56 protein-coding genes and 2 pseudogenes (1 of these 58 running past the window's edge) are annotated in these 55964 nt (G+C 70.8%); 16 read left to right on the forward strand and 42 right to left on the reverse strand.

Features of this window, described 5'->3' with window-relative positions; genetic code table 11:
- The coding region (locus Pme01_RS10940) for a cellulose binding domain-containing protein (RefSeq protein ID WP_203935546.1) at positions 1 to 386 on the forward strand (386 nt) is incomplete at its 5' end.
- 51 nt (positions 387 to 437) lie between these two features.
- Here the strand turns inward: Pme01_RS10940 and Pme01_RS10945 are convergent.
- Positions 438 to 1118, reverse strand: a complete 681-nt coding sequence (locus tag Pme01_RS10945) for an HNH endonuclease family protein (protein WP_168115467.1) — start codon at positions 1116 to 1118, stop codon at positions 438 to 440.
- A gap of 870 nt (positions 1119 to 1988) precedes the next feature.
- Here Pme01_RS10945 and Pme01_RS10950 point away from each other — a divergent pair.
- Together Pme01_RS10950 and Pme01_RS10955 are read left to right on the forward strand one after the other, a co-directional pair.
- The gene (locus Pme01_RS10950) at positions 1989 to 2645 is read left to right on the forward strand and encodes a YeeE/YedE thiosulfate transporter family protein (RefSeq protein WP_168115466.1); all 657 of its coding nucleotides are present in this window, start codon (positions 1989 to 1991) and stop codon (positions 2643 to 2645) included.
- Positions 2645 to 3061, forward strand: coding sequence for a YeeE/YedE thiosulfate transporter family protein (locus Pme01_RS10955; RefSeq protein WP_168115465.1), 417 nt, complete (start codon positions 2645 to 2647; stop codon positions 3059 to 3061). Before Pme01_RS10950 ends, Pme01_RS10955 begins: the two co-directional genes overlap by 1 nt.
- Positions 3062 to 3138: 77 nt before the next feature.
- On the opposite strand, the gene Pme01_RS10960 is transcribed toward Pme01_RS10955, so the two are convergent.
- Positions 3139 to 3432 carry a hypothetical protein gene (locus Pme01_RS10960; protein WP_168115464.1) on the reverse strand — a complete coding sequence of 98 codons (294 nt, stop codon included), beginning with the start codon at positions 3430 to 3432 and terminating at the stop codon, positions 3139 to 3141.
- 74 nt (positions 3433 to 3506) lie between these two features.
- Between Pme01_RS10960 and Pme01_RS10965 the strand changes: the two are divergent.
- Positions 3507 to 4064: pseudogene (locus Pme01_RS10965) on the forward strand (MBL fold metallo-hydrolase); the annotation flags it as partial.
- 114 nt (positions 4065 to 4178) lie between these two features.
- On the opposite strand, the pseudogene Pme01_RS31745 reads toward Pme01_RS10965, so the two are convergent.
- Positions 4179 to 4493, reverse strand: a pseudogene (locus Pme01_RS31745) (GNAT family N-acetyltransferase); the annotation flags it as partial.
- Between the two features lie 79 nt (positions 4494 to 4572).
- Entirely contained in the window at positions 4573 to 4797 is a 225-nt protein-coding gene (locus tag Pme01_RS10970; protein WP_168115463.1) for a hypothetical protein, read from the reverse strand.
- A 132-nt stretch (positions 4798 to 4929) separates the two neighbouring features.
- Here Pme01_RS10970 and Pme01_RS10975 point away from each other — a divergent pair, with 132 nt between their 5' ends.
- Positions 4930 to 5487 carry an isochorismatase family protein gene (locus Pme01_RS10975; protein WP_168115462.1) on the forward strand — a complete coding sequence of 186 codons (558 nt, stop codon included), beginning with the start codon at positions 4930 to 4932 and terminating at the stop codon, positions 5485 to 5487.
- 3 nt (positions 5488 to 5490) lie between these two features.
- Here the strand turns inward: Pme01_RS10975 and Pme01_RS10980 are convergent, their stop codons facing one another.
- The 3 genes from Pme01_RS10980 to Pme01_RS10990 are packed head-to-tail and all read right to left on the reverse strand — an operon-like array spanning position 5491 to position 7548.
- Entirely contained in the window at positions 5491 to 5664 is a 174-nt protein-coding gene (locus Pme01_RS10980; RefSeq protein WP_168115461.1) for a hypothetical protein, read from the reverse strand.
- On the reverse strand, positions 5661 to 6485 hold the full coding sequence (locus Pme01_RS10985) for an alpha/beta hydrolase (RefSeq protein ID WP_168115460.1): 825 nt from the start codon (positions 6483 to 6485) through the stop codon (positions 5661 to 5663). The genes Pme01_RS10980 and Pme01_RS10985 overlap by 4 nt, the downstream gene beginning before the upstream one ends.
- Before the next feature lies 1 nt (position 6486).
- Positions 6487 to 7548, reverse strand: coding sequence for an LLM class flavin-dependent oxidoreductase (locus tag Pme01_RS10990; protein ID WP_168115459.1), 1062 nt, complete (start codon positions 7546 to 7548; stop codon positions 6487 to 6489).
- A gap of 227 nt (positions 7549 to 7775) precedes the next feature.
- Between Pme01_RS10990 and Pme01_RS30885 the strand changes: the two genes are divergently transcribed.
- Positions 7776 to 8255, forward strand: coding sequence for a GNAT family N-acetyltransferase (locus Pme01_RS30885; RefSeq protein ID WP_373315482.1), 480 nt, complete (start codon positions 7776 to 7778; stop codon positions 8253 to 8255).
- Between the two features lie 249 nt (positions 8256 to 8504).
- Positions 8505 to 9995 carry an aldehyde dehydrogenase family protein gene (locus tag Pme01_RS11000; protein ID WP_239088154.1) on the forward strand — a complete coding sequence of 497 codons (1491 nt, stop codon included), beginning with the start codon at positions 8505 to 8507 and terminating at the stop codon, positions 9993 to 9995.
- A 106-nt stretch (positions 9996 to 10101) separates the two neighbouring features.
- On the opposite strand, the gene Pme01_RS11005 is transcribed toward Pme01_RS11000, so the two are convergent.
- A complete protein-coding gene (locus Pme01_RS11005) occupies positions 10102 to 11766 on the reverse strand; it encodes a peroxidase family protein (protein WP_168115458.1) in 1665 nt (554 codons plus the stop codon).
- Between the two features lie 268 nt (positions 11767 to 12034).
- Positions 12035 to 12694: a FadR/GntR family transcriptional regulator gene (locus tag Pme01_RS11010; protein ID WP_239088175.1), complete on the reverse strand. Its 660-nt coding sequence runs from the start codon at positions 12692 to 12694 to the stop codon at positions 12035 to 12037.
- Positions 12695 to 12838: 144 nt separating this feature from the next.
- Between Pme01_RS11010 and Pme01_RS11015 the strand changes: the two genes are divergently transcribed.
- From Pme01_RS11015 to Pme01_RS11030, 4 genes are all read left to right on the forward strand, one after another.
- Positions 12839 to 13723, forward strand: coding sequence for a fumarylacetoacetate hydrolase family protein (locus Pme01_RS11015; protein ID WP_168115456.1), 885 nt, complete (start codon positions 12839 to 12841; stop codon positions 13721 to 13723).
- Positions 13724 to 13749: 26 nt separating this feature from the next.
- Positions 13750 to 14511 (forward strand): alpha/beta fold hydrolase, encoded by a 762-nt coding sequence (locus Pme01_RS11020; protein WP_203935547.1) that lies wholly within the window; start codon positions 13750 to 13752, stop codon positions 14509 to 14511.
- Positions 14512 to 14546: 35 nt separating this feature from the next.
- Positions 14547 to 15851: a metal-dependent hydrolase family protein gene (locus tag Pme01_RS11025; protein ID WP_168115455.1), complete on the forward strand. Its 1305-nt coding sequence runs from the start codon at positions 14547 to 14549 to the stop codon at positions 15849 to 15851.
- A 105-nt stretch (positions 15852 to 15956) separates the two neighbouring features.
- Positions 15957 to 16307: a DUF1636 family protein gene (locus tag Pme01_RS11030; RefSeq protein ID WP_168115454.1), complete on the forward strand. Its 351-nt coding sequence runs from the start codon at positions 15957 to 15959 to the stop codon at positions 16305 to 16307.
- A 34-nt stretch (positions 16308 to 16341) separates the two neighbouring features.
- On the opposite strand, the gene Pme01_RS11035 is transcribed toward Pme01_RS11030, so the two are convergent.
- From Pme01_RS11035 to Pme01_RS11045, 3 genes are all read right to left on the reverse strand, one after another.
- Positions 16342 to 17223 carry a polysaccharide deacetylase family protein gene (locus Pme01_RS11035; RefSeq protein WP_168115453.1) on the reverse strand — a complete coding sequence of 294 codons (882 nt, stop codon included), beginning with the start codon at positions 17221 to 17223 and terminating at the stop codon, positions 16342 to 16344.
- 28 nt (positions 17224 to 17251) lie between these two features.
- On the reverse strand, positions 17252 to 18253 hold the full coding sequence (locus tag Pme01_RS11040) for an asparaginase (protein ID WP_203935548.1): 1002 nt from the start codon (positions 18251 to 18253) through the stop codon (positions 17252 to 17254).
- Positions 18254 to 18480: 227 nt separating this feature from the next.
- Positions 18481 to 19863 carry an acetamidase/formamidase family protein gene (locus Pme01_RS11045; protein WP_168115452.1) on the reverse strand — a complete coding sequence of 461 codons (1383 nt, stop codon included), beginning with the start codon at positions 19861 to 19863 and terminating at the stop codon, positions 18481 to 18483.
- 214 nt (positions 19864 to 20077) lie between these two features.
- Between Pme01_RS11045 and larC the strand changes: the two genes are divergently transcribed.
- Positions 20078 to 21319, forward strand: a complete 1242-nt coding sequence (gene larC, locus Pme01_RS11050; RefSeq protein ID WP_168115451.1) for a nickel pincer cofactor biosynthesis protein LarC — start codon at positions 20078 to 20080, stop codon at positions 21317 to 21319.
- 28 nt (positions 21320 to 21347) lie between these two features.
- On the opposite strand, the gene larB is transcribed toward larC, so the two are convergent.
- From larB to Pme01_RS11120, 14 genes are read right to left on the reverse strand one after another with little or no spacing between them, the layout of a single operon-like run.
- Positions 21348 to 22028 carry a nickel pincer cofactor biosynthesis protein LarB gene (larB, locus tag Pme01_RS11055; RefSeq protein WP_168115450.1) on the reverse strand — a complete coding sequence of 227 codons (681 nt, stop codon included), beginning with the start codon at positions 22026 to 22028 and terminating at the stop codon, positions 21348 to 21350.
- Positions 22021 to 22863: an ATP-dependent sacrificial sulfur transferase LarE gene (gene larE, locus Pme01_RS11060; protein ID WP_168115449.1), complete on the reverse strand. Its 843-nt coding sequence runs from the start codon at positions 22861 to 22863 to the stop codon at positions 22021 to 22023. The genes larB and larE overlap by 8 nt, the downstream gene beginning before the upstream one ends.
- Positions 22863 to 23621, reverse strand: coding sequence for an SDR family NAD(P)-dependent oxidoreductase (locus Pme01_RS11065; RefSeq protein WP_168115448.1), 759 nt, complete (start codon positions 23619 to 23621; stop codon positions 22863 to 22865). The genes larE and Pme01_RS11065 overlap by 1 nt, the downstream gene beginning before the upstream one ends.
- 13 nt (positions 23622 to 23634) lie before the next feature.
- A complete protein-coding gene (locus Pme01_RS11070) occupies positions 23635 to 25125 on the reverse strand; it encodes a UxaA family hydrolase (RefSeq protein ID WP_168115447.1) in 1491 nt (496 codons plus the stop codon).
- Positions 25122 to 25637 (reverse strand): LUD domain-containing protein, encoded by a 516-nt coding sequence (locus Pme01_RS11075; protein WP_168115446.1) that lies wholly within the window; start codon positions 25635 to 25637, stop codon positions 25122 to 25124. Before Pme01_RS11075 ends, Pme01_RS11070 begins: the two co-directional genes overlap by 4 nt.
- The gene (locus Pme01_RS11080) at positions 25634 to 27157 is read right to left on the reverse strand and encodes a lactate utilization protein B (protein ID WP_168115445.1); all 1524 of its coding nucleotides are present in this window, start codon (positions 27155 to 27157) and stop codon (positions 25634 to 25636) included. The genes Pme01_RS11075 and Pme01_RS11080 overlap by 4 nt, the downstream gene beginning before the upstream one ends.
- 20 nt (positions 27158 to 27177) lie before the next feature.
- Complete coding sequence (locus tag Pme01_RS11085; protein WP_168115444.1) at positions 27178 to 27915, reverse strand: (Fe-S)-binding protein; 738 nt, start codon at positions 27913 to 27915, stop codon at positions 27178 to 27180.
- A gap of 29 nt (positions 27916 to 27944) precedes the next feature.
- Positions 27945 to 29252: a nickel pincer cofactor-dependent isomerase, group 22 gene (locus tag Pme01_RS11090; protein WP_168115443.1), complete on the reverse strand. Its 1308-nt coding sequence runs from the start codon at positions 29250 to 29252 to the stop codon at positions 27945 to 27947.
- Positions 29249 to 30019 carry an ABC transporter ATP-binding protein gene (locus tag Pme01_RS11095; RefSeq protein WP_168115442.1) on the reverse strand — a complete coding sequence of 257 codons (771 nt, stop codon included), beginning with the start codon at positions 30017 to 30019 and terminating at the stop codon, positions 29249 to 29251. The genes Pme01_RS11090 and Pme01_RS11095 overlap by 4 nt, the downstream gene beginning before the upstream one ends.
- Entirely contained in the window at positions 30006 to 30803 is a 798-nt protein-coding gene (locus Pme01_RS11100) for an ABC transporter ATP-binding protein (protein ID WP_239088155.1), read from the reverse strand. The genes Pme01_RS11095 and Pme01_RS11100 overlap by 14 nt, the downstream gene beginning before the upstream one ends.
- Entirely contained in the window at positions 30800 to 31768 is a 969-nt protein-coding gene (locus tag Pme01_RS11105) for a branched-chain amino acid ABC transporter permease (RefSeq protein WP_168115441.1), read from the reverse strand. Before Pme01_RS11105 ends, Pme01_RS11100 begins: the two co-directional genes overlap by 4 nt.
- 22 nt (positions 31769 to 31790) lie before the next feature.
- Positions 31791 to 32663, reverse strand: a complete 873-nt coding sequence (locus tag Pme01_RS11110; RefSeq protein ID WP_168115440.1) for a branched-chain amino acid ABC transporter permease — start codon at positions 32661 to 32663, stop codon at positions 31791 to 31793.
- Between the two features lie 21 nt (positions 32664 to 32684).
- Positions 32685 to 33929 carry an ABC transporter substrate-binding protein gene (locus Pme01_RS11115; RefSeq protein WP_168115439.1) on the reverse strand — a complete coding sequence of 415 codons (1245 nt, stop codon included), beginning with the start codon at positions 33927 to 33929 and terminating at the stop codon, positions 32685 to 32687.
- Between the two features lie 29 nt (positions 33930 to 33958).
- Positions 33959 to 34822 carry a fumarylacetoacetate hydrolase family protein gene (locus tag Pme01_RS11120; RefSeq protein WP_168115438.1) on the reverse strand — a complete coding sequence of 288 codons (864 nt, stop codon included), beginning with the start codon at positions 34820 to 34822 and terminating at the stop codon, positions 33959 to 33961.
- Positions 34823 to 34965: 143 nt separating this feature from the next.
- On the opposite strand from Pme01_RS11120, the gene Pme01_RS11125 reads away from it, so the two are divergent.
- On the forward strand, positions 34966 to 35748 hold the full coding sequence (locus tag Pme01_RS11125) for an IclR family transcriptional regulator (protein ID WP_168115437.1): 783 nt from the start codon (positions 34966 to 34968) through the stop codon (positions 35746 to 35748).
- 109 nt (positions 35749 to 35857) lie between these two features.
- A complete protein-coding gene (locus Pme01_RS11130) occupies positions 35858 to 37240 on the forward strand; it encodes an MFS transporter (protein WP_168115436.1) in 1383 nt (460 codons plus the stop codon).
- 8 nt (positions 37241 to 37248) lie between these two features.
- On the opposite strand, the gene Pme01_RS11135 is transcribed toward Pme01_RS11130, so the two are convergent.
- From Pme01_RS11135 to Pme01_RS11170, 8 genes are all read right to left on the reverse strand, one after another.
- On the reverse strand, positions 37249 to 38253 hold the full coding sequence (locus Pme01_RS11135) for a hypothetical protein (RefSeq protein WP_168115435.1): 1005 nt from the start codon (positions 38251 to 38253) through the stop codon (positions 37249 to 37251).
- Positions 38250 to 38726, reverse strand: coding sequence for a hypothetical protein (locus tag Pme01_RS11140; RefSeq protein ID WP_168115434.1), 477 nt, complete (start codon positions 38724 to 38726; stop codon positions 38250 to 38252). The genes Pme01_RS11135 and Pme01_RS11140 overlap by 4 nt, the downstream gene beginning before the upstream one ends.
- A 73-nt stretch (positions 38727 to 38799) precedes the next feature.
- Positions 38800 to 39276 (reverse strand): hypothetical protein, encoded by a 477-nt coding sequence (locus tag Pme01_RS11145; RefSeq protein WP_168115433.1) that lies wholly within the window; start codon positions 39274 to 39276, stop codon positions 38800 to 38802.
- The gene (locus Pme01_RS11150) at positions 39273 to 40829 is read right to left on the reverse strand and encodes a hypothetical protein (RefSeq protein ID WP_168115432.1); all 1557 of its coding nucleotides are present in this window, start codon (positions 40827 to 40829) and stop codon (positions 39273 to 39275) included. Before Pme01_RS11150 ends, Pme01_RS11145 begins: the two co-directional genes overlap by 4 nt.
- Positions 40826 to 41173 carry a type VII secretion target gene (locus tag Pme01_RS11155; protein ID WP_168115431.1) on the reverse strand — a complete coding sequence of 116 codons (348 nt, stop codon included), beginning with the start codon at positions 41171 to 41173 and terminating at the stop codon, positions 40826 to 40828. Before Pme01_RS11155 ends, Pme01_RS11150 begins: the two co-directional genes overlap by 4 nt.
- Positions 41163 to 41570 (reverse strand): YbaB/EbfC family nucleoid-associated protein, encoded by a 408-nt coding sequence (locus Pme01_RS11160; protein WP_168115430.1) that lies wholly within the window; start codon positions 41568 to 41570, stop codon positions 41163 to 41165. The genes Pme01_RS11155 and Pme01_RS11160 overlap by 11 nt, the downstream gene beginning before the upstream one ends.
- 258 nt (positions 41571 to 41828) lie before the next feature.
- Entirely contained in the window at positions 41829 to 44657 is a 2829-nt protein-coding gene (locus tag Pme01_RS11165) for a TIM-barrel domain-containing protein (RefSeq protein WP_168115429.1), read from the reverse strand.
- Positions 44658 to 44757: 100 nt separating this feature from the next.
- Positions 44758 to 45615: an alpha/beta fold hydrolase gene (locus Pme01_RS11170; RefSeq protein WP_168115428.1), complete on the reverse strand. Its 858-nt coding sequence runs from the start codon at positions 45613 to 45615 to the stop codon at positions 44758 to 44760.
- Between the two features lie 125 nt (positions 45616 to 45740).
- Here Pme01_RS11170 and Pme01_RS11175 point away from each other — a divergent pair, with 125 nt between their 5' ends.
- The gene (locus Pme01_RS11175; protein WP_203935549.1) at positions 45741 to 46652 is read left to right on the forward strand and encodes a dihydrodipicolinate synthase family protein; all 912 of its coding nucleotides are present in this window, start codon (positions 45741 to 45743) and stop codon (positions 46650 to 46652) included.
- Between the two features lie 274 nt (positions 46653 to 46926).
- Here Pme01_RS11175 and Pme01_RS11180 read toward each other — a convergent pair whose 3' ends face one another.
- The 8 genes from Pme01_RS11180 to Pme01_RS11215 form a co-directional block, all read right to left on the reverse strand.
- On the reverse strand, positions 46927 to 47709 hold the full coding sequence (locus Pme01_RS11180) for an enhanced serine sensitivity protein SseB C-terminal domain-containing protein (protein ID WP_168115427.1): 783 nt from the start codon (positions 47707 to 47709) through the stop codon (positions 46927 to 46929).
- Between the two features lie 340 nt (positions 47710 to 48049).
- Positions 48050 to 48346 (reverse strand): hypothetical protein, encoded by a 297-nt coding sequence (locus tag Pme01_RS11185; RefSeq protein ID WP_168115426.1) that lies wholly within the window; start codon positions 48344 to 48346, stop codon positions 48050 to 48052.
- A gap of 1 nt (position 48347) precedes the next feature.
- Positions 48348 to 49688 carry an ADP-ribosyltransferase gene (locus Pme01_RS11190; RefSeq protein WP_168115425.1) on the reverse strand — a complete coding sequence of 447 codons (1341 nt, stop codon included), beginning with the start codon at positions 49686 to 49688 and terminating at the stop codon, positions 48348 to 48350.
- The gene (locus tag Pme01_RS11195) at positions 49685 to 50038 is read right to left on the reverse strand and encodes a type VII secretion target (RefSeq protein ID WP_168115424.1); all 354 of its coding nucleotides are present in this window, start codon (positions 50036 to 50038) and stop codon (positions 49685 to 49687) included. Before Pme01_RS11195 ends, Pme01_RS11190 begins: the two co-directional genes overlap by 4 nt.
- Positions 50039 to 50140: 102 nt before the next feature.
- Positions 50141 to 50935, reverse strand: coding sequence for a putative hydro-lyase (locus Pme01_RS11200; RefSeq protein WP_168115423.1), 795 nt, complete (start codon positions 50933 to 50935; stop codon positions 50141 to 50143).
- 13 nt (positions 50936 to 50948) lie between these two features.
- On the reverse strand, positions 50949 to 52202 hold the full coding sequence (locus Pme01_RS11205; RefSeq protein ID WP_203935550.1) for an MFS transporter: 1254 nt from the start codon (positions 52200 to 52202) through the stop codon (positions 50949 to 50951).
- Between the two features lie 71 nt (positions 52203 to 52273).
- Positions 52274 to 53317: a zinc-dependent alcohol dehydrogenase gene (locus tag Pme01_RS11210; RefSeq protein ID WP_239088156.1), complete on the reverse strand. Its 1044-nt coding sequence runs from the start codon at positions 53315 to 53317 to the stop codon at positions 52274 to 52276.
- Entirely contained in the window at positions 53278 to 54195 is a 918-nt protein-coding gene (locus tag Pme01_RS11215; RefSeq protein WP_239088157.1) for an SMP-30/gluconolactonase/LRE family protein, read from the reverse strand. The genes Pme01_RS11210 and Pme01_RS11215 overlap by 40 nt, the downstream gene beginning before the upstream one ends.
- 58 nt (positions 54196 to 54253) lie before the next feature.
- Here Pme01_RS11215 and Pme01_RS11220 point away from each other — a divergent pair, with 58 nt between their 5' ends.
- Positions 54254 to 55964 carry the 5' portion of an IlvD/Edd family dehydratase gene (locus Pme01_RS11220; protein WP_168115420.1) on the forward strand. It continues 5 nt past the right edge of the window, so only the first 1711 of its 1716 coding nucleotides appear in the window; its start codon is at positions 54254 to 54256; the stop codon falls past the right edge of the window.

The raw sequence follows: 55964 nt of genomic DNA on the forward strand, positions 1-55964 counted from the left end.
CGGCCACCGGCGGACCCACCACGCCGCCCACCACCGCGCCACCGACGACCACACCGCCCACGACCACACCGCCGACCTCGCCGCCGCCCGCGGGCGGTGGATGCTCCGCGTCGGTGTCGCTCAACTCGTGGAACGGCGGCTTCGTGGCCACTGTGACGGTGACGGCCGGCTCGTCCGGTACCAACGGCTGGACGGTGAGCATGACCCTGCCCTCCGGTGCCACGATCACCAACACCTGGAACGCCCAGGCCAGCGGTACCAGCGGCGCGGTCCGGTTCACCAACGTCAGCTACAACGGCCGGATCGCCGCCGGGCAGTCGACCCAGTTCGGCTTCCAGGGCACCGGCAGCGCGACGGGCATGACCCCGTCCTGCACCGCCAGCTGATCCCCGGCGGTACCCGGTGCGGAGGGCTGAGCCCTCCGCACCGGGCTCATTTCAGGACGAGCAGGTGTTGAGCATGCTCTGCAGCGCGCTCTTCTCCGACGACTGGAGCTTGAGCCCCCAGTGGTACTTCGACCGGATCCACATCTTGGCGTAGGTGCACCGGTACGACGACAGCGGCGGCTGCCAGGTGGACGGGTCCTGGTCGCCCTTGGCCTGGTTGACGTTGTCGGTCACCGCGATCAGCTGCGGGTAGCTCAGGTCGTTGGCGAAGCTCTGCCGCTTGCTGGTGGTCCACGAACTGGCCCCCGACCGCCACGCCTCGGCGAGCGGCACGACATGGTCGATGTCCACGTCGGCGGGGCTGGTCCAGGTGGCGCCGTCGTAGGGGCTGTACCAGCGCCCCGAGGTCGGGTAGCAGTTGCTGTCCACGGTCACCGAGCTGCCGTCGCGCTTGAGGACCGTCTCGCGGGTGTCGCAGTTTCCGGAGATGGTGATCCAGTGCGGGAACAGGCTCCGCGAGTACCCGCTCATCGAGCCCTCGGAGGCCACGGTCAGCGCGTTCAACTCGCTCTGCGCGGTGGCCTTGCTCGGGATGTTGGGCGGGGTGGCGACCGCTGGTGACACCAGGGTCGTTGACAGTACGGTGCCGACGACGGCGGCGCCGATCAGGCCGAGTCGGATACGGCGGGGTCGAGTGGGCGAACCGGGCACGGGAGCCTCCAAAGTGTCCATGGCGTGGCGTCCCTGACCATCGCGGGCCCCGGTGGCCATGCCTTGATCACGATGTTGCCGTACCGCAACGACCGATCAAAATATTCACGTACGTGAGATCGTCGATTCACCCGACGGCGGGACGGGGCCCGGGGCGACAGGTCACCCGCTCGCCACGTCGAAGGCCCGCGCGACCCACGCGCGGGCGCGGCCACTGGTGATCATGGCTGTAGTTGGGCGTCGAGTGTCGTGTATGGTGCGCATGTCGGGCTCGGCCTGGTGACGGATGCGCCGGTGGAAGTGGCACAGCCGACGAACCTGGCGGAGCCAGGCGGTACGCGGGCCCACGGTCTGGCCGATCACGGAGCGATTGCTGCGGCTGCATTCGGCATGCTCTATGCTCGCCTGGCTGAGATCTGCGACGCCGAATCCCGCCACGCCGCTCACCCGCCCGGGCGGCGCACGTTCAGATCGGAGCGACATGGGCTGCCTACACGCCAGAGAATGCCCGCTCTTCCCACTGCTCAACGCAAGCTTGCGCGACTGGCGCGACTACTACTGTGACAGTGTGGACCGTTGGCGGGACTGTGCCCGATACAAGCTGTCGACGACGGGCCGGCTCGTACCGATCACGCTTCTGCCGAACGGGGCCGACGCGCTGCACCTGAGAGACTGGTCCGGCACGGCCAACCCGAACCAGGTAGCGCCGTCGCAGCCCGATCCGAGGTTCCAGCGGATACCGGCGGCCCGGTTCGAGCACGCACCGACACCGGGCCGGGAGTTCGACCCGGCGCCACACGCGCAGGTTCCGCACCACTCCGGAATCCCATCACGCCGACCCACAAGGCGCCGGTGGTGGACCCGACTCGCCGATTGGATCACAGGTCCCGCATGATTGATTACTGGCCCTGGTGGGCGGGCGCTGCCGGCCTGGCCCTCGTCACCATCAACTACACCGTCACGACCGACCGGTCGCTCGGAGTGTCCTCGGCGTGGGACCGCGTCCTGCACTGGCGCTCCGAACGCCGCGTCGAGCGGATCAACGCCCGGGTCACTGACGACCGGGTACTCGTCGAGGCGCTCGCCGCGGCCACCGCCGAGCAGTTCGGAGGTCGTCCGCCGGCACCCGCCCCGCGCCACGCCGCGCCCGCCGACCCGCAGGCACTGGGCCTGGACACCTCGCCGACTGCGGATACGAACAACCCGTTCGCGAACCTGCTACCGGCGCCCCTGGTCAGCCAGGCCGCCCTCCTCTTGTCGATCTTCGTCGGCGGCTGGATCGCGGCGGTGACAGCCGGCCGATTCCACCTCCGCCTGGACATGGGTGACGGCTTCCGCCAGATCGTGACCGACAAGCCGATCCACATGGTCGCCACGTTGTTCGTCGGCGGGATCCTCGTCGGCTTCGGCACCCGGCTCGCGGGAGGGTGCAGCAGCGGTCACGGGCTCAGCGGCTGTGGCCGCCTGCAACCGGTCAGCCTCCTCGCGACCGCCGTCTTCTTCGGTACCGCCGTCGTCGTGTCGTTCCTGCTGTGGAAGGTGTTCTGATGCGTACCCGAGGCGGGGTTCTTGTCGCCAACATCATCGCCGGGCTGGCCCTCGGCTTCACCGTCGCGAACATCGGGTTCGGCGACTACGCCGAGCTGAACCGCATGTTCACCTTCCAGGACCTTCGCATGCTCCTGGCCTTCGCCGGCGCCGTCGGGATCATCGTCATGTTCTTCGCCCTGTTGCGCGTCCGTCGCAACCTGGGGCGCATCCATGCCGGCGTGGTACCCGGCGCGGTGCTGTTCGGCACGGGCTGGGCGATCTCGGGCGGCTGCCCGGCGATCCCGATCATCCAGGTCGCCAGCGGGTACCTCCCCGCGCTCGTCACGATCGCCGGCGTCATCGTCGGCATCCGGCTCTGCCGCTGGGCCAACACCCGGTACTTCCACCTCGACACCGGATCCTGCGGGCAGTAGCCGTCCTTGCGGCAGCGCCGCTGCGGCCGGGGTGAACCAGACCGCGGCGGCGCCGACCAGCAGCGGTACTCCGCGGGTCAGCCGGGCAGGGGAAGCAGGCCCAGGACAGGCCCTCCGAGCGCCCCCAGCCAGCCGGCGAGGGTGTGGAGCGGACCTATCAGCGCCCCACCCGCCGCCGCCAGCGACCCCGCGGCGGCGAGCAGTCGCGTGAGCTGCTCGAGAGCGCGCGCGACCCGCGCCCGGTCCGGCCGTCGCGCGTTCACCCCAGTCTCGATCTCCTCGGCCCGGGCCCGCGCCTCGGTCGCCGTGGTCCGGTCGAGGCCCGTCGCCGCCACCGCCTGACGCAGGTCGCGGGCCGCTCGCCGCGCCACCTCGGTGGTGACCGTGCCCTGCTGACCACCGGTGATGTACTGGTCGCCGTCGACGTTGTTGATGACGCCGCCGGCTGCTCACCGCGTACTACGGCGCCCTCTTCGCGGACGTGCGCCTCGCCGCGCCGATCCCCCTGTACGGGCCGCCGGGCATCGCCGACCGTCTGGCCCATTTCCTCACGAACACCTCGACCCGCAGCCCGATCGAATCCGCCTTCGCCGTCCACGACCTGCACGACGGGCACCGGGCACGGGTCGGCCCGCTCACCCTGACCAGCCGGGCGGTCGCGCACGGCATGCCGGCCTTCGCGGTACGGGTCGAGGCCGCGGGCGCGTCGCTGGTCTACTCCGGGGACACGGCGCCATGCGCGAACCTGACCACCCTGGCCGACGGGTGCGACGCGCTGCTGTGCGAGGCCGAGAGCGCACACGCGCCGGCCGGGGGTGAGCCGCCGGTACACCACACGCCCGAGGAGGCCGGCGACACGGCCACCGCGGCCCGGGCGAGGCGATTGATCATTACCCACGTCGGCCGTTTCCTCTCCCCGGAGCAGGCGATGGCACGCGCGGCCACCCGGTTCAGCGGGCGCATCGACTACGCCGCCGCCGGCAGCAGCTTCTCGATCGGCTAGAGCTCGGCGACCATCGTGTCCGCGTCCTCCAACGACTCGACCGGCCGGAACCCCTTCGGCGGCGTACAGCCTCGCGGCGAAGTTCGCCCGCTCCACGCTGAGCGACACGGTCGGCACCCCGCGCTCACGGGCGGCGTCCAGAGCGGCGCGCACCAGCGCCCGGCCCACACCCCGGCCGCGCCACGTCTCCACCACGCCGACGGTCAACTCCGGCACGTCGTCACCGACGTACCCGTAGCCCGGATCGGCAGCGGTCAGGTACCGCAACCAGGCCGCGCCGACCGGCTGACCGGCCGCGTCCACCGCGACGACGCCGAAGTCGTCCGGACGCATCCAGCCGGTGACGTAGTGAGCGATCGACGGGTCCGCCATGATCTGCTCGCGGGACCAGTTGCGCTCGGGCAGCCAGTTGATGGCCTCCACGAGCATGTCGACCAGGAAGTCCTCGTCGGCCGGGGCGGCTGGACGAATGCTGAAGTCGGTCACCGCCGGAGCCTCGCACACAAGATCAAGGCTCCCGCGCGACGACCTCGATCGTCTTGACCCATCGCACGACCGTATGGAAGTCGCCGCGCACCGAGTTGACCAGACCCTTCTGGCGGCTGCGCCCGGCCAGGAGCGCCAGGGCCGAACGGAAGCCACGGAGAAATGCGGCCTTCACCGCGAGGTAGATGACCACCCCCTGAACCAGGGCGGACAGGAAGAGTACGAGGAGCAGTTCCGATAGGGCCATGCCGATTCTCCTGTTCGTCCGGTCGGAGCGTCCGGGGATCACCAGAGCTGCTTGAGGTTATTACCGTCCCGCTGTCGGTGGGTGGGTCTACCGTGAGCGGACACCAGAACCCGTCATGCGTAAGGGGAGATCGTGACCACACTGGAGAACCGGCCGAACACCGCGCTTCTCGTCGTCGACGTGCAGAACGGCGTCGTCGCCGGGGCACACGAGCGCGACACGGTCGTCGCGAACATCGGCAGCCTGGTCGAGCGGGCGCGGGAGGAGCGCATCCCCGTGGTCTGGGTCCAGCACTCCGACGAGGACCTTGCGAAGGGCAGCGACGACTGGCGGATCGTCCCCGAGCTGACCCCGGGCGACGCCGAGCCGCTCGTCGAGAAGCTCTACGGCGACTCCTTCGAGGACACCACCCTCGAAACCGTGCTGTCGGGCCTCGGGGTCGGACGGCTCGTCGTCGTCGGCGCACAGACCGATGCGTGCATCCGCTCGACGCTCCACGGCGCGTTGGTCAGGGGATACGACGCGACGCTCGTCAGCGACGCCCACACCACGGAGGATCAGACGGCGTGGGGGGCGCCGCCGCCGGACCAGGTCATCGCGCACACGAACCTGTACTGGACCTATCAGACCGCGCCGGGGCGGAAGGCCGGGACGGCCGAGACCAAGGACGTCGACTTCAGCGCATCCTGAGACCTACGCGCTGCCCGGCCACCACAGCGTGACCAGGTCCCGCTCCGGCGGCATCTCGTTGGGCCCGCACCGCACGATCGAGCGGGGTGCGATCGCGACGCCTACGGGTGTGGCGAACCGCGTCCACTGTGGCTTCGCCAAGATCCAGCCGTCGTCCTCCCTCGAGGGGTAGCTCAACGAAGCAGCACCGCCCGCAGGAACCCGCTGACCGCGCCCAGGCTGGCGGGCGAGTCGAACGCCGGGTCCTCGTGGTTGGCGCCCGCCAGCAGCATCAGGGAGGCGTCGACCCCCTCCGCCCGCAGTGCGTCGGCGAGGCCCCGGCTGTGGACGGACGGCAGAAGCCCGTCCCGGTCGCCGTGCATGAGCAGGAACGGCGGCGCGTCCGGGCGGACGTGCGCGATCGGGCTGGCCGCCCGCGCCTCGGCCTTCGCCTGGTCCACCGATTCCACCCCGAGCAGCCGCGCCTCGAACGAGGGTGACGGCGGCGGAGAGGAGAGGAAGCCGGGGCGGGGACCCTCCGGCACCTCGGCCCCGACGAGCAGCAGGTCCGTCGGCGGGAACCAGGTGACGGCGGCCTGCACCGAGCTGTCGCCCAGCTCGGCGTCCCGGCCGTCCGGGCACAGCGCGAGCAGGGCCGCGAGGTGACCACCGGCCGATGCTCCCCACACGCCGATCCGGGACGCGTCCAGATCCAGCTCCGCCGCGTGGGCACGCAGCCAGCGTACGGCCGCCCGTACGTCGTCCAGGGGCGCCGGGAACGTCGCCTGACCACTGAGCCGGTACTGCACCGCCGCCACCGCCACGCCGCTCCGCGCCACCGGCAGCAGCCGCTGCTCGGCCCGGTCCGTCCGCGAACCGCGCATCCAGCCTCCGCCGTGAAGCCACACGCACAGCGGAGCGGGCCGGACCTCCGGCAGGTACAGGTCCAGGCACAGGTCCAGCCCTCCGACCGTGGCGTAGACCAGATCGCGGTGCACCGTCACAGCAGACTCCGCCATGTCAGTGCTCCACCCGGCGTACGGCGGGGATGACCTCGTCCCGGAACAGCCGGAGCGACCGCAGGGACGCCTCGGTGTCCAGCGAGCCCCACGCGAACGCGCCCGCGACGTAATTGACCTCGGTACCGGCGATCGCCTCAGCCACCTGCCGGGCGACCGTCTGCGGGGATCCGACGAACAGCCTGCCCTCGGCGACGAGCTGGTCGAAGTCGACGGGTGCGGAGAACCGCTCATTGCCGTGCAGCCGCCACAGGTGCGTGAAGCTGGTGTGGTGGTCGGCGAAGGCCGGCCGGGCCAGCTCCACCGCCTCCTCGTCCGTCGGCGCCACGAAGACGTGCCGCATGATGCCGAACCGCGGGGTCGTACCCGCAAGGCCGTAGCGGGCCTCGCCGCGCTCGGCCGAGGCACGGTACCGCTCGAAGAAGGTCTTGCTCTGCTCCCGGAGGACGTCCAGCGGCGGGGAGACGAAGCCGAAGCCGAACAGGGCGTTGTAGCCCTGCTCCCCCAGTCTGGGGATGGAGGCGGGGTTCGAGGACGGGTACCACAGCGGTGGATGCGGGCGCTGGTACACCGGAACGTGAAGCGGGACGGGATCGCCGTCGGGCCGCCGGAACGTCCCGGTCTCCAGCCCCTCCAGGATGGCCGGGAGGTACCGCTCGAACCGCTCCGCCGCGTCCGCCGGAGTGAGCCCGTACATGGCGGCCTCGTGCGGTGAAGAGCCCCGGCCCACGCCGATCTCGAGCCGCCCGCGGCTGAGCTGGTCGAGCATGGCGATCTCCTGCGTCAGCCGCAGCGGGTCGTACAGCGGCACGATGAACGTCGTCGGCGCCAACCGGATGCGGGTGGTGACCCGGGCCGCGGCCGCGACGAAGACGCCGGGTGAGGGAGCCATCCCCAGCGGGGTGCCGTGGTGCTCGGCGAGGTGGTAGACGGCGAACCCGCCCCGGTCGGCCTCGGCGAGCAGCCGCAGCCGCCCCTCGTACACGTCGCTGACGCCTGCGCCGGGAGCGGCGTCGATCCAGTCGAAGAGACCGAATTCGACGCCCGGCTGTGCTGTCGACACTGTTGCTGCCTCTCTCGATTGGATCAAATGCCCCGTCCAGTTATACCGATTGACGGATCATCGTGTCTTCGCTGCGATGTTCCGGAGGTCGGAGGGTGGAGCATGTCGACGGTGGCTGACCCGGGCTTGGTCAGAGGCTTGCAGGAGCGGGCCGCCCACGCACTTCCTCCGGTCGTCCTCGACCGCCTCGACGGCTGGTGGCTGCGGTACGCAGACAGCGGCGCCTGGTGGGCCAGTTCGGTACTGCCCCACGACGACGCCGCGCCGGTGGACCTGCCGGGCCGGATCCGGTCGGTCGAGGAGTTCTACGCCGGGCACGGTACGCGTGCCCGGTTCCAGATCAGCCCGGCCCCGAGTGGAACCTGCTCCGCCGGGTGGACCGGCCGGGCGCCTACGTCTCGGTGCTCACCACTGCCGGGGTCGTCGCGGTCGGCCGCGCGGTCGCCGAGACCGGCTGGGCGGGCGTGTTCGGCATGGCCACACTTCCGGATGCCCGCGGCAGAGGCGCCGCCAGGGGCGTGCTCGCCGCCCTCGCCCGGTGGGCCGCCGAGAACGGGGCCGGGCGCATGTACCTCCAGGTCGAGGACGACAACGCCGCGGCGCGGCGGCTGTACGAACGCGCCGGCTTCGCCGAGCTGTGTCGGTACCACTACCGAACGGAGCACCCCGACTCCCGAGATCATCTACAGTCACTATTAAGTGACTGATAGTTACCGACCCGCCATCCAACCGGTCACCCCCTGGATACACCTAACGGATCTTCCGGAGTCCGTTGCATTGCCTAGCGCTCTGGTGGGGCATAGCGTTTGTCTCCACGACGCCGACGTCCTGCTGCCTGGTGGCGAGCCGCCGCCGACCTGCTCGCCGCCGGACTCCGGTTGCGGCTCCCCGAGCGGCCGGTAGATCCGGAGCACAGACCGATCCGGCGACCCCATCCATGTGCACAAGGAGCAACAGTGACGTCCGGACAGCCGAGCATTGACGCCCCAGCGCCGATCAGCCGACCGACCCTCAGCGACGGTTCGCTGTTCATCGGCGGGGCCCGGCAGGACGCCCTCTCCGGGCGGCGACGCGAGGTCATCGACCCCTCCACCGGCAAACAGATCGGTACCGTCGCCGACGGCGACGCGCAGGACATCGACGTCGCCGTCCGGGCCGCCCGCACCGCCTTCGACGACGGCCCCTGGCGGCGCACTCCGCCGCGGGAGCGGGCCCGGGTCCTGATGAGGGCCGCCGAGCTGCTCAGGCAGCGGACCGACGAGCTGATCGCGCTGGAGAGCGTCGACGCGGGCAAGCCGGTGAGCCTGTGCCGCATCATCGACGTGGCCAACACGATCTCGCACTTCGAGTACTACGGCGGCCTGGCGCAGGGCCTCGGCGGCGCGACCCGCCAGACCGCCTTCCCGTCGATGGCGTACACGGTTCCGGAGCCGATCGGTGTGATCGGCGCGATCACGCCGTTCAACTTCCCGATGATCCTGTCGACCAGCAAGATCGCTCCGGCCCTCGCGGCGGGCAACACGATGGTGCACAAGCCGGCGGAGGACACCCCGCTCACCGCGCTGGTGATCGCGGAGGTCCTGAGCGAGGCCGGCCTGCCCGACGGCGTACTGAACGTCGTCACCGGTGGCGTCGAGGCGGGTGACGCCGTGGTCCGGCACCCCGGCGTCGACAAGATCGCCTTCACCGGCTCCACCCTCGTCGGCCGGAAGATCGCCAGTACCGCGGGCGACAGCCTCAAGCCGGTCACCCTCGAACTCGGCGGCAAGTCCGCGCAGATCATCTTCGAGGACGCCGACCTGGACATCGCGATCGGCAAGGCGATCGAGGCGTTCGTCTTCAACACCGGCCAGTTCTGCATGGGCGGCACCCGCCTCCTGGTCGCGCGTCCGCTGTTCGACGCGGTCAGCAAGGCCGTCGCCGGCGCCGCCGGCGGCGTACCGCTCGGTGACCCGTTCGACCCGGCGACCGTGATCGGCCCGATCGCGGGAGCGCGGCACCTGGAGAAGATCGAACGGTACGTGGAGCTGGCGCGCTCCGAGCCCGGCGCGGAGATCCTCACCGGTGGTCACCGCATCGACCTGGACGGCGGTTACTACTACGCCCCCACGGTCGTCGTCGGCATGGCCAACGACTCCCGGCTGGTACAGGAGGAGGTGTTCGGCCCGGTCCTCACCATCCAGCCCTTCGACACCGAGGACGAGGCCGTCGCGCTCGCCAACAGCACCCGGTACGGCCTGGCCGCGGGCCTGCACACCCGCGACCTGAACCGCGCACACCGGGTCGCCTCGCGGCTGCAGGCCGGCATCGTCTGGGTCAACACCTGGGGCCTGATGGACCCGGCGGTGCCGTTCGGCGGGGTAAAGCAGTCCGGGTACGGCCGCGAGTACGGCCCCGAAGGCCTGGCCGAGTACCTCGACACCAAGTCGGTCGTCATCGCGATGTGACCGCGGTCCGTAGCCGCAGCAGCCGCCGGGTCACCCGGCGGCTGCTGCGTTGTCGGGACCGGCCACGTCGACGGTGTCGACGTGGCCGGCAGTGATGGTTGGGTCGTCAGCCGAGCGGGTTGAGCTTTTCGGCCTTGCCCTCGAAGGCGAACAGCAACAGGTCGACCATTCGGAAGGTGCCGTTGTCGGGGCCCAGGGTCGGTCGCCACGACGGGTCGCGCAGGATCGAGGTCCGGCTCGCCTCCATGGCCCGGTGGAACACCTCGGCGACGATCCGGCCGCCGACGCCGTTGAGACGGCCCTGGTTGAACTCGGCCTCGCGCAGCACGTAGAACCACAGGGGCGTGTTGGCGGTGAGGGCGTCTTTCTGCTGCTGGCTCAGGTCGTCCAGGACGGCGCCGTCGTTGCCGCCGAGGATCTGGTCGGGCTTGAGCGGCTCCATGTCGAACAGGTCTGCCATCTGCTGGCCGCTGGCGAGCCGGACCATGAACGCCCGGGTGAGGTTGCGGAAGGCGAGGTTGCGTTGGATCGGCGGCGGCGTGGCGTCGCGGGTGCCGAACGAGCCCAGCGGCAGGTTCTGCAGCGGGTCGACCAGCCGGGTGTCGATGCGCTGGGTGACGTTGAGCCCGGGGCCGTCCGTGACGACGAGGTCCTCGCGTCCGGCCTCCCTGAAGTCGTACAGCCGGCGGAAGTCGACGATCCAGTTGGTGGGCAGCCGTTCGAACGCCCCCGACTCGGGATTGTCGAGTTCCCCGTCCGGGGAGAGGTTGCCGCTGGTACCGGAGAACCGGAACAGCAGGTCGAGCGTGGCGATCCCGAAGGCCGACTGGCTGTTGAAGATGCGGTTCCACTGGTAGGCACCGCGGATCATGCTGTGGCCGAGCCGGTAGCCGGCCACCGAGAACTCGATCGGCATGGTGGGCCGGTCGCCGGGCTTGACCCAGCGGTACCGGCGCCGCTCCTGGTTGCCGGGTGACACCTCGAAGAACTTCCGACCGTTGGTGAACACGTCGTCGACGATCTCCGGGGAGACGATGCGCGGCAGGAAGTCGGTGCGCAGCATCCACTGGTAGTGCTTGACCACCAGCGCGCGGGCGGCGTGGAACAGCAGCAGGCCGGTCAGTCCCGCGGTCGCCAACTGGTCGACCACGCGGTTGTGGAAACGCAGGAACGCCGCGTGGGTCTGGGCCACGGCGAGGTTCTCGTCGTTGCGCGGGTCGGGAATGACCGCGGCCTGCCGGGCGGCCTTCGTGGAGCCGTGTCCGGCGCGCGGCAGGTCGAACCCTTCGAGATCCTGGTTGGTGACCGGGTCGATCGGTACCGCGGCGGTCTTACCGACCTTCAGGTGCACCGAGTCAGCGGCGTAGAACCTGCTGTCGTCCTTGTCGTGGGGGCCCCGACCGTACAGCGAGTCCAGGTCGAGCGCCGGCGAACGGCCCTGCAGCAGTTCGTCGACGGACACGTCCGAGCCGAAGGCCACGGCGGTGGCGTCCATGGTCAGGTCGTGGTCGACGAACTGGCCGAGGTAGGTGAACCCGGCGGGGATGGCCGGGTTCGCCGAGTCGCTCGAGGGACCGGTCACCATGGCCTGCGCCACGGCCGCCCGGATGCTCTCCTCCAGCGGGACACCCTCCGGGCCCAGCCGGGAGAATCGGAACTTACGCAGTTCGGCGGTGGTCGAAGGGCGCTCGGCCACCGGCTGGCCCTGGTCGTCGAAGGACAACAGTCCCTCCCCGACCACGAAGTAGTCGTCCCGCATGTGCCGTTTCATCAGTCGTTCCTCCCTCGTGATGACCGGCACCCCAGGAAGGACCGCCGGCGACGGAGCCGGCAGGCACGCACCGTGAAAGCACATGCAGACGTATTCAGCCGTTGCCCCGCGTGCGGTCCGTCCACTCTGGACCGCGAGCCGGCCGGTCCGGCACAGCGTTGCGAATGCCGGTCACGGCGACTTGATTCGACGGTCGCACACCACCACCGTTGATTCGAACGAGTGTCCTCTATGCGACCCGAGTCGGCGTTCGATACGACAGTCCCGGTCAGTGCCGCCCGAGGAGATTGTCGGCGACGTTCTCCAGATGACGGCGCATGGCGGCCTGCGCGCCGTCGGGATCGCGGTCGCGGAGCGCGTCCACAATGGTCGTGTGCTCGGCGTGGTAGCAGCGGCGCCGCTCGGTACTTGAGGTACGCCGCTTGAGGCTGCCCCAGACGGGCAACTGGCGGGCCGTGTTCATGACGTCGAACATGTTCATGAGCAGGCCGTTGTGCGCGGCCTCGGCGATGGCGCGGTGGAGTTTGCCGTCCCACCGCTCGAAGGCTTCGAACTCGTCACTGTCCCCGCCGCGCTCCAGGCACTGCGAGATGCGCTCGAGGTCGGCCTGGGTGGCGACCCGGGCGGCGAGCGCGGCGACCGGCGGTTCGAGGACGAGTCGGACCTGCATGATCTCCGCGGGGCTGGTGTCGGCCGGCGCGGCGCGTGCGGCCTCAACGGCGGCCTCGGTGAGAAACGTGCCGCGCCCGACGTGGCGGACGACCACCCCGTCGCGTTCGAGGATCTCGAGGGCGCGCCGGATCGCGCTCCGCGGCGCGGCGAGCCGCTCGACGAGAGCGCGCTCCGTGGGCAGCTTGGACCCGGGCCCGAAGCTGCCGTCCTGAGCACCCTCGGCCAGCAGGGACCGCAGCGACTGCTCCACCGACATCACGCCGGCAGCCTACCGTCTCGAACCAATCAGGACCAATCTCAACTATCAATAATTGCGGAACTTCCCCCTCGACAGGCGCTTTCAAAGAGGCGTAGCGTGACCGCAACACATTGGTATCAATTGGTTCAGATTGGTTGCGCAATGAAGCTGGTGACGCTGTCCACGGAATCGGGCCGCCGGGTCGGCGTCGTGGATGCCTCGGCGCGCACGGTCCGCGACGTGAGCGACCTGCTGCCGGCCGGCTCCGGGATGCTCGAGGTGATCGAGGGCTGGGCCGAGTTCGGCCCGCTGCTCGCGGAGCGCGCTGACTCCCTGCCCGCACAGCCGCTCGAGTCGGTACAGCTACTGGCTCCCCTGCCCTCACCGCGGCGCAACATCTTCTGCGTGGGCAAGAACTACCAGGAGCACGTGGTCGAATTCGGCCGCAGCGGCTACGACAGCCCGGACCGCTCCGAGGCCATGCCGGAACACCCCGTGCTGTTCAGCAAGGCCACGACCGCGGTCAACGGCCCGTACTCCGACATCGATCCGCACCACGGCGTCACGGCCGAACTGGACTACGAGGCCGAACTCGCGGTGATCGTCGGCCGCGGTGGCCGCCGCATCCCCCGCGACGAGGCGTTCGACCACGTCTGGGGGTACACGATCATCAACGACGTCACCGCCCGGGACCTGCAGCGGGCCCACAAGCAGTGGCTGCTCGGCAAGTCGCTCGACACGCACTGCCCGATGGGTCCGTACGCGGTGACCGTCGACGAGGTCCCGGACGTGACCGCGCTGCTGGTCGAGAGCTTCGTCAACGGGGAGCGCCGCCAGTCGGCGCCGGTCAAGGACCTGATCTTCGACATCCCCGACCTGATCGCCACCCTGTCGGCCGGCATCACCCTGCTGCCCGGCGACATCATCGCCACCGGCACGCCGGCCGGGGTCGGCATCGGCTTCGACCCACCCCGCTTCCTGTCCAGCGGCGACGTCGTCGAGGTCGCGATCACCGGCCTGGGCGCTCAGCGCAACCGCGTCGCCTGAACCCGTACGAGAGAACGAGGAGAGTTGTGGAGATCAACGGCAAGGAGCTCGCGGTCGAGGTCGACGGGGCGGGCCCCGCTGTCCTGATGGTGCACGGCCTGGGCGGAACGTCGAACTTCTACCAGGTGCAGGCCGACGCCCTGGCTGAGCGATTCCGGGTGATCCGGGTCGACTCCGCCGGCGCCGGCCGGTCCGAACTCGGCGACGACATCAGCATCTCCGGGCACGCGGACGACCTCGCGGCCGTCCTGGACGCGCTCGACGTCAGCAGCGCCACGGTCGTCGGGCACTCCATGGGTACGCTCGTGGTCCGCGACCTCGCCGCCCGGTACCCGGACAAGGTGGACGGCCTGGTGCTGCTGGGCGCGGTACGCGAGCCCACCGACGCCGCCCGTCAGGCCCAGCGCGACCGCGCCGCGACCCTGCGGGCGAAGGGCAGCGCCGCCGTCGCCCCGGGGGTGGTCGCCAACGCGCTGTCCGAGACCACCCGGCGGGACAGGCCGGAGGTCGCCGCGTTCGTCCGCGAACTCGTCATGCGCCAGGACGCCGAGGGCTACGCCCGCAACTGCGAGGCGCTGGCCGGCGCCGTCGATCCCGGTCCCGTCGGCTCCGAACTGCCGCTGCTGCTCATCACCGGCAGCGACGACAAGGTCGGTCCGCCGGAGGCGAGCCGGGAGATCGCCGATGCCCACGGCTCGGCAACCGTCGAGGTCCTGCCCGGCGTCGGGCACTGGACCGCCCTCGAAGCCGCCGGTCCGGTCGCGGACCTGCTGCTCAAGTTCCTGTAACTCCCTCGCACCGCCCCTGCAGAGGAGACACCACGATGCCCATCCCGACCAGCAAGGTCCTGTTCCGCAACGTCAGCATCCTCGACTCCACCGGCGCCGATCCGTACCCCGGTGACGTCCTCGTCGAGAACAACCGCATCGCCTCCGTCGGCACCGTCGACCCCGACGCCGCCGCCGGGGCGCGGGTCATCGAGGGCCGCGGCCGCACCCTGATGTCCGGCCTGTGCGACGCGCACACGCACTTCTCCTGGAACAACTCCGCCGACCTCGACGGCCTGGGCACCATGCCGGTCGAGGAGCACCTGCTCTTCTGCCTCGAGTCGGCCCGCACCTACATCGACTCCGGGTACACGATGTGCCTCGGGGCGGCCTCGGCCAAGCCGCGGCTCGACGTCGTCTGCCGGGACGCGATCAACGCCGGCCGCATCCCCGGCCCGCGGTACCTGGCCAACGGGCCGGAGATCGCCGTGACCGGTGGGGCGCTGATCCCGTCGATCACGAAGTTCGCCGACGGCCCCGAGGGCATGCGCAAGGCGGTCCGCGAGCTCATCGGGATCGGCGTGGACCAGATCAAGCTGTCGATGACCGGCGAGGAGATCACCGGCACGCTTCGTGCCGAGGACACCTACTTCTCCGATGAGGAAACCGCCGCCGCTGTCGCCGAGGCCCACCGCCGCGGCAAGCGCGTCTGCGCCCACGCGCGCAGCGCGGAGAGCGTGAAGATGTGCGTCCGCAACAAGGTCGACATCATCTACCACGCCAGCTTCACGGACGCCGAGGGCATGGACATGCTCGAGGCCAACAAGGACTGGGTGTTCGTCGCCCCCGGCCTCAACTGGCTCGTCGCCACGCTCTACGAGGCCGAGTCGTTCGGCTTCCCGCAGGAGGCCGCCGAAGCCGTCGGGTACAAGAAGGAACTCGAGGTGGCGATCGAGGGCCTGCGCGAGATGCACCGGCGCGGCATCAGGGTGCTGCCCGGCGGTGACTACGGCTTCGCGTGGACCCCGCACGGCACGTACGCCCGCGACCTCCAGCACTTCGTCGAACTGCTCGGTTTCACCCCGATGGAGGCGATCATCTCCGCCACCGCGTGGGGCGGCGAGATCATGCTGCAGCCCGACGAGCTCGGCAAGGTCCAGCCCGGCTACCTCGCCGACCTGCTGCTCGTCGACGGCGACCCGCTCGCCGACATCACGATCCTGCAGGACCACGACCGGCTGAACTACATCATGAAGGACGGCAAGTTCCACAAGGAGCCGAGTACCGACGAAGCGCCCGCACCCGACCCGGCGAACATGCCCAGTACCGGTACGGAGCGCCTGGTTCAGCAGCGCGCCTGACGATTCGGCGCGCCTGACGATTCAGCGCGCCTGACCGACAAGCCGGAGCGCCGGCGGTCTACCCCCTGGGCCGCCGGCGCTCCCCTACCCGTCGGAGGTCGGACCGTGACCCTGCTGATCTGCCGCACCTGCCCCCGCTACGACACCCGTACCAGCGGCGAGTTCGGCCGTCGGCTGACCGCCGCCATCGCTGACATCGAACCCGAGACCGCCGTGATGATCCGCAATGTGCAGTGCCTCGGCGGCTGCCCCGACGACGGCGTCGTCGCCGTCGACGGGCCCGGCAAGGCCCGGGTCCGCTTCACCGGGCTCACCGAGACCGCCGCCGCGGCCGTCCTCGCCGCCGCGGCGGCCCACCATGCCAGTACGAGCGGGGCACCCGCCGAGTGGGAGGTCCCCGCCGAACTGGTCGACCACCTCAGCTCGGTCACCGTCAAGCGGCTGCCGCGCGGGTAGCCGCCGTCAGACATCAGCGCGCCGTACGCGCAGCTCAGCGCACCGTTCGCGGTCGGCGACGGGCGAAGTCGTCGGCGATCTCGTCGAACGTCACCCAGCGGACTCCGTCGTGACCGCCGATGTACTCGATCAACCGCTCGTGCATCAGCAGTACCTGCGGACGTCCCGACACGTCGGGGTGGATCGTCATCGTGAAGACCGCGTAGTCGCATTCCCGGTACACCCAGTCGAACTGGTCACGCCACATCTGCTCGATGTCGCGGGGGTTGACGAAGCCGTGGCTGTTCGGGCTCGCCTTGATGAACATCATCGGCGGGAGGTCGTCGAGGTACCAGTTGGCGGGGATTTCGATCAGGTCCGTCTCCTCGCCCCGGACCAGGGGCTTCATCCACTCGTCCGCGTTCTTGTCGAGGTCGATCTTCGTCCAGTTGTCGCCGACCCGGACGTAGTACGGCTCGAAGTCGCGGTGCATCAGCGAGTGGTCGTACTTGATGCCCCGGTCGAGCAGCAGTTCGTTGGTGATCGGGCTGAACTCCCACCAGGGCGCGACGTAGCCGGTCGGCGCCTTCGCCCGCTGGGTGATCAGCTCGATGCAGCGGTCGAGGACGGCGATCTCCTGCTCGCGGCTCATCGCGATCGGGTTCTCGTGGCTGTACCCGTGCACCCCGATCTCGTGCCCGGCCGCTACGCAGGCGTCGAACTGTTCGGGAAAGGTCTCGATGGAGTGGCCCGGCCAGAAGAACGTCTGGGTGAGCTGGTAGCGGCGGAACAGTTCGAGCAGCCTCGGCACCCCGACCTCGCCGGCGAACATGCCGCGCGAGATGTCGTCCGGGGAGTTCTCTCCCCCGTACGATCCGAGCCAGCCGCCGACCGCGTCGATGTCGACGCCGTAGGACACCAGGATCTCCTTGGCCATCCGGTCATCCTCCTTCGCTCGCCGGGCGCTACCCCGGGATGTGCGTGCCCAGGTACTCCCGCACGACCCGGAGCGGGTCGTGCGGGTCGACCACCAGCGCGGTCGACAGCAGCAGGCGGGCCTGCCACGGACTGAGGTCGGCGGCGAACAGCGCGCCGGCGCGGGCCAGGTCGGCACCGCCGCCACCGGTGTACAGCGGTACGACCGGGCCGCTCTGGACGCGCGAGCACACCAGTACCGGTATCCCGGCCCGACCGAGTTCGGCGACGGCATCGACGACGGCGGGGTTGGCGTTGCCCACGCCGAAGGCCGCCAGGACGACGCCTGCCGCGCCTGCTGCCATAGCCGCGCGTAGCAGTGCGCCGTCGGCTCCGACGTAGAGGCTGACCACGTCGACCCGGGGCAGCGCGACGCCGCGACGTACACCGGCCAGCGGGCCGACCCGGTGCGGCGCGGCGAGGGGCAGCACCCTGCCGGCGGCGACCCGCAGTACCGGTCCGCGTCCCGGGGCGTCGAAGGCGTGCGAGCCCAGCGTGTCGACCTTGCGCACACCGCGGGCCGCGAACACCTGCCCGTCGAAGCACAACAACGGTCCGTGGCCCCGGGCCAGCGAGCTGGCGGCCACGGTGATCGCGTCGCGCAGGTTGGCCGGACCGTCCGGGGCGGGGTCGTCGAACGGCCGCTGCGCGCCGGTGAAGACCACCGGCCGATCGCCTTCGAGCAGCAGCGAGGCGAGGAAGACCGACTCCTCCATGGTGTCCGTGCCGTGCGTGACCACCACGCCGTCGGCGTCGGCCAGCGCTTTGCCGATCATGTCGACGACACCGACCGCGTCGCCCAGGGACCAGGCGAAACTACCGCGGGTGGCGACATCCTGCGGGGTGACCGTCACCCCCTCCGGCACCGGAACCCGCGCGAGCAGCTCGCGCGCCGGCGCGGCGGCCCTCAGGCCGTCTGGAGTCGAACGGCTGGCGATGGTTCCGCCGGTCGCGATCAGTTGGAGGGTGACCACCACGGTACGTCCTCTCACAGCGATGTGACCGACCGTATGTAACTACGTAGGAAGGCGTCAACACGCTGAAAGGTGACGTTCAGGACACCGGTCCGGCGTCGCCCGCGTCATACCCGATCGTCGGCGTGGTCGCCGCGTTCCGGGCCCAGTCGCGTACCAGTACCGCGTGACCGGCCCGCGGACCGCCGTCGCCCGCCCCACCCGAGTACGGGTGGGGCGGGCGACGGCCGGCGGACCGGTACGCCTCAGCCGGCGAAGTCCGCCTTGCGGATCGTGCCGTGCACCCCGACGGTCCGGTCGACGACCTGGGACACCTCGAAGTTGCCGGCGGCAGACAGGTACGCGTACGCCACCGCGCGGTCCATGCCGAGGTCGTGCTGGAGGAAGTCCAACGCGTTGACCACGGCGCGGCGCATGGCGACGTTCAGGTCGCTGCTCTGCCCGCCCTTCGAGCCGTCCGGGTCGGACAGGCCGACCGGGATCCAGACGTCGGGCGTCTCCGCGAACGGGTAGTGGTACGCGACCGACGGCGCGTCCTTGGAGCCTGCCTTACACACGGTCAGCCGGAACGTACCGCGTACCGAACCTTCCATCGCGGTGAGCGCGACCTCGCCGTTGCCCATGGCGTGGTGCGGGTCGCCGACGAAGAACAGTGCCCCCTCGGAGAAGACCGGCAGGTAGAACGTGGACCTGACGCCGAGCAGGTTGATGTCGATGTTGCCGCCACCGAGGGTCGGCGGGATCGAGTTCAGGGTCGGGTCGGTGAGGCTGTCCGCCTGTGCGGAGGCCACGCCCATCATGCCCATGAACGGGTTCAGCGGGAAGACCACCTCACCGGACGTGCCGCGGGGCATCGCGCCGCTCAGGACGCCCTTGCGGTTCGTCTTGATCTGGGTGAAGACGGAGATGTTGCCGTAGTGGGTCGGGTCCCCGGTGGCCCGGCCGTCCGTCGACACCGGCGGCATGACCTCCTCCAGGGAGATGCCGGCGGGCGCGGGGCCTCCGGCGGCCCGGGCCAGCGCACCCTTTCCGTGCCGGCTGGACACCACGCCGTACGGGACACGAGGCAGGATCGACAGCACCTCGATCTTCAGTGCGTCGCCCGGTGCGGCACCGTCCACATAGATCGGACCGGTGACGACGTGGGGCCCGTCGAGGTCGAAGTTGCGCGTGGTGCGCCGGTACTCCCGGGCGATCACGACGGCGTCGTCGAGCACCCTGGCCCGGTCCACGCCGTGCCGACCGAAGTACCCGACCGGGTCGCGGCCCTGGTCCTCGAGCAGGCCCTCGTGGGACACCGTGTCGATGGTGACCGTCTCTCCCGAGCGCATCCGCAGCGCGGGCTCACTGCCGATCGACGGGACGTACCCCCATCGAACCTGGTCGGGCAGGGACTTGAGGTAGTGCTGTCCGTCGATCGGGCCCACACCGGGCTGGAGGATCTGCTTGGGAAAGCGCACCGGCTGTACGGCGGGCTCGGACTTCTTCGCGGCGGCCGCCGCGCCGGAAGCGCCGAGCACGGACCCGGCGGCGCCGGCCACGCCGATCGCCGCGGCCGCGCGGATGAGCCCCCGGCGGCCGATCGCGCCGACCAGAGCGTCCCGTACGCCTTCCACGTTGTCTTGCACCTGTGGATCCCGTCCTTTTCAGTTGGTTCTGCGTCGCGCGTTGACCACCGCGGCACGGTGTGATCATCACCGGTGTGTGTTTCGCATCCGTCACGAGCGAGTTTCGCGACGACATGCGTACCGATCCGGTCTCCCATGGTGGGAGAGTCAACGCCAGCCACGACAATGTCAGGCACGGGAGACGGGCTTTCGATACGAGGAGGCAGCCGAGATCATGGAGAACCGTTCGGCCTGGCTCGACGTCTCCGCGGGCGTGGCGGGCGACATGCTGCTGGCCGCCCTGCTCGACGCCGGCGCCGACCTGGCACGGGTCCAGCGGGCGGTCGACGCCGTCATCCCCGGCGCGGTACGGACGTCCACGACCACGGTCAGCCGGGCGGGTCTGCGCGCGACCAAGGTCGACGTGGTGGCCACCGCCGACGACGCTCCCGACCGGCGGTGGCCCGCCATCCGCGCGCTGCTGGCGGCGGCCGCGCTGCCCGGCGCCGTGCGCGACAACGCCCTTGCCGTGTTCGCCAGGCTGGCCGGGGCCGAGGCGCGGGTACACGGGATCCCGGCCGAGGAGGTGCACTTCCACGAGGTGGGGGCGTGGGACTCCATCGCCGATGTCGTCGGGGTGTGCGCCGCCGTCCACGATCTCGGCATCACCTCCATCACCGCCGGCCGCGTCGCCGTGGGCTCCGGCCGGGTACGGGGGGCCCACGGCGACCTGGCGGTCCCCGTACCGGCGGTGCTGGAACTGTCGCGCGGCTGGCGGGTCGTCGGCGGCGGCGAGGGCGAGCTGGCGACCCCGACCGGCATGGCGCTCGTCACCACGCTGGCGACCGGGTGCACGGACCTGCCGGACCTGCGGGTGGCGTCGGTCGGGGTCGGCGCGGGCACGAGGGACGTACCCGGTCGGGCCAACGTCGTCCGGGTGGTGGTCGGCGAACCGGAGAGCGGGTGGCCACCCGAGGACGCGGCGGAGGACGCGGTGGTGCTGCGGGCCAATGTGGACGACCTCGACCCCCGGGTATGGCCGGGCGTGCTGGCGACCCTCCTCGACGCGGGCGCGTCGGACGCCTGGCTCGTACCGATCCTGATGAAAAAGGGCCGGCCCGCGCACACCCTGCACGTGCTCGCCCCGCCGGAGCGGACGGACCGGTTGCGCGACCTGATGTTCACGCACACGACCACGCTCGGGGTACGGGAGTCGCCCGTGCGCAAGACCGCCCTCGACCGGTGCGTGCTCGAGGTGGCGGTGGGCGACGGTCACCTGCCCGTCAAGGTGGGCCATCGCGACGACGTGATCGTGTCGGCCACCCCCGAGTACGAGGACGCGGCCGCGATGGCGGCGCGGACCGGTACTCCCCTGCGTGAGGTGCTGCGCCAGGCCGACGCGGCCGCCCGCCGGGCGGGCCTGGTGCAGGGTGCGTCGCTTCCCCGGCCGGGCAGCGCGGGTGACCTGACCACCTGAGCCGGCCTACGGGGCGACCTGACCCAGCCTACGCGGCAGCGGGCGCCGCGATCTGCGCGGCGAGGTGACCGGCGCCGTAGCCGTTGTCGATGTTGACCACGGCCACGCCCGGCGCGCAGGCGTTCAGCATGGCCAGCAGGGCGGCCAGCCCCTCGAACGCCGCCCCGTACCCGACCGAGGTCGGCACCGCGACCACGGGCGCCGGGACCAGGCCGGCGACCACAGTGGGCAGCGCGCCGTCCATGCCGGCGACCACGACGACGACCCGTGCGCGGCGCAGCAGGTCCAGCCGCCCCAGGATCCGGTGCAGGCCCGCCACGCCCACGTCGACGACGAGTTCGTACGGGCGGCCGAGGTAGGCCGCGGTCAACGCCGCCTCGCGGGCGACGGCCAGGTCGGAGGTGCCCGCGGCGACGACAGCCACCAGCCCGCCGGTCGGCTCGGGCGGCCGGGGTGGCCAGGCCAGCAGCCGGGCGTCCGCGTCGTACCGGGCGTCGGGCAGCACCCCGAGCACGGCCTTCGCGTGGGGCGGCGCGGCGCGGGTGAACAGCGTGGCCCCGTCCGGGTCGGCGCGGGAGCCGATGGCAGCGGCGATGCCGGCCACCTGCTCGGGGGTCTTGCCCTCGCAGTACACGGCCTCGGGGTAGCCGCGCCGAACAGAACGCTCGTGATCCAGTTCGGCGAAGGCCGACACGGCGTCGTCAGCCATGGTCGGCCGACACCAACGGCAGCGTGAACGCGCCGGACTGGACGCCGGCCAGGTCGACGGCGACGAACCGGAAGCCGGCGTCCGCCACCGCCTTGTGTACCGCTGCCCGAAGCTGCCCCGTGACGGCGCGGGTGAGGTCCTCGACGGGAAGTTCGACGCGCGCCACCTCGCCGTGGTGGCGCACCCGGCAGTCGCGGAAACCCAGCCGCCGCAGGCCCTGCTCGGCGCGTTCCACCTGAGCCAGCTTGGCCGGGGACACCTCCTCGAAGTGCGGGATCCGCGACGCGAGGCAGGGCGCGGCCGGCTTGGCTGCGTTGGGCAGGCCCAGGGCTGCGGCGACGCGGCGTACCCCGGCCTTGTCCAGCCCGGCGTCGGCGAGCGGGCGGAGGACCCGGTGCTTGCCGGCCGCCCGCGCGCCGGGGCGGTCCGGGCGGCGTACGTCGTCGGCGTTCTCGCCGTAGGCCACGGCCGCCAGGCCGTGCGCGGCGACGATCTCGTCGGTGATGCGCGTGAACAGTTCGTCCTTGCAGTGGAAGCAGCGGTCCGGCCCGTTGGCGCGGTACTCCGGGCGGTCGCCCTCGTGGGTGGCCACCTCGACGACCCGTACGCCGATGAACCGGGCCACCTCGTGGGCCGCGGTCCGCTCGTCGGCGGCGAGGCTGGGTGACACGCCGAGGATCGCGACGACCCGGTCGGCGCCGAGCGTACGGGCGGCCAGCGCGACCAGGACCGACGAGTCGACCCCGCCCGAGAACGCGACCCCCAGCGGCGCGGCATCGGCGATGAGTGCCGCCACCCCGGCGGTCGCGTCTTCCAGTGTGGATAGCGAGCCCATCAGTACACCGCCCGGCCACCGGACATGTCGAACGTGAAGCCGGTCGTGAAGCTGCAGGCGGGTGAGACGACCCAGCAGATCAGCTCGGCGGCCTCGGCCAGGGTTCCGGTGCGTTTCATCGGGATCCGGTCGGTCATGTACCTCACCTGCGCCTCGGGCATCGCGTCCACCATGGCGGTACGGATCACGGCCGGCGCGAGCGCGTTGACGGTGACACCGGTCCCGGCGTACTCCTTGCCCTGCGCCTTCACCATGCCGATCAGCCCGGCCTTGGTGGCCGAGTAGGCGACCATGCCGGCGTTGCCTTCCTTGCCGGCGATCGAGGCGACGTGCAGGACCCGGCCGTACCCGTGCGCGACCATCCGCGGCAGGACGGCCCGTGACAGCAGGAACGCCCCGCGCAGGTTGACCCGGTACACGAGGTCGAAGTCGTCGACGTCCACGTCCTCGCTGAGCCGGTTGGTCGCGCCGGTGATGCCGGCGCAGTTGACGAGCACCGAGATCGGTCCCAGGTCCCGCTCGGCGCTGGCGAGAGCCTCAGCCACCGAGGCGTCGTCGGTCACGTCCATCTCCACCGCGACCGCCTTCGATCCCTGGTCGCCCAGTGATGCGGCGAGCCGCCGCGCGCCGTCGACGTCGCGGTCCAGGCACGCGACGCGGGCGCCGCGGTGGGCCAGCAGCGTCGCGGTCGCCTTTCCGATACCCGCGGCCGCGCCCACGACCACCGCCGGCTGGTCGGCGAAACAACCGGTACTCATCAGTGGAGCCTCCTCACATGACCGCCCCGAGCTGCCACGGGACGAACTCCTCCTGGCCGAAGCCCAGCTCTTCGCTCTTGGTACGGCGGCCGGAGGCGGTGTCGAGGATCAGCTCGAAGATGCGCTGCCCCAGCTCCGGTACGGTCGCCTCGCCGTCCATGATCACGCCGCAGTTGACGTCCATGTCGCCGGACATCCGGTGGTACATCGGGGAGTTCGTCGCGAGCTTGAGACTCGGCGTCGGCTTGCAGCCCAGCACCGAACCCCGGCCCGTGGTGAAACACATGACGTTCGCGCCGCCGGCCACGATGCCGGTGACCGACACCGGGTCATAGCCGGGGGTGTCCATGAACACCAGGCCCTTGGCGGTGACCCGGTCGGCGTACCGGTACACGGCGGTCAGGTTCGTCGTACCGCCCTTGGCCACCGCGCCGAGCGACTTCTCCAGGATGGTCGTCAGCCCACCCTCCTTGTTACCGGGCGAGGGGTTGTTGTCCATCGACCCGCCGTTGTCGGCGGTGTACTTCTCCCACCACCGGATCAGGGCCACGAGGTCGCCGCCGACCTTCCGGCTGACGGCCCGGCGGGTCAGCAGGTGCTCGGCGCCGTAGATCTCGGGGGTCTCACCGAGGACGGCGGTACCGCCGTGCGCCACGACCAGGTCGACCGCCGCGCCCAGCGCCGGGTTCGCGGTGAGCCCCGAGTACGCGTCGGAGCCGCCACAGTTCAGGCCGACGATCAGCTCGCTCGCGGGTACCGCCGTGCGGGTCACGCGGTCGGCTACCGGCAGCATCTCGCGGATGACCTCGACGCCCCGGCGGACGGTCGCGGCCGTACCGCCCTGCTCCTGGATCGTCATCGAGTGCACCGGCTTCGACCCGTCCAGCGACAGGCCGGAGATCTGGTTCACCTCGCAGCCCAGGCCGAGCAGCAGGAATCCGGCGAAGTTGGGGTGCGCGGCGTACCCGTTGAGCGTGCGTTGCAGGATCTCGAAGCCGCCGCCGCTGCCCGCCATGCCGCAGCCCAGGCTGTGCCCGAGCGCGACGACGCCGTCCACATTGGGGTACTCGTCGAGGCTGCGGAACGCGTCGGCGATGAACTTGGCCGTCGTCGCCGAACAGTTCACCGAGGTCAGGATGCCGATGTAGTTGCGGGTGGCGACCCGCCCGTCGGCTCGCACGATCCCCTGGAACGTCGCCCGCCGGCCAGCGGGGACCATCGCGGTGTCGGTGACGTCCGCGCCGAAGGCGTATTCGCGTTCGAACGCCCGGAACTCGGTGTTGTGGGTGTGGACGTGGTCGCCCGGCCGGATGGGCGCCGTCGCGAAGCCGATGATCTGGTTGTACTTGCGGACCGGGTCGCCGGCCGCGAGGGCGGCGGTGGCCACCTTGTGGCCGCGCGGGACCGGGCCGGTGGCCGTCACCTCTCCGACCGATACTCCCCCGGCCAGGTCGGCGGTCGCGACGACGACGTTGTCGTCGGGGTGCAGGCGTACACAGCTCATCGGATCTCCCCTGCCGGATAGAGCACGACGTGCACCTGTCCGGGACCGTGCACGCCTTTGACCAGGTTCATCTCGATGTCGCCCGACCGGCTGGGGCCGGTGACGAACTGTGCGCCGGTGGGCGGCGGGTCCAGCGCCGCCAGCGCGTCGATCGCGTCGGCGTACGTGGCCACCAGCCGGGACAGCGGGACGACGGCGACGTGGACGGGCGGGACCAGCGGGGTGCTGCGGCGGCGGCCCGGCCCCCAGGACAGGGCGAGGGTCCCGGTCTCGGCGACCGCCACGTCCACCCCGGTCACCCCGACGTCGGCGTCCCACGGGTCGTCGACGAGCCGCAGCCGGTCGGACAGGCCCGCGGTGTCCGGGTGCCCCTCGTCCAGCGTGACCGTACCGTCGGCGCACAGCGCGACGACGCTGTCGTGGGCCTCGGCCCGGTCGGCGCAGATATAGGCCACCCCGTCGCTGGCCGCCAGGGCGGCACAAAACCGCGCGAGCAGATCGATGCGGGTCATCGGGGCCTCCTGTCGGTGAACCAGGCCCGGAAGGCGCCGGCGTCGCGGGTCGCGGGGAGCGCCCGTCCGGCCGCCCAGCCCCGACCCGGTCCGGGCAGACGACGGAGCACTGCGCGGGGCAGCAGCGGGCCGGCCAGCCGCGCCGCCGTCATCGTCAGCCGGTACCCGCGGGGGCTGTCCCAGGCCTTCGCCCACAGCCGCCACAGCCAGCGGCGGGGGCGGCCCCGCGTTGCGGCCTCGTAGTCAGCCCGCAGGTCCACGAGCATGTCCGGCAGCGGGATCTTCACCGGGCAGGCGTCGAAGCACGCCCCGCACAGCGACGACAGGAACGGCAGGTCCCTACCCTGCTTCGTGTTCGCCAGCAGCGGGGTGAGCACGGCCCCGATCGGTCCACCGTAGACGGAGCCGTACGCGTGGCCGCCGACGGTGCGGTAGACCGGGCAGGCGATCTGGCAGTTGCCGCAGCGGATGCAGGCGAGCACCTCGCGGTACCGACCCTCGACGATCGAGCTGCGTCCGTTGTCCAGGATGACCAGGTGGAGCTGCTCGGGGCCGTCCGGTTCGCCGTCCCGGCGCGGCCCGTTGAGCATGGTCTGGTAGACGGTCACCTTCTGTTTGGTGGCCGCGTAGCACAGCAGCGGCACCAGGACGGCGAGGTCGCGGAGCCGGGGTATCACCTTCTCCATCGGCATCACCGCGACGTGGATGCGCGGCTGGGAGGTGACCATGTCCGCGTTGCCCTCGTTGGTGACGAGCGTCAGCGTCCCGGTGTCGGCGGCGGCGAAGTTGACCCCGCTGATGCCCATGTCGGCGTGGTGGAAGTCCGCGCGCAGCCGGGTACGGGCGAACGCGGCGAGGTCCTCGGCCTCCTGCGGCAGCCGCTCGGCGGCCAGCTCCTCGAACAGCGCGCCGACCTCGGCTTTGGACTTGTGCAGCGCGGGCCCGACGATGTGGCTGGGCCGCTCGTCCGCGACCTGGACGATGTACTCGCCCAGGTCGGTCTCCACCACCTCGATGCCGTTCTCCTCGAGGTGTGCGTTGAGGTGCATCTCCTCGGTGGCCATCGACTTGGACTTGACGACGAGCCGGACGTCGTTGGCGCGCGCTATCCCGGTGATGATGCCGACCGCGTCGTCCGGGGTGGCCGCCCGGTGCACGACGACGCCGTTCGCCTCGGCCTTCGCCGTCAACGCCGCCAGGTGGCCCTCCAGGTCGCGCAGCGTCTCGCGGCGGATCTCGGCGCCGCGCTCCCGCAGCGCGGCAATCTCCGGCGGCCAGCCGCCGTCGTTCTGTTCCCGGTTCTTGCCCGACAGCCGGGTATGGGTCGCGGCGGTGCCAGGCTGGTCGAGGGCCGCCCGGGTGATGATCGGCAACGGCTTGCGGTGGGCGGGGATCGTCGCGGCGGCCCAGTCGGGGCGGGTCACGACGACGCGTTCGCGCCCGAGCAGCGCGGTCGAGCGCCGGCGGGGCGGCGTCGGCGGCGACGACTCCGGCGTCGGTACCTCCGCCGCGTCGGGCATGGGCTCTACTCGCCCTGGCTTCACGCCCTCACCTCCGTCCGGACGAGCGCGTCTGAAACGAGCTCGGCGATGTGGCGGGTGCGGATCCCCGCCCGCGTCACGTCGGCGCGCCCCTGCAGGTGCATCAGGCAGGCCGGATCGGCCGAGACGAGGTAGCGCGCCCCCGTGCGCCCCGCCTGCGCCAGCTTGTGGTCGGCCATCGCCACCGAGACGTCGGGCAGCTTGACGGCGAACGTGCCGCCGAACCCGCAGCACACCCCGGAGTCGGTCATCTCGACCAGGGTCAGGCCGTCGATGCGGCTCAGCAGTTCGCGGGGGGACGAGCGCTCGCCGAGGGTACGCAGCATGTGGCACGAGTCGTGGTAGGTGACCTCGGCGTCCAGCCGCAGCGTCAGGCCCTGGCCGAAGTCGGTGACGAACTGTGTGAACTCCCAGCTCCGCGCCGCCAGCGCCACGGCCTGCTCGCGCTCGGCCCCGTGCAGGAGCCGGGGGTACGCGTGGTGCACGGTCGACAGGCACGAGCCGGACGTGGTCACCACGGCGTCGTACCGGGCGAAGGTTGCGAGCCACCGGCGGGCCAGGGTGGTGGCCTGTCGCGGGTACCCGGAGTTCAACGCCGGCTGGCCGCAGCAGGTCTGGCCCGCGGGCAGCTCGACCGAGACGCCCATCGCCTCCAGTACCTCCACGCAGGCGCGCGGCGGGCCGGGGTACGCGAGGTCGGCGACACACGCGACGAACAGGGCGACGGTACCGGGCATGGTTTCCGAACGTCCGTTGTCCACTGTGCTCACTCCCATGGTCCGATTCGCCCCTCCTCGTCGAACGACATCGCCGTCGGGCCGCCCACGATCGAAAGCCCTGGGTCGGCGTCGACCTCGTCGGCCAGCGACTCCGAGACGAGCAGCTCCTCCACGTCGAGGGTGTCACGCAGGCGGACCAGGCGGATCCGGTCGAGGTCGGCGCGGCCGCAGGTCAGGATCGCCGCGGCGACGGCGTCACGGTCGGTCGGCAGCGCGATCGGCAGCTGCGCGCGCTGCGGTCCGCCCAGGCCCGAGGTCATCGCGTTGATGTACGTGCTGAGCAGGTCGAGCTTGCCGAGTACCCGGAACGGGATGAAGTCGGCCAGCCCGACGCCGACGCCGTTGCCGTGGGAGGACTCGGTGAGGTCGAGGACGGCGATGTTGGCGATCCGCGGTCGCTCGAACTCCGCGCTGCCCCGGATCATCATGCGACCGATGACGTTGGTGTCCAGGCCGGAGCCGGACTTGTCCTTGCCCATGGCGTCGACCACGGCGACGTCGAGGCGATCGAACGGCAGGGTTCCCATCAGGTCCTTGGCCCGTCCCAGCAGCCGCGTCTCGCCGGCGCCGCCGATGTCGCCGGGCTCGACGAACTCGATCGCGGCGGCCCGGTGACGGGCGTTCTCGACGACGGCGAGCCCACCGAGGACCTTGCCGGTGTCGATGATGCGCCGGGCCACCAGGGGGATCCAGGTCCCGAGGTTCGCCGGCCCGTACCGGTGGATGCCCTCCGCGCCGCGCTGCTTGCCCAGGCCGATTGCGGTGATCTTGGCGAGGCCGCTCTCCACCTCGCCGGTGAAGTCGGTGTGCGCCTTGACGCGGTTGACGACCAGGATCGCATCCGCCCCGGCGGCGTTGCGGTCCAGGTACGCGGTGGGCCCGTCGGGTACCCGGCCCAGGTCGACGGTGTCCATCGTGGCCAGGATCGGCATGCCCAGGCTGTCGGGGGTCGTGTCCAGGTCGGCGAGCACGCTCAGTTGCCCCTCGGCGGTGGCGCCGCCGTGTGAGCCCATGGCGGGTACCACGAACGGCTCCGCCCCGACCGACCGCAGCCACTCCCCGGCGGCGCGTACGACGGCCGGCTTGTCGTGGATGCCCCGGCTGCCGGCCGTGATGGCGACCGTCATGCCCGGCCGGATCCGCGACCGCAACGCCTCCAGCGCCACCGCGGTGGCCGAGGCGACGTCGGGCACCTGGGGTGCGTCGACGTTCTGGCGTACCCGCAGCAGCCGGGGAAACGGTACCGTGTAGGCGAGTTCGCGAACAGCCTCGAACGGGCCGAGGTTCCCCGTCATGAGGCACCATCGACGTCACGTGGCGGCACCGCGGCCGTCACCGAGGACCCGCCGGCGGCGGTCCGGCCCAGGTACGCGCTGCGCATCTGGTCGTCGTCGAGCAGGTCCCGCGCGTCGCCCGACACCACGACCGTGCCCGTCTCGACCACGTACCCCCGGTCGGCGACCGTGAGCGCCTGGTACGCGTTCTGCTCGACCAGCAGCACGGTCAGGCCCGCCTCGTGCAGCTCGCCGATGATGCGGAAGACCTCCCGTACCACGATCGGCGCCAGCCCCAGCGACGGCTCGTCCAGCATGAGCAGCCGGGGGTTGGCCATCATCGCGCGTCCGATGACGAGCATCTGCTGCTCGCCCCCGGACAGGCTCCAGCCCAGCCGGGGCCGCAGGTCGTACAGGCGGGGAAAGACCGCGAAGACGCGCTCGAGCCCGGCCGGCACGTCCTTGCGGCTCATCCGACCGTTCGAGGTACCCATCCGCAGGTTGTCCAGGACGCTCAGGCCGGGGATCACCTGCCGGCCCTCGGGCACGTGGACGATGCCCATCCGGGCGATCTCCTCCGGCCGCCGGCCGACGATCGACTCGCCCTCGAAGGTGATGTCGCCGCCGGTCGGGGCCAGCAGGCCGCTGATGGCGCGGAGCGTGGTGGACTTGCCGGCGCCGTTGCCGCCCAGCAGGGTGACGACCTCGCCCTGCGCCACCTCCATACAGACGCCGCGCAGGGCGCGGATCTCGCCGTACCGGACATCAAGGTCTCTAACGCTGAGCATCGGCTCCCCTCGCGTCCCCGGTTCCCAGGTAGGCCTCGATCACGCCCGGGTCGGCCTGCACCTGCTCGGGCGTGCCCGCCGAGATCTTCCTGCCGAAGTTCAGAACGGTGATGTGGTCGCTGACCCCCATCACGAGGTTCATGTCGTGCTCGACGAGCAGGACGGTGATCCCGCGGCCCACGATCTGCCGCAGGGTCCGGTCCAGCGCCTCGGTCTCGTGCGGGTTCAGCCCGGCGGCCGGCTCGTCCAGCAGCAGTAACGTCGGGTCGCTGGCGAGGGCCCGCGCGATCTCGACCAGCCGCTGCCGCCCGTACGCGAGGCTCCCGGCTGGCGCCGCGGCGACGTCGGGCAGGCCGACGAACTCCAGCTCCCGCAGTGCCCGCTTCCGCGTCGCCGCCTCCTCGCGCCGGGAGGCGGGGTGCAGCAGCGCCCGGAACAGCCCCGACGACGTGCGGCAGTGCTGCCCCGTCATCACGTTTTCCAGTACCGACAAGCCCTTGAACAGCCGGATGTTCTGGAACGTGCGGGCCAGGCCGAGCCGGACGCGCTCGTCGGGCCGGCGCCGGGTGATGTCCTGACCGAGCAGGCTGATGCTGCCCCGGGTCGCGCCGTACAGTCCACTCAGGACGTTGATCAGGGTCGACTTGCCGGAGCCGTTCGGCCCGATCAGCGAGCAGATCCGTCCGGGCGCGATCTCGAGGCTGACGTCGTCGACGGCCTTGACCCCGCCGAAGTGCTTGCTCAGGCCGTCGACCGCGAGCAGGACGTCACCGGTCACGCTCACCGCCCTTCCAATCTCCGGGGCCGGCGCGCAACCGCCGACTCCAGCCAGCCCCAGAGCCCCTGGGGCAGGAACACGACGAGGAGCACCACCGCGACGCCGTACACCGCCAGGTAGTACCGGTCCAGGAAGCGCAGCACCTCCGGCAGCGCGGTCACGAGCATCGCGCCCACGATCGCTCCCGGTACCGTCGCCTGCCCGCCCAGCAGCAGCATCACCAGCATGGTCACGGACAGTTCGAAGGCGAAGTTGTCGGGGCTGATGTAGTGGGTCAGCCCGTGCGCGTACAGGCCGCCGGCGACCGCACCGTAGACCGTCGACAGCGTGAAGGCGAGCACCTTGACGTTGAGGACGTTGATCCCGGTGGTCGAGGCGGCCAACTGGTCCTCCCGGATCGCCAGGAAGGCCAGCCCGATCCGGCTGCGCTTGAGCCGCCACCCGACCAGCGCGCCGACGGCGAGAAAGGCCAGCGCCACGTAGTAGTAGAAGAAGTTCTGGTCCAGGATGAACCCGCCGACCACCGGCGGCTTGACCCCCGCGATGCCGTCCGCGCCGTTGGTCACCGGTTTCCAGTGCAGGAACACGATGTTGGCGATGACCGCGAACCCGATCGTCGCGAGCGCCAGGTAGTGGCCGGTCAGCCGCAGCGTCGTGTATCCCAGCGCGACCCCGACGAGGACACCCGCCGCGACCGTGGCGCCCATCGTCGCCGGAAACGGCCAGTCGAACCTGGTGGAAAGGATCGCCGCGGTATAGGCACCCACCCCGAAGAACGCGCCCTGCGCCAGCGACAGCTGGCCGGCCAGCCCCATGACGAAGTACAGACCGAGCACCGCCAGGGCGTAGATGACGCCGAGCACGACGACCCCGAGATAGAACGGGTTCACCAGGAACGGCAGGCTCGCCAGCAGCACGAGCAGGGCCGCCAGCGTGTGCGGCCGCTCCAACAGGCGACTCGACACGGACACGGATCTCACCTCCTGCCTCGGCCTAGGCCTTCTGGCCGACCTTCTCGCCGAAGAAGCCCTGCGGGCGCAGCAGGAGTACGGCGATGAGAATGACGAACGCGAAGGCGTCCTTGTAGTCCGAGCTCACGTAGGCCGCGCCGAAGATCTCGGTGAGCCCGAGGAACACGGCCCCCAGCACGGCGCCGGGTACCGAACCGAAGCCGCCGATGACGGTGGCCGCGAACGCCTTGAGCGCGATGAGTGTGCCCAGCTCGGGCGTGACCCCGAACAGCGGCGCGACGAGGATGCCCGCGACCGCGCCGAGCAGTGCGCTGTACGCGAAGGTGACGGCGATCATCCGGTCGGTCCGGATGCCCAGCAGGGCCGCCATCTCCCGGTTCTGCGCCGTCGTCTGCAGCTGCTTGCCGATCATCGTCCGGTCGAACACCAGGTACTGCGCGACCAGCAGCACCACGGTGACACCGATGATGACCAGGTACTGCGCGTTGACGGTCGTACCGAAGATCCGCACGACCCCGTGGATCAGCGGGTCGATCCGGCGGGGGTCGGCGCCGAACAGCACCAGCGCGATGTTCTTGAGGAAGACCGAGACGCCGATCGTCGCGATGATCACCGGTACGAAGGAGCGGTTGCGCAGCGGGTGGTAGACCAGCCGGTTGAAGACCAGTCCGAACACCACTGCGAACAGCAGCGTCCCGACGATCGCCACCGGCAGCGGCAGCCTCGACGAGGTGAGCAGGAACGCCAGCACGAAGGCCGGGAACATGGCCAGGTCGCCCTGGGCGAAGTTCACCACGTTCACCGCGTTGAAGATGAGCACGAATCCCAGCGCCACCAACGCGTAGATCATGCCGATCGCGAGGCCGGCCACCCCGAGCTGGACGACGACGTCCACCGACGCACCACCTCCCTTCCGTCACGCCGCCGGCAGCAGCTTCGTCGCGTCCTCCACGACCTCGGCGCCGCCGCCCCTCACCTGTACGACGAGCAGGTTGGCGTTGACGTCGCCCTGCTTGTTGGACGTGAGATGGCCCTGCACCCCGTCGGTCTCCACGGTGTGCAGCGCCGCGAGGAAGGCCTGCCGGTCACAGCCGGACTTCTCCAGCGCGGCCTTCATGAAGTACATGGCGTCGCGCTGCCAGGCGCCGAACAGGTCCGGCTTGGAGCCGTACCGCTGCTGGTACTCGGCCGCCCACGCCTTGTTCACGTCGCCTGCGTTGAGCTGGAAGTCGACGATCGCGCGCCAGCCCTGGAGGTACTGCTGGCCCAGGTCGAAGCTCACCTGTGAGGTGATCGACGGACCCCCGACGACCGGCGTGGTGATGCCGAGCTCCTGGAGCTGGCGGGCGAAGATCACGACGTCCTCGGAGTTGGTGGCGTACGTGGTGAAGACGTCGGGGCCGAAGCTCCGCAGCGACGACAGCTGCGCCGTGTAGTCCTTGTCGCCGGTCGTGTACGAGGCCTTCTGCACCGAGATGCCGGCGTCCTTGGCCGCCTTCTCGATCACGGCGGCGCCACCGGAGCCGAACGCGTCCGAGTCGTGCAGGATCGCGATCTTCTTGGGCGAGAACTGTTTGCGGGCGTACGCGACGATCGCCTGCCCGGTGAGCGAGTCCGGCGGCCGGAACCGGAAGATGTACCCGCCGCCCTGCTCGGTGAGGCTCGCGTTGGTCGCGCCGATCATCGTCGGCAGCCGCTGCGACTTGATGATCTCGGTCATCGCCTGGACCTGGGTGGACCGGATCGGGCCGATGAGGGCGAAGACGTTGTCGCCGGAGACCGACTTGTTCAGTGCGTTGACCGCGCCCGGGTTGGTCGACTGGTTGTCGTTGTAGACGACCGTGACGTGCTTGCCGAGGATGCCGCCGGTCTTGTTGATGTCGTCGACGGCCATGTCGAGCGACCGTTTGGCGTTGGCGCCCGACAGGGCCGCCTTGCCGGTCAGCTCGGCGTCGACGCCGATGCGGAGCTCCTTGGCCGTGACCCCGGGCGAACCGTCCCGGCAGACGACCTTGCCGGCCGAGTCCACCTGCGGGTGGCCGCCGCCACCGGCGTCGCCGGCCTTCGTGGGCGTCGGTACCCGCCCGCACCCGGCCGTGATGAGCAGCGGCACCGCCAGCAGGCCGAGTGCCAGCCTTCCCGGTCTCGTCTGGACGCGCATGTCACTCCTCGCCTCGTTGCCGATACGGACTACGCGGGCACCGGCGTCCCGACCACCTCGACCGGGTTGACCAGGGTCCCGATCCCCGCGATGGAGATCGTGACGACATCGCCGGCGGCCAGGGTGAACTCCGGCGGCGGGACGATGGACGTACCGGTCAGCAGCACCGCCCCGACCGGGAAGTCCAGCGCCCGGAACAGCCAGCCGAGCAGCTCCTCCGGCGTACGGCGAAGGTCTGCCAGGCTGACCGAGTCGGCGAAGAGCGGCGCCCCGTCCCGCCGGATCTCGAGTTCGACGGTCAAGGTGGACAGCGGGCCGACCTGCGCCGCCGGTACCAGCGCCGGGCCCAGCGCGCAGCTTCCGGTGTAGACCTTGGCCTGCGGCAGGTACAGCGGGTTCTCGCCCTCGATGCTGCGACTGGAGACGTCGTTGCCGACCGTGTACGCGACCAGCCGGCCGGAGGTGTCGGCGACCAACCCCAGCTCGGGTTCGGGCACGTTCCAGCCGGAGTCGGCCCGGATGCCGACCGGCTGCTCCGGGCCACGCACGCGCCAGGGTGCGGCCTTGGCGAACAGCTCCGGCCGGTGTGCGGAGTACACCCGGTCGTAGATGTCGACCGGGCCTGCCTCCTCGTTGCGCGCGACGCGACTGCGCTCGAACGTGACGCCGCTGGCCCAGACCTCCTGACCCTGTACCGGTGCGAGCAGGGTGGCGTCGTCCGGCACCGCGCCGGCGCTCGGGCTCTCCAGCGCGTTGCCGAGCGCGTCGCCGCCGGCCGCCAGGAGCTCGTCGAGGTCGATCGTCGCCGGCAGCAGATGCGTGGGGCCGTCGGCCAGCGGGCCGCGGGCCAGCCGGGGAACGCCATCCACGAGTACGCGAAACAGGACATCCATGGTGGACAGTGGCCTCCCCTGGGGAGTCGACCCGTCGCAGGCAGCCGTTCAATATACTGAACGGCGTTCCGTGCTCTAAACCGTAGGGCGGCGGTCGGCACGGGTCAAGAGATCGAGATCGATTCATACGGAGGGGTTCGACCATGGCGTCGGAGTCTGCGCACGTCGAGCTCGACGGCTTCCGCCCGGTGAAGTCGGCCGACCGGACGCTCGACGTCCTGGAGGCGTTGGCCGGCGGGCCCTGCACGCTGTCGGAGCTGTCCCGCCGCCTGAACGTACCCAAGAGCAGCCTGCACGGGCTGCTCCGCACGTTGACCACGCGCGGGTGGCTGCAGACGGCCGGCGGCGACACCCGGTTCCGACTGGGCCTGCGCGCGGTGCGGGTGGCGACCGCCTTCGTGGACTCCGACGAGGTCGTGGCGCGGGCCGCACCCGTCCTGGACCGGCTCGCCGGGCAGACGGGCGAGACCGTCCAGCAGGGCCGCCTCGACGGCGACGACGTGATCTACCTGGCCAAGCGGGACTCCCCGCACCCCGTACGCCTCATCTCGACGATCGGGTCACGGCTGCCCGCCCACGCCACCGCCCTGGGCAAGGCGCTGCTGGCCGCCCGGGACGACGAGACGGTACGGGCATTGCTGCGGTTCCCGCTGGCCGGACTGACGGCGCAGACCCACACCGAGTGGGCCTCCCTGGCGGCCGACCTGGCGGTCGTCCGCCGGCGCGGGTACGCGATCGACGACTGCGAAGCCACCGACGGGCTGCGCTGCTTCGCCGTGACGATCCCCGGCGGCGAGACGACCGACGCGGTGAGCATCTCGGTACCGACCTTCCGGCTGTCCGAGTCCCGGGAGACGGAGCTCGTCGCCGCCCTGCTGGACGCGCAGGCCGAGCTCGGCAGGTCCCCGCTGCACCGCACGCGCTGACCCGTCGCCCCGCCGCGGTTTCGGCTAACTGCGCGAATCGCGCCCTTGCCAGGATCCAGGTTCATCGATAATTATCGGTCCGCCAACCCCTCGAGGCAGGGAGCAGCACATGACGGTGGCGGCACACGAACCTCAGGTCCGCCAGGCGGTGGCCTATCTGGTCGGGCGGTACAGCCCCAAGGGCAACCGGGTCGGCTGGCTGATGATCGCGTCGATCTTCATCGAGTCATGGGACCTGTACTCGATCGCCTTCGTGCTCGTCTTCCTGAAGGAGCAGTTCAACCCCAGCGCACTCATGCTCGGGCTCACCGCGGGCGCGACCCAGGCGGGCGCGGTGATCGGGGCGCTGGCCGGTGGGTGGCTGTCGGACAAGATCGGCAGGCGGGCCGTCTTCCTCGGTACCATGGTGATCTTCATCGTGGCCGGGGCGGCACAGGGCTTCGCGCCCAGCATGCTCGTCCTCGCCCTGATCCGCCTGATCCTCGGTATCCCGCTCGGCATGGACATCGCCAACGGCTACACGTACATCATGGAGTTTCTGCCCCGGGACCGGCGCGAGGTGATGGGCAACCGGTGGCAGTTCATGTTCGCGGTCGGCGAGATCGCCGCGATCGGCCTGGTCACCGTCGGCCTGGCCGCGCACATGGACCACGAACTGCTCTGGCGGCTGATCCTGGGACTGTCGGCGGTACCCGCGCTGATCCTGTTCCTGTTCCGGTTCAACCTGCCCGAGACGGCGGCGTGGCTGATCGAACGGGGCCGGTTCCGGGAGGCCAAGCAGGTCACCAGCACGATGTACGGCGACCCGCTGGACATGCTGCCCGACCACGACGTGGACATCCCGAAGCCGAAGCTGAGCCGCTTCCTGGCCGACATCCGCACCGACCGCAGCCGCTGGCGCGCCACCCTCTTCGGCTGGACCTCCTGCTTCGCCCAGGGGTCGGAGTTCTCCACCTTCGCGTTCTACATGCCCACCCTGTTCGTGCTGGTCGGCGTGTCCAGTGTGCTCGGCACGAACCTGATCAGCCTCGCGGTGTACACCCTCGCCGCCATCTCCGGCTTCGTCGGGCCGCTGCTCGTACCGAAGATCGGGCAGCGCAACCTGAGCATCTACGGGTTCTCGATGGTGCTGGTGTCGCTGATCGTGGCCGGCGTGGGCCTCCTGACAGGCAACCTCGCCATCGTGCCGTTCGCCGCGGCCGTGATGCTGTGGGGCCACTACTGGGCGGCCGAGAACGGCATGACGATCTCGTCGGTGGTGGCCGCGCCGCGCTACCGCGGCACCGCGTCGGGCTTCGCCTACATCTTCGTGAAGATCCCGTCATTCATGTCCATCTTCCTGTTCCCCTCGCTGTTCGACGCGATCGGCAAGGGCGGCGCGACCCTGTTCACCGCGATCTTCCCGCTGATCGGGTTGCTGGCGGCCATCTTCGTCCTGCCGAAGGTGTACGCGCACGGCGAGGACGAGGCGGGGTTGGCGGAGATACGCTGACGGCCACGCTAACGTCCGTACATCCCCTGGGGCGGGATCTCGGTCTGCTCCTCACGGGTGTCGGTCAACTCGCTCGCGGGCACGACCACACGCCAGATCCGATAGTCCACCTCGACCAGCCCGAGAGCGGACGCGGTCTGGTAGTTCTCGCCGAGGAAGTTCACCACCACATGGTCGCCGCCGGCGTCGAGGACCTCGAACGGCGCGCCGCGCCAGGTGCACAACTGTCGCGTGTAGACGGCCCGGTCGCACCGCAGGTCGTCGACGACCTTCGTCCACGCGCCGTGCTGCTCCGCGAACCCTTCAGAAGGCGGCTGCCCGGCAACGGCGTGCAGCGTGTACTGGCCGGGGCGGGGACCGAAGTCGGCCTCGTACTCGACGCCCTGATGAGTGACGAACAGCCCCCGGCGCACCCTGGAGTACGCGGGTACCGGCGGCCTGAACCAGCGGGCCGGGCCGAAGGTGGGCCCCTCGCTGGGCACCCAGCCGACCCGGCGATGGACGTACTCGCCGACGAGCGTCTGCTCGCCGGTGGAGTCGATGCGGTACATCTCGCTGCCGGCGGGCAGGTCGGCGAGGAACATGAAGTACTCCGGCACCGCCGCCGGCCGGTACGGGGTGTATCCGGTGCCCAGGAACGGCGCAGGGTACACGGCCGGGCTGCCCATCCGCGCCGCGCCCTGCGGGGTCTGTCCACCGAACGAGGTGACGAACAGCTTCGGCCAGGCGGCCAGAAAGCGCAGCACGTAGAGGGGGCCGCCCCGGGGCCAGCCGTCGATCAGGTCGACGCCGTGGCTGGCGGCCACCTCGTCGGCGGTCCTGGCGGTGATGTCCTGCATCCGGGTCACGAATCCGCCGGTGCGGTGCGCGTCGAACCGTCCGGGTACGGACACGTTTCCCAGGTACAGGTCCGCGAGACTGGGCAGGAGCGGCTTCTCCACGGGCGTGGCCGGGCTGAGCCCGGCCGGCTTGCGGGGATCGTCGACCGGGGGCTGTCCGGCAGGGGTGCTCACTGGTTGCGCTCTCTCTTCAGTTCGGCTTGGGCGCGCTTGCTCTTCCACTCGGCCAGCAGATCCCGGCGCTCCTCGTGGAGGTCCTCGATTTCACTGAGCGGGAACTGCCCCACCGCCCAGTCACGGTCGAAGAGCGCGAGTCCGTTCGCCTTTGCCCAGTTGTAGTTGGAGCCCATCAGCTGACCGGCGACCTCGTCCTCGCTGCGGTGGGTCGCCCAGAACGGCGCACCACGCCAGGTGAACTGCCAGCTCGTGCTGTACCAGGCGTCGAGCTCGGACGGATCGATCGGGATACCACAGCTGCCCAGATCCTCGTCATATACGACTGCACCCTCGAGGTCGGGGTCATCCGGATGCAGTCGGATGAGGAAGTACCTCCGCTGCAGCCCTTTGCCGTCGCCTGTAATCCGATACTCTCGGCCGCGCCAGACCGCCCGCATTCCGCCGTCTTGCAAGGGTTCGAGCTTGCTCATGGTGCCAGCCTCGCCCACCGTCTCGTCGCTTGATCGAACACGCCGACCAGGCTCTCCCTGCCGGCAGGGGTGGTCACTGGTTGCGCTCTCTCTTCAACTCGGCCTGGTCTCGCTTTTTCTTCCACTCGGCCAGCAGATCCCGACGCTCCTCGTGGAAGTCCTCGACCTCGCTGAGCGGGAACTGTCCCACCGCCCAGTCACGGTCCCAAAGGGTGAGCCCGTTGGCCTTTGCCCAGTTGTAGTCGGCGCCCGCCAGTTGGCCGACGACCTCGTCCTCGCTGCGGTGGGTTGCGACGAACTCCTTGCCCCGCCAGGTGAACCGCCATCTCGAGCTGTACCAGGCGTCGAGGTCGGACGGATCGATCGGGATACCACGGCTGCCCAGATCCTCGTCATATACGACTGCACCCTCGAGATCGGGGTCATCCGGATGCAGTCGGATGAGGAAGTACCTCCGCTGCAGCCCTTTGCCGTCGCCTGTAATCCGATACTCTCGGCCGCGCCAGACCACCCGCGCCTCGCGGTTCGGTAAGGGCTCAAGCTCGCTCATGGTGCCACCCTCGTCCACCTTCTCGCCTCCTGATCGAACACGCCGACCAGGCTCTCACTACCGTCTCGGTTGACCTGCCAGATCTCCGCACGCTTATCGAATATCGACTCCCGCGACAAGAACTCGGGCACCCCGCTGTACGCCGTGTAACCGGTCCCAAGGAATGGGGCGTCCTTGTTGATAGGACCGCCGCTGTTACCGCTCAGGCTTTTCATGTTCTCGGCCACGTCGGCGTTCCGCCCGCCGAACGCGATCGGCGCGTCCACCTCGTCCGGCTGTGCGTATCGCAGATGGTAGGCATGGTCGGTGTCTTCCTTGATCGGCGTCCAGCCCGCCCCACCGTCGTCGAGGGCCAGGCCGTCCCGCAGATCGGACGGAGTGCGCAGGTCGGCCACGTCCTTGCCCCGAGCGACGAAGCCACCTACCTGGTCCGGATAGAATTCCCACCCGTTGAGTTCGGATGCGTTTTTCAGGTAGGCGTCCGCAACATCCGGGTGGAGCACCTTCGTCATGATCTGGCTAGTCTCCGCGGTCATCTCGCTGCGCACGTCGATGACCTCCTTCCGCTCCGCCTCCGTCAAGTGGTCGGCGGCGGACAGGCGCAGGCTGTCGTGCTCCGCCCGGTCCAGACCCTTACTCGCCAGGATCGACTCGTACTCCTCGTCGAAACTTGGTCCGTCACGTCGTAGTGCGGCGTTGTGGTAGATCCCCTTGGGGCCCTTGGGGTCCCCGCCCGGAACCCCATCCGGGCCTACCCCGCGCTCCCCGCCGCGGGTGAGCGGGTTGGCGCGGGCCAGCTTGTTGAGCAGGGTCTTCAGCTCGGTGAAGATCTGGCTCAGCTTGTGCAGCATCGGCGTCAGCCGGCGCAGGCTGTTGAGCAGCGCCCGCACGAAGCGCTGGATCTTGTTGACCCAGGTCGCGACGAGGGCGGCGACCTGCCCGATCACGACCGGGGTGGCGACGCCGAGGGTCAGCCCCTCCTCTGCCAGCCACTGGGGTAACCGGGCCGCGAGCGTACCCACGAACTGCGCGATGAGATCCCGGACGATCCCGCGAACCAGGCCCACCAGCAGGCCGGCGCCCTGGACCGCGTACGAGATGCCGTGCGCCGCGTGGGAGACGCCCTCCATCACCGCCAGGTGCACCCCGGCGTGCTCGCGGTAGGCGTCCCCGGAGGCCCCCAGCCAGTACGCGGTCGCCGACTTGACCGCGTCCTCGTACTGCTGCCGCGCCTCAGCCGTGTACTTCGCGACGTTCTCCCACGTCGCGGCGTGTGCGGCGACCTCGTCGGGGTTGCCGGCCAGCTGGTCCAACGCCTCCTTGAGCGGCTTGACGTGCTCCATCAACCACGACACGCCCCAGGACACCAGCGTGCCGAGCGGATCGATCACCAGGCCCAGCATGTCGAGGCTGGTGCCGACCCCGCCGAGCGTGCCGTCGACCCAGCTGTTGTTCTGGATGCCGCTGGAAACCTGTGCCGCGTCCTCGATCAGGCCCAGGCCGGTGTACCACGTCGTCGAGCTGTGCGCCTGGGCGACCAGCGGGTTGCTCACAGCGGCAGCTCCAGGCGCGGCCTACCCGACTCGCCGGCGGCGCCGATCCGCTGCGCGCTGCTCACGTCGGTACCGACGGTGTTCACCGCCGCGGTACGGAGGTCGGCCGCGGTCTCCCGCAACGCGTCGACGCTGCTGTGTAACGCCTCGGCCCCCAGCTCGAACACCGGGCTCAGCAGCGCCGGCAGGAACTGGCAGAGCAGGCCGTAAGCCTGGGTGTCCATGGTGACCTCGCGCACCGCGGACCGGGCCGTCTCCACCGCCTCGGACACCTGGTCGACGCTGCCCGCGTGCTGCCGGACCACGTCGACCGGAAACTGGACCAGCCCACCATCAGCGCTCACGCGCGGCATCGCGTTCGGTCTCGTCGTCGTCCTGCCGCGGGAACCGCGACTCGAAGGAGTTGATCACCGCTCGGCCGGTCTCGGTGTCAGCCCCGACCGTGGCCTGCACCTCACCGGCGACCTGGGCGGCGAGGTGTGCCTGCGCAGCGCGCATCACTGTCATGATCTGCCGGGCCAGTTCCGCACCGGGCAGCCGCTGCACCCGATCGTCAAGCTCGAGCCCCTCCACCTGCCCGGACGCGCCGACACTGACCTTTATCGACCGGTCCGTACTCGTCGCGCTCCCGGTCAGCGCGGCGACCCGACGCGACAGCGCGGCAGCCCGTTCCGCCTGCGCGCTCACCCCGGCGGTCCAGGACTCCAGCCAGGCTTCGGCGTCGTCGATGTCACGCACCATGCGATCGCCTCCCCTCCCACAAGCCCACACTCATGATCACTGAGCGTTAGCGGCGGCATAGCGCCCAAAACCCTCGGTGATCATAAGTGAAGACGCGGGTCGACGTGCACCTTCGGCCGCTGGCCGGCCTCGCCAACCGGGCGCCGCCCGGCGAGCACGCCGGCCACCTCGTCCAGGCCGACCGTGCGGGTTGCTGGCGGCCATCTTCGTCCTGCCGAAGGTGTACGCGCACGGCGAGGACAGCCACCACTCCCATGATCACCCAGAGGTCGTGTCACCGTAGCGCCCAGAACTCTGGGTGATCACGTGTGGGGCCCCGGTCGGCAGCGCCTCCGTACGGATGTGCAGGGTCGCGGTGCCGGGGTCGTACCACCAGCCGGGCATGGCACTGTCGGCGCTCGTCTGCGGCAACCGGTGGCCGTCCACGGTGACCCGGCCCGGCGCGGCGACGCCGACCAGGTCCACCGCGTAGGAACGGCCGGACGGGCGGCCGGGGTAGGTGCCGCGGTCCGCGCCGATGGTCACGGAGCCGGCCGAGCGGTAGCTGATCGGGGTCTGGCTGTACTCGCCCCTGGCGTAGCCCGTCCCCTCCCCCGCGTCGTTGTAGAGCGTGAAGTCGCCGTCGGCGCCGGCGTACACCGTGAGGGTCAGCGGGCCGGCCGGGTCGGCGTTCACCGAGGACCGGCCGGGCTGCTGCGGGATGATGCCGCCGGCCTTCACGAAGACCGGCATCCGGTCCAGCGGTACCCGCAGCGTTGTCGTGGCCGGGCCGGTGTACGTGGCGCCGGTGAAGTAGTCGGTCCAGCGGCCCGGCGGGAACCAGATCTCCCGGGCTGCGACGTCACCCGGCGTGGTCACCGGGGCGACGAGGACGTCGGGCCCGTAGAGGTATTCGCTGGGGTCGCGGTACGCCTCGTCGTACTCCGGATAGTCGAGGTAGAGCGGCCGGGTGATCGGCATCCCGGTCCGGTGTGCCTGCCAGGCCAGCGTGTACGTGTACGGCACGAGGGCCTCGCGCAGCCGCAGCGCGTTCGCCGCGGGATCCTGGGCCGCACCGTACTGCCAGGGCAGCCGGTCGCCGTGGTCGGAGTGCAGCCGCAGGATCGGCGAGAACACGCCGAGCTGCACCCAGCGGGCGTACAGGTCGTCGGGCAGGTGCCGGCCCTTGAAGCTGCCGATGTCGTTGCTGACGTAGGGCAGGCCGATGGCGGCCTCGGCCGGGTTCAGCTGCGCGGCGTACGCCAGCGCCTGCCAGGTCGGGTCGGTGTCGCCGGTGAAGTGCACGGTACTGCGGTGCTCACCCCACGGGCCCGCCGCCGGGGCGCCACGGTAGTCCTCGAACGAGGCGCCGATCCGGGCGAGGACGAACCCGCGCAGCGCCTGCGCGTCGGTGTTCTCGGCGTACAGCTCGTTGATCCAGCTGTCCGGGGTCAGGCCGGGCAGGTCGACGACGCTGTCGGTGCAGCACCAGTCGAGCCACCACTGCCGTACCCCCTGCTGCTGGAAGGGCTCGTGCAGGTCGAACCAGGCCTTGGCCTGCCGTGGGTCGGCCCAGTCGAAGCGGTAACAGGTGGGCGAGAAGCACTGGGCCGCGCGTTGCAGCGCGCCACCCGCGGTCTGCTGCGCCTGGGCGAACCTGGGGTCGCTGGCGTCGATGCCGGCGTGGACGTTCAGCGCGACGTTGAGTCGCTGCCCCTTGGCCCAGTCGAGGAAGGCCTGCGGGTCGGGGAAGAGAGCCGGGTTCCAGTTCCAGCCGTCCCACTGCTGCGGCGACTTCCAGTCGGTGTCGACGACGAGGTTGTCGAGCGGGACGTCGTGCGCCCGGAAGGCGGGGACGAGGCTGTTCTCGTACTCGCCGGCCGTGAACGCGTTGTACTCCGAGAACCAGACCCCGAAGGCCCACTTCGGCAGCATGACGGCCGGCCCAGTGAGCGTCCGCAGGTCCTTGAGCGCCTGCTGGTAGTCGTGGCCGTAGCCGAAGAAGTAGCCGTCCTGGTAGGCACCTCGGCGCTGCGGTCGCGCCGCCGCCCACCCGTCTGCCGTGCGCAGGGCGGTGTACGTGTCGTCGAGGAGCGACCAGCCCTGCCGGTTGAGGATGCCGGGGTGCAACCGGTACGCGCCGACGTCCGTGCCGGCCTGGTTGGGGTAGGCGTCCAGCCCCCGGGTCCAGCCGCCGAGCTGCCCCGGCTGGTCGGCCGGCGGGGCGGGCGTGGTGCTGGTCGTCGGGTAGCCGGCGCCGGCGGTGGTGACCGCGACGCTGTCGAGGTTGACGTTGCAGGTGTCGCCGGGCGCGCAGGTGGTGCCGATGGTGTTGGTACCGGCGTTGAGCCGCACCGGGATCGACGCCACGGCCCAGGTGTCCCAGTTCGTCGTCGGCGCGAAGGTGAGCCGGCCGGTGGAGACGCCGTTCGCCGAGGCGCTGAGGGTGCGAGCCTGTCCCCCGCCGTTGGCGTACCGGACCCGCAGCGTGTACTCGCCGTCTGCCGGTACCCCGGTCACGGTCCAACTGTCCGCGGCCGTCACCTGGCCGTGGTCGGCGGTGAACCCGCGGCCGGTGAAGCCGGTGTGGTCGTAGTTGACGCTTTCACCACCGGCGATGCGCCCGTCCTCGGCCTGGCAGGCGGTGGCGAAGTCACACTGGCCCGGCGGCGCGGGCCACGCCGGGTGAGCGGTCACGGAGCGTCCCGCCACCCGCAGGGTCACGGTGGTGTTCGCGGGGCTGAACGGCCCCGATCCCTCGCGGTACCGGAGGGTCAACCGATCGGTGGTGATCACCAGCCAGCCGTGGTCGGAGCGGGCGCGGAACTTCGGTACGGGCGCGTCTCGGCCGACGACGTTGAACGTGGCGCCGTCCTCGAAGTGGCCGTCCGCGGCGTACTCCAGCCGGATCAGCTCAGGCGTCAGCACCTGGAATCGGGCCGGCCCGGCGAGGACGGTGCGCGAACGCACCGTCGGCGGCCGGGCCGCCGCCGGAGCGACGGCCACGAACGGCAGGACGACGGCGCCGAGCGAGGTGAAGACGGTGAGCGCGGCACGCAGCCGCAATGTTCTTCCGGTGGCGGCACGCATACTCGGAAGTCTTGCCATCCAAGAGATGGTCGTCAATACCTTGTCGGGTGGCCGGCCGAGCAATATGCGCAGCTCGCCGGAGTCCGTTCGGCAGGGGTGCCGGGACTCATGGCAAGGGTCACAGACCCTCGAGGAACGCGTCGACCGCCTCCCGGAACGCTGCCGGCTGTTCGACCCACGGGTAATGACCGCACCGCTCGATCACCACCGCCCGGCCTGCGGGGAACAACTTCGCCAGCGCGAGCACCGGGGCCAGTCCGGTGAGGCAGTCCTCGGCTCCCGCGACGACCAGCACCGGAGCGGTCACGCCACCGAGCCGGGCGGCGAAGTCGCACGGTGGGTCGACGCTGAAGTACGCCTTGGCGGCGGCGAGGCTCCAGCGCCCGGTACCGGCGTGATCCTGTTCGGCCGCCCCCCACGCCGCGTAGCTCGCCGGAGCCGCCTGCTGGTGCCAGGCGTTGAACGCTTCCTCGTCGTCAGTGTCCGCCGGTCCGGCCTTCAGCGCCGCGAGGGCGGCCTCGAACACCGGCTCCCCACGTCGTCGGCCCGTCAGCTCGTCGGCGTCGGAGGGCTCATCGACCAGGTAACCGGCCGGCGGCGTGATCAGCGCCAGACGGGCGACACGGCCCGGGAACTGCGCCGCGTAGGCGAGCGCCAGCCTCGTACCGGCCGAATGCCCGAGAAGCGCCACGCGCTCGAGACCGAGGTGGATGCGGAGGCGCTCGACGTCCTCAGCCTGTCGCCAGTACGAGCCCGTCTCCGTCGAGGCCGGCATCGGAGAGTTCCCGACTCCTCGGAGCTGGGGAACGATCAGACGGTGCCGATCACCGAGCCCCGCCAGGTCCCCTAGATAGCCCGGATGCCGGGCCGCACCGCCGGCCAGCGCGATGACCGGCCACCACCCGCCGTCGCCCTCGCCGGGGAGCACGTCGTCGTAGTGGAGCCGGGTGTCGTCGGCACCAGCGAAGGTGGGCATCGCCCGACCGTACTCAAGGTTCCGGTACCGGTCGTGCCCAGCCCACAGGTGGCGGCCATCCGATCGCGCGTGATACCACCAGTGATCAAGGAAACGAGTATGGCCAACCTGGCAGGGAGTAAGCAGTGACGAGCGACGGTCCACGGCGGCTGGACGCAGGGCTGTGGGGAATTCTGGCCACCCCGTTCAACGGTCCCACCCACGACGTCGACGACCTGTCGCTACGGCGTGAGGTGGCGCTGTTTCGTGAACTCCCGGCGACCGGACTCGTGGCGCTCGGCGTCTTCGGAGAGGGCGCCGCGCTGAGCACCGCGGAACAGCGGCACGTGGTCGCGACAGTCGTGGCGGAGGCTCGGGGGCTGCCGGTGGTGGTGGGCCTCTCCGCCCGCCACACCGCGCCGGCCGTCGAACAGGCGACCACCGCGGTCGCCGCCGCGGGTAGCGCGCTGGCCGGAGTGATGGTGCAGGTCAATACGACGGCACCCGAGTCGCTGGCCCGGCACCTCACGGCCGTCCACGCCGCGACCGGCGCGGGGATCGTCCTGCAGGACTACCCCGTGGCCAGCGGAGTACGGATCAGCTCCGCGCAGATTCTGGCCACCCTGGCGCGGTGCACGTTCGTGGTGGCGGTGAAGTCGGAGGCGCCGCCCACGTCCGCGGCCATCGCGGAGTTGACCGCCGGCACCGACGTACCGATCTTCGGTGGCCTCGGCGGCGTGGGCCTGCTCGACGAACTGGCCGCCGGCGCCGCCGGCGCCATGACCGGTTTCTCCCGCCCGGAGGCGCTGCTCGCGGCGCTGCGCGCATGGCAGGCCGGCGGGATGGCCGCGGCTCACGAGTCGTACGCCCGCTGGCTGCCGCTGGTCAACTTCGAGGCGCAGCCGGGGATCGGCCTGGCCCTGCGGAAGGAGGCACTGCGCCGCCGGGGCATCTTCCGCGACGCCGCCGTACGGCCACCGGCGCCACCCATGCCGGAGGCGTTGCAGTCGATCCTGACCATGCACCTGGACGCCTACGACGCTGCCGGGCTCTTATGACGCCGGCAGGACGAGCTGGTGCCGCAGTCGATCTTTCAGAGGGCGCCGCGCAGAAGCTGGCTGACGAGTAGCCGCCCGAACAGGACCTTCTGTGCGGCGTCGGCCGAATTGACCAGGAAATGGTCGATCGGGTGGCCACGTTCCTGCCAGAAGACCTCCCACCAGCCCGGATTCTCGCTGCTCGGCCGGATGCACCAGGTGTGCCTGCCTGACGTTCTGCGCCGCCCCGGCAGTCTTCGCTCCTGGACCGGCCGCTCGGTTGACCTGTACCGCGTCAGCGCTGGTAGAACGGCTCGGTGTTGCCGAGCATCCATGCAGTGATCGGATCCGTCGGGTCGTCAAGAAAAGCCGTGTCGACGGTGAGCGGCATCGGCTCTGCGGACGCGGCGGCATCGACCGCGGCGAGGGCCGCCTGCCGCCAGCCGGCGACCCGTTGGTCGGCCCGGATACCGATGAGCAGACCCGGCGGCTGGTCGCCCATCTGCGCCAGGGCTCGCCGGGCTTCGACGACGGCGGGTACGCGTTCGAAGGCACTCGCCAGTGCGGCCAGCAGAGCTCTTGGCTCTTCGGCGGGCGCCCCGAGCCGGACGGGCTGTCCGGCGCGGACCGTCGTACGGCCGCCGCGCATGGTGCGAACGCCGTCGGGCCGCACCGGCAGGCCGACCTCACCGCCGGGGTTGACGGCCAAGCCGAGCCGCTCGTCCAGCATGCCCGCCAGCGCACAGCCGCCGACCACCATGTGGACCTGCTGCCCAGCACCCCGCGCGTACTGCTCGGCGGAGGTGTAGACGGCGACATACGGCTGCCCGTCGAGCATCATCACCGGCAGTTGGGCTTCACCGCCGTCACCGGTACCGCCGGGAAGTGGCACCCACAGCTCGTTGTCGGCCAGGGCTCGCAACAGCTGATCGGGCGAACCCATTCCGGAACCCAGGGCGGCAAGTGCCGATTCGAGTTCGTTCGCGGGGAACGCCATCATCTCTCCACGCTCGACGACATCGTTTCGCAGCCGGGCCGGATGCGCCTTCATCGGCACGCAGCAGTGTGCGCAACTCATCGACCAACGCTGACAGCTTTCGGTTCTCCGCACGTCGCAATTCGAAATCGGCGCGGTAGATGTGGAAGTCCGAGAAGTTCCGCCCGCCCTCATACATGGCGTCCAGCAGCTCCGCCGCTTCCCGGAGCCGGTCCTGCGCGGGCCGGTCGCTTTCGCTCAGGACCGCACCGATTCCCCGAAGCCTGTGGTACCAGGGAAGACCTTCGTAACCTTCACACACAACGATGTCGGCGAGCTGGGGAATCAACTCGAGAGCCGCGTGAACCCGTACGTGAGCGGCGGTTGAACTCATGCCGACAGCTCGCGCAGCTGTTGTCCGAGCTTCTCCACCTCAGATATCTCAGCCGTGGTCGTCGTCAGCCGGCCGGGTATCCGCAGGTTCGACGCCGCCCGGATGTTCGCCGCGTGCACGCCGGCGGATCATCTCGTTGTGGGCGGCCTCCTCCGGGGTCAGAGGTGGCTGCAGGTTCCCGTGCGCATCGAGGCCGAGGGATTCGGTGAACTTGCCGGGGCTGTGCACCGGCGGGCGGGGCCGCTTCGCCGCTTCCTCCAGGTCGCGTTCGAGCTGCTCCATGGCCTGCCGCGCGCGTTCCCGCTCCTCTTCGGTGACGGGCTCGAATCGGGGCGTCTCACTCACGTCACACCTCCTCTATGTGGATGACCCACTTGTCGATCCTAGGGTTCCACACCTTGCTGATGACCTTGAAGTTCGTGCCCTTGTCGTACAGAATCTCGGCCTCCGGATAGTTCGAGAACGGCGCGATGTCCCTGCCGTTCTTGCCGGTGATCGTCATGAGGGTGTTGCCGTTGAAGGCGCCCTGGGCGACGTTCGGATCCTGGGAGGTACTGGTGAACGCGCGCTCGGTCACCACCTGCCCGGGCTCGTACCTGGCGAGAATCTCATCGGAATACTGTACGCCCCGGTATGTCGTGCCCGGCTGCGGTGGAAGTTTGGCGAGCCCCTCCGAAACCCGGTCCGACCGCGCCTGAATGGCCGTCTTGTCCGCGTCCGAGTACCCGCTGGAGTCACGCAGGAACGGGTTCATCGTCGTGTACCCGTCGTTGGTGGTGTAGTCGTGGAGCGCGGCCCGGTCCGTATCGGTCAGTGGTTGGCCCACCAGGGTGTCGTGCGGGTCATTGACATGGCCACCGCCGTCCGGCGTGTCATGACGGCGGGGAGGACCGGGCTCGTCGCCGTGTTTGAGCGGGTTGGAGCGGGCGAGCTTGTTGAGCATCTGCTTCAACTCGGTGAAGATCTCACCGAGCCGGTGCAGCATCGGCATCAGCCGGCGCAGGCTGTTGATCAGCGCCCGCACAAATGTCTGGATCTTGTCGACCCACTTGGCGACCAGCGCGGCCACCTGCCCGATCACGATCGGGGTGGCCACGCCGAGGGTCAAGCCCTCCTCTGCCAGCCACTGCGGTAACCGCGCCGCGAGCGTACCCACGAACTGCGCGATGAGGTCCCGCACGATCCCGCGGACCATGCCGACGAGCAGGCCGGCGCCCTGCACCGCGTACGAGATGCCGTGCGCCGCGTGGGAGATGCCCTCCATGACCGACAGGTGCAGCCCGGCGTGCTCGCGGTAGGCGTCGCCGGAGGCTCCCTGCCAGTACGCGGTCGCGGAGTTGACCGAATCCGCGTACTGCTGCCGCGCCTCGGCCGTGAACGCGGCGACGTTTCCCCACGTGGCGGCATGCGCGGCAATCTCGTCGGGGTTGCCGGCGAGCCAGTCCAGCGCGTCCTTGAGCGGCTTGACGTGCTCCATCAACCACGCCACGCCCCAGGACACCAGCGACCCGAGCGGGTCGATCACCATGCCGAGCACGTCGAGGCTGCCCCCGACCGTACCGAGGGTGCCGTCGACCCAGCTGTCGTTCTGGATGCCTCTGGAGATCTGGAACGCGTCTTCGACCAGACCGAGGCCGGTGTACCAGGTCGTCGAGCTGTGCGCCTCCGCGACCAGCGGATTGCTCACAGCGGCAGCTCCAGTCGCGGCCTGCCCGATTCGCCGGCGGCGCCGATCCGCTGCGCGCTGCTCACGTCGGTACCGACGGTGTTCTCCGCCGCGGTCCGCAGCTTGGCCGCCGTCTCCCGCAACGCGTCGACGCTGCTGTGCAGCGCGTCGACGCCCAGGTCAAAGACCGGGGTCAACAGCGCCGGCAGGAACTGGCAGAGGACACCGTAGGCCTGGGTGTCCATGGTGACCTCGCGGACCGCGGACCGGGCCGTCTCCACGGCCTCGGACACCTGCTCGACGACGCCCGCATGGTGCTGGACCACTTCGGCCGGAAACCGGACCAGCCCTCCGTCACCGCTACCGACCATGCGGCAGCCCCCTCCCCCGTACCCAGCGAGTCAGGAGCCTATGGACGAAGATCGCCGGTCCACAAGCGTCGTGAGCTGTTAGATCGATAACGAAAGGGCAGGTCAGCCGACCCGGTACTCCTCGTCCCGGACATCGGTGACGAACATGTACCCGGGGGCGTGCGTGATCGCGAACGGCGGGCGCGACGCCATCAGGGCCGCCTGCGGGGTGACCCCGCACGCCCAGAAGACCGGGACGTCACCGGGCTCGCCGACCACCGGGTCGCCGAAGTCGGGCCGGTCCAGGTCGGCGATGCCCAGGGCCGCCGGGTCGCCGACGTGCACCGGGGCGCCGTGCACGGCCGGCATCCGCCCGCTCTCCCGTACGGCGGTGTCGACGAGGTCGGTCGGGACCATCCGCATGGAGACCACCATCGGGCCGTGCACCCGGCCGGCCGGGCGGCACTCCCTGTCGGTCAGGTACATCGCGACGTTGCGTCCCTGGTCGACGTGGCGCAGCGGTACCCCGGCCGCGAGCAGCGCCCACTCGAAGCTGAAGCTGCACCCGATGAGGAACGCGACCAGGTCGTCGCGCCACACGCCGGTCACGTCGGCCGGCTCGTCGACCAGTTCGCCGTCCCGCCAGACCCGGTAGCGGGGAATGTCGGTGCGCAGGTCGGCGCCTGGCGCGAGGACGGTCGCCGGGCTGCCCGGGTCGGTCACGTCCAGCACGGGGCACGGCTTCGGGTTGCGCTGGGCGAACAGCAGCACGTCGTACGCCCAGTCGGCGGGTACGGCGATCAGGTTGGCCTGGGTGTAGCCGCTCGCCCAACCGGCGGTCGGAACGGCGGTGCCCGCCCGGAACAGGCCGCGGGCGGCCGCCGGGTCCAGCGTGGCCGGATCGGAGATCGTGGTCATGGCAGGGGTCCTTTCAGGCCAGTTCCTGACCACGGGTCTCGGGCAGGCCGAGCAGGGCGAGCAGGGCGATGCCGTACCCGACCGCGCCGAACACCATCGCGCCGCCGACGCCCCAGCTGGTGGCCAGGAATCCCACCATAGTGGGGAAGAACGCGCCGACCGCACGGCCGAAGTTGTACGTGAAGCCCTGCCCGGTGCCGCGCAGCGCGGCGGGGTACAGCTCGGCGAGGAACGACCCGAAGCCGCTGAAGATGGCCGACGCGCAGAACCCGTGCGGGAAGCCGAGGACCAGGACCAGGGTGTTCGCCCCGGTCGGGATGTTCGTGTACGCCAGGATGAGCGCCGCCGACAGCACCGCGAACAGCGCGAACGTCTTCTTGCGGCCCAGCCAGTCGGTGACGAAGCCGCCGGTGACGTACCCGGCGAACGCGCCGGTGATGAGGAAGGCGAGGTAGCTGCCGGTGCCGACCACGGTCAGCGCGCGCTCGGTCTTCAGGTACGTGGGCACCCAGGTGGCCAGCGTGTAGTACCCGCCCTGCACGCCGGTCGCGAGCAGCGAGGCGAACACGGTCTTGCGGACCAGGCCCGAGGAGAAGATCGCCCGGAACGAGCCCCGGTGTCCACTTTCGGCTCGCTGCTCGGCTACCTGCGGCGCGTCGGTGACGTTGCGCCGCAGGTACAGGATCAGCAGCGCGGGCAGCGCGCCGGTCCAGAACAGCACCCGCCACGCCAGGTCCGGGCTGACCAGATTGAACACCAGGGTGTACGCGAGAACCGCAAGGGCCCAGCCGACCGCCCAGGAGCTCTGGATGAACGCCACCGCCCGGCCGCGGTAGCGCGGCTGCGCGTACTCGGCGACCAGGATCGCACCGGCTGCCCATTCACCGCCGAAGCCGAGGCCCTGCAGCGCGCGGAACACCAGCAACATCTCGTAGTTGGTGGCGAACCCGCACAGCACGGTGAACACCGCGTACGTGGCGACCGTGATGACCAGAGTGCGTACCCGGCCGATCCGGTCGGCGAGCACCCCGGCGACCGCGCCGCCGATCGCGGAGACCACCAGCGTGACCGTGCTCAGCAGCCCGGCCTCGCCCTTGCTGATGTGGAAGTACGCGGCGATCGCGGTCAGCCCCAGCGGCAGCACCTGGAAGTCGTAGGAGTCGAGCGCGTACCCGCCGAAGGCACCGACGAACGCGCGGCGGCCGCGGGCGCCGAGGGTGCGGAACCAGCCGGTCTCGGCCGGTGTGGTGGTCTCGGTCGTGCTCACGTGCACCTCCCAGGGGTGGGACCTGTCGGCACACCGTAGAGGACTGTTCAACAATCCTTCAAGGGGTCGATTCAGATACGGGGATCGACGTGGACCTTCGGCCGAGGGCCGGCCGGCCGCCGCCCGGCGAGCACGCCGGCCACCTCGTCCAGGCCGACCGTGGCGGCCACCAGCGGCTCGGGGTCCACCCCGCCGGAGGCGTACAGCTCGATCGTCGCCCGCAGGGCGGGTGACGCGCCGAGAATCCCGACCGCCGTCACGTCCCGCAGCGCCAGCTCGCGGGTGTCGACGAGGCTGGGGCTTCCGGCCAGGCCGATGTAGACCACCCGGCCGCCGGGCTCCACCAGGTCGAGCGCCACGGCGGGGACCTCGGCCGCGTTCGTGGCGTCGACGACCGCGTCGTAGGGCAGCGCGGGCAGCGTCGGCGGCGTCCAGGCCCCGGTCACCCCGAGTTCACGGGCCAGCCCCAGGTCCTGTCCCCGTTGGCCGACCACGTGTACCTCGGCACCGCGCGCCAGCGCGAACCGGGCCGCGAGCAGGCCGATCGTGCCCGGTCCCCAGATCAGGATCCGGCGTCCGGGCGCCGCGACGGCGGCCTCGACGGCGCGCAGCGCGTTGCCGCCGGGTTCGACCATCGCACCGGCCGTACGGCTGACGGTGGCGGGCAGGGCGTGCAGGGAGGTGACCGGCACGGCCAGCTGCTCCGCGAGCGCGCCGGGCCAGCCGCCCCGGACGCCGATCTCGTACCGGTCCGCGCACACGTGCTGGCGCCCGCTGCGGCAGCGGTGGCACCGTCCACATCCGAGCATCGTGTCGCCGGTGACCCGCCGCCCGAGCCAACCCGGGTCGACGCCGTCCCCGGCCGCGGACACCACACCGCACCACTCGTGCCCCGGTCGGAGCGGGTACGAGGCGTGGCCCTGATGCAGGTAGGCCATCTCACCGGTGAAGAGCTCCACGTCCGTGCCGCAGACGCCGACCCGCTCGACGTCGACCACGACCTGACCGGGGCCGGCGACCGGATCGGGCACCTCCGCCACGCCGGCGACGCCGGGCGCCGAGACGACGAAGGCCCTCATGCTCGCCACGGCGGTGTCGCCGTGTCCCCGGCCCACCGGGGTGTGGGTACGCCCATGGTCGGAACGTCGGCGAGGAAGAGCCGCCCCGACTCGGGGTGGGCGTCGAGGTCGGCCTCGCTCAGCCCGTCCCGGGCGGTGGTGATGAGCAGCCGGTCACGCCCCTCCCCCACGAAGGCGACGCTGGTGGTGTGCGGCGCCGGTACCGCGACGGTCGCGATCAGCTCACCCCGCGGCGTGTAGCGGCGCACCTCGCCGCCGCCCCAGATCGCGATCCAGAGGTTTCCCTCGACGTCCACGCACAGGCCGTCGGGCAGGCCGTCCGCGATCGACAGCAGTGTCCGCCGCTCGCCGACCTCCCCGGTCACGGGGTCGTACGCCGCCGACCACACGGTGCCGGGCACGCTGTCGACGTGGTACATCGTGCGGCCGTCGGGCGACCAGCCCAGACCGTTGGAGAGCGTCACGCGATCGGCGAGCACCCGTACCGAGCCGTCGGACTCCAGCCGGTAGAGCCGCTCGTCGGAGCGCCGGCCGTCGAGGGAGAGACTGCCGACCAGGAACCGGCCGGCGGGATCGCAGGCGCCGTCGTTGAACCGGCTGTCGGCGCCGCCCGGCAGCAGCCGCGGCCCGAGGTCGAGCCGGCCGTCGGGAGAGATCGTGGCGAGCCCGTCCCGGGCGGCCACCAACAGTCCACCGTCGCTCGCGGGTACGGCCGCGCCGACGGTACCGGGCAGGCTGTGGCCCCGGACCGGCTCGACGCCGTCCGAGCGCAGCGCACCCTCCAGCACGAGGCCCGCCTGGATGTCGACCCACACCACCCGGCCGGTCGGCCCGTCCCACACCGGACCCTCGCCGAGGATGTACGCCTCGCGGCTGGCGACCTGCGCCCGGTACGTCTTCTTCCTGCTTCCCACGCCGCCTAGCGTGCGGCACAATCCGCACATAAATCAATGTTTGTCGAAAGGCGGGCGGATGGCAGAGCTGCGCAGCGCAGAGTGGTACTCCGGCGACGTTCGCAACGCCTACATCCACCGGGCGTGGATGCGCCGGGGCCTGCCGGACTCCGCGTTCACCGATCGCCCGCACATCGCCATCGCCAACACCGCGTCCGACCTCACCCCCTGCAACTCGCACTTCGACGAGATCGCGACGAGCGTCAAGCAGGGCGTGTACGAGGCCGGCGGCATCCCGCTGAACCTGCCGGTCATGTCGCTGGGCGAGACCCTGGTCCGGCCGACCGCGATGCTGTGGCGCAACCTCGCGGCCATGTCCATCGAGGAGATGCTGCGCGCCAACCCGGTGGACGGGGTCGTGCTGCTCGGCGGCTGCGACAAGACCATCCCGGCGCTGCTGATGGCGGCGGCCTCGGTGGACATCCCCGCCGTCGTCGTACCCGGCGGGCCCATGCTGACCGGCCACTTCCGCGGCGCACCGCTCGGCTGCGGCACCGACGTGTGGCGCCTGAGCGAGGAGGTACGCGCGGGCACCCTGTCGGAGAAGCTGTTCCTGCAGTCCGAGTCGTCGATGATCCGCAGCCGCGGGCACTGCAACACCATGGGTACCGCGTCCACAATGGCCTGTATGGCCGAGGCGCTGGGGATGACGATCCCCGGCACCGCCGGTACGCCCGCCCCCGACAGCCGGCTGCTGGAGCGCTCGCACGCGACCGGCCGGCTCGCCGTCGACCTGGTACGCGAGGGCCGCCGGCCGAGCACCGTGCTGACCCGTGAATCGTTCCTCAACGCCATCGTCGCGCTCGCCGCGATCGGCGGGTCGACCAACGCCGTCGTGCACCTGCTCGCCATCGCCGGCCGCCTCGGCGTCGACCTGTCGCTGGACGACTTCGACCGGGTCGGCGCGAACGTCCCGCTGCTGGTGGACCTGCAGCCGGCCGGGCGGTACCTGATGGAGGACCTCCACCGGGCCGGTGGCCTGCTGGCGGTCCTGCGGGAGGTCCGCGACCTGCTCGATCCGCAGGCGTCGACGGTCACCGGTGCGCCGCTCGTCGAGCACCTGGACGACGCGCGGATCTGGGACGAGACCGTGATCCGCCCCCGCGGGAACCCGCTGCTCGACGGCGCCGGGATCGCGGTGCTGCGCGGCAACCTCGCCCCGGACGGCGCCGTCATCAAGCCGGCCGCCGCGTCCCCGGAGCTGCTGCGCCACCGAGGCCGCGCGGTTGTCTTCGACAGCATCGAGGACCTGCACGCCCGGCTCGACGACCCGGCGCTCGAGGTCGACGAGACCTCGGTACTGGTCCTGCGGGGCTGCGGCCCGAAGGGTTACCCGGGCATGCCGGAGGTGGGCAACATGCCGCTGCCCGAGAAGCTGCTCGCCAAGGGTGTACGCGACATGGTGCGCATCAGCGACGCGCGGATGAGCGGCACCGCGTACGGGACGGTCGTGCTGCACGTGGCGCCGGAGGCGGCCGCCGGCGGGGTACTGGGGCTGGTGCGCACCGGCGACCCGGTCGTCCTCGATGTGCCGGGGCGCCGGCTGGAGCTCGACGTCGATCCGGCCGAGCTGTCCCGGCGGAAGGGCTCACCGGAGGCGTCGGCCGCCTTCGCCGCGCCGGTCCGCGGCTGGGAACGGCTGTACGTCGAGCACGTGATGCAGGCCGACAAGGGCGCCGACCTGGACTTCCTGGTCGGGTCGAGCGGGGACCGGGTCAGCCGCGAGTCGC

Origin of the sequence: Planosporangium mesophilum, assembly GCF_016863255.1 — a bacterium.
GTDB lineage: Bacteria > Actinomycetota > Actinomycetes > Mycobacteriales > Micromonosporaceae > Planosporangium > Planosporangium mesophilum.

What these genes read in the sequence shown, in the direction of transcription:
- Pme01_RS11075 (WP_168115446.1), bottom strand. Translation starts at nt 25,637, where the DNA reads ATGACCCGCATCGATCTGCTCGCGCGGTTTTGTGCCGCCCTGGCGGCC.
- Pme01_RS11010 (WP_239088175.1), bottom strand. Translation starts at nt 12,694, where the DNA reads ATGTCGGTGGAGCAGTCGCTGCGGTCCCTGCTGGCCGAGGGTGCTCAG.
- larE (WP_168115449.1), bottom strand. Translation starts at nt 22,863, where the DNA reads ATGGGCTCGCTATCCACACTGGAAGACGCGACCGCCGGGGTGGCGGCA.
- Pme01_RS10945 (WP_168115467.1), bottom strand. Translation starts at nt 1,118, where the DNA reads ATGGACACTTTGGAGGCTCCCGTGCCCGGTTCGCCCACTCGACCCCGC.
- Pme01_RS11070 (WP_168115447.1), bottom strand. Translation starts at nt 25,125, where the DNA reads ATGAGCTGTGTACGCCTGCACCCCGACGACAACGTCGTCGTCGCGACC.
- Pme01_RS11095 (WP_168115442.1), bottom strand. Translation starts at nt 30,019, where the DNA reads ATGCTCAGCGTTAGAGACCTTGATGTCCGGTACGGCGAGATCCGCGCC.
- Pme01_RS11200 (WP_168115423.1), bottom strand. Translation starts at nt 50,935, where the DNA reads ATGACCACGATCTCCGATCCGGCCACGCTGGACCCGGCGGCCGCCCGC.
- Pme01_RS10970 (WP_168115463.1), bottom strand. Translation starts at nt 4,797, where the DNA reads ATGGCCCTATCGGAACTGCTCCTCGTACTCTTCCTGTCCGCCCTGGTT.
- Pme01_RS11195 (WP_168115424.1), bottom strand. Translation starts at nt 50,038, where the DNA reads ATGGTCGGTAGCGGTGACGGAGGGCTGGTCCGGTTTCCGGCCGAAGTG.
- Pme01_RS11015 (WP_168115456.1), top strand. Translation starts at nt 12,839, where the DNA reads ATGAAGCTGGTGACGCTGTCCACGGAATCGGGCCGCCGGGTCGGCGTC.
- Pme01_RS11120 (WP_168115438.1), bottom strand. Translation starts at nt 34,822, where the DNA reads ATGGATGTCCTGTTTCGCGTACTCGTGGATGGCGTTCCCCGGCTGGCC.
- Pme01_RS10955 (WP_168115465.1), top strand. Translation starts at nt 2,645, where the DNA reads ATGCGTACCCGAGGCGGGGTTCTTGTCGCCAACATCATCGCCGGGCTG.
- Pme01_RS11065 (WP_168115448.1), bottom strand. Translation starts at nt 23,621, where the DNA reads ATGAGTACCGGTTGTTTCGCCGACCAGCCGGCGGTGGTCGTGGGCGCG.
- Pme01_RS11165 (WP_168115429.1), bottom strand. Translation starts at nt 44,657, where the DNA reads ATGGCAAGACTTCCGAGTATGCGTGCCGCCACCGGAAGAACATTGCGG.
- Pme01_RS11025 (WP_168115455.1), top strand. Translation starts at nt 14,547, where the DNA reads ATGCCCATCCCGACCAGCAAGGTCCTGTTCCGCAACGTCAGCATCCTC.
- larB (WP_168115450.1), bottom strand. Translation starts at nt 22,028, where the DNA reads ATGGCTGACGACGCCGTGTCGGCCTTCGCCGAACTGGATCACGAGCGT.
- Pme01_RS11085 (WP_168115444.1), bottom strand. Translation starts at nt 27,915, where the DNA reads ATGCCCGGTACCGTCGCCCTGTTCGTCGCGTGTGTCGCCGACCTCGCG.
- Pme01_RS11180 (WP_168115427.1), bottom strand. Translation starts at nt 47,709, where the DNA reads ATGAGTTGCGCACACTGCTGCGTGCCGATGAAGGCGCATCCGGCCCGG.
- Pme01_RS11115 (WP_168115439.1), bottom strand. Translation starts at nt 33,929, where the DNA reads ATGCGCGTCCAGACGAGACCGGGAAGGCTGGCACTCGGCCTGCTGGCG.
- Pme01_RS10950 (WP_168115466.1), top strand. Translation starts at nt 1,989, where the DNA reads ATGATTGATTACTGGCCCTGGTGGGCGGGCGCTGCCGGCCTGGCCCTC.
- Pme01_RS11170 (WP_168115428.1), bottom strand. Translation starts at nt 45,615, where the DNA reads ATGCCCACCTTCGCTGGTGCCGACGACACCCGGCTCCACTACGACGAC.
- Pme01_RS11005 (WP_168115458.1), bottom strand. Translation starts at nt 11,766, where the DNA reads ATGAAACGGCACATGCGGGACGACTACTTCGTGGTCGGGGAGGGACTG.
- Pme01_RS11035 (WP_168115453.1), bottom strand. Translation starts at nt 17,223, where the DNA reads ATGGCCAAGGAGATCCTGGTGTCCTACGGCGTCGACATCGACGCGGTC.
- Pme01_RS11090 (WP_168115443.1), bottom strand. Translation starts at nt 29,252, where the DNA reads ATGACGGGGAACCTCGGCCCGTTCGAGGCTGTTCGCGAACTCGCCTAC.
- Pme01_RS11080 (WP_168115445.1), bottom strand. Translation starts at nt 27,157, where the DNA reads ATGCCCGACGCGGCGGAGGTACCGACGCCGGAGTCGTCGCCGCCGACG.
- Pme01_RS11160 (WP_168115430.1), bottom strand. Translation starts at nt 41,570, where the DNA reads ATGGTGCGTGACATCGACGACGCCGAAGCCTGGCTGGAGTCCTGGACC.
- larC (WP_168115451.1), top strand. Translation starts at nt 20,078, where the DNA reads ATGGAGAACCGTTCGGCCTGGCTCGACGTCTCCGCGGGCGTGGCGGGC.
- Pme01_RS11145 (WP_168115433.1), bottom strand. Translation starts at nt 39,276, where the DNA reads ATGAGCGAGCTTGAGCCCTTACCGAACCGCGAGGCGCGGGTGGTCTGG.
- Pme01_RS11140 (WP_168115434.1), bottom strand. Translation starts at nt 38,726, where the DNA reads ATGAGCAAGCTCGAACCCTTGCAAGACGGCGGAATGCGGGCGGTCTGG.
- Pme01_RS11125 (WP_168115437.1), top strand. Translation starts at nt 34,966, where the DNA reads ATGGCGTCGGAGTCTGCGCACGTCGAGCTCGACGGCTTCCGCCCGGTG.
- Pme01_RS11130 (WP_168115436.1), top strand. Translation starts at nt 35,858, where the DNA reads ATGACGGTGGCGGCACACGAACCTCAGGTCCGCCAGGCGGTGGCCTAT.
- Pme01_RS10985 (WP_168115460.1), bottom strand. Translation starts at nt 6,485, where the DNA reads ATGGCGGAGTCTGCTGTGACGGTGCACCGCGATCTGGTCTACGCCACG.